General features: G+C 38.5%; 54 protein-coding genes (1 of these 54 running past the window's edge). 27 read left to right on the top strand and 27 right to left on the bottom strand.

All coding sequences use genetic code 11. The features are described 5' to 3' along the window. The 12 genes from DKM50_10990 to DKM50_10935 all read right to left on the bottom strand — a co-directional run. Positions 1 to 8,323, bottom strand: partial view of a hypothetical protein gene (locus tag DKM50_10990; protein ID PZM78652.1) — the 5' portion only. Its footprint begins 4,637 nt before the window's first position; 8,323 of the gene's 12,960 nt are visible here — the first part of the coding sequence; its start codon is at positions 8,321 to 8,323; its stop codon lies off the left edge, out of view. A 326-nt stretch (positions 8,324 to 8,649) separates the two neighbouring features. Continuing rightward, positions 8,650 to 8,850: a hypothetical protein gene (locus tag DKM50_10985; protein ID PZM78651.1), complete on the bottom strand. Its 201-nt coding sequence runs from the start codon at positions 8,848 to 8,850 to the stop codon at positions 8,650 to 8,652. Between the two features lies 1 nt (position 8,851). Further along, a complete protein-coding gene (locus DKM50_10980; protein ID PZM78650.1) occupies positions 8,852 to 9,052 on the bottom strand; it encodes a hypothetical protein in 201 nt (66 codons plus the stop codon). Positions 9,053 to 9,058: 6 nt separating this feature from the next. Next, on the bottom strand, positions 9,059 to 9,364 hold the full coding sequence (locus DKM50_10975) for a hypothetical protein (protein ID PZM78649.1): 306 nt from the start codon (positions 9,362 to 9,364) through the stop codon (positions 9,059 to 9,061). Positions 9,365 to 9,416: 52 nt separating this feature from the next. Next, on the bottom strand, positions 9,417 to 9,731 hold the full coding sequence (locus DKM50_10970; protein PZM78648.1) for a hypothetical protein: 315 nt from the start codon (positions 9,729 to 9,731) through the stop codon (positions 9,417 to 9,419). Between the two features lie 246 nt (positions 9,732 to 9,977). Then, positions 9,978 to 10,256, bottom strand: coding sequence for an ArsR family transcriptional regulator (locus DKM50_10965; GenBank protein PZM78647.1), 279 nt, complete (start codon positions 10,254 to 10,256; stop codon positions 9,978 to 9,980). Between the two features lie 186 nt (positions 10,257 to 10,442). Continuing rightward, positions 10,443 to 11,699, bottom strand: coding sequence for a serine--tRNA ligase (locus DKM50_10960; GenBank protein PZM78646.1), 1,257 nt, complete (start codon positions 11,697 to 11,699; stop codon positions 10,443 to 10,445). An 11-nt stretch (positions 11,700 to 11,710) separates the two neighbouring features. Further along, on the bottom strand, positions 11,711 to 12,547 hold the full coding sequence (locus DKM50_10955) for a prephenate dehydratase (protein ID PZM78645.1): 837 nt from the start codon (positions 12,545 to 12,547) through the stop codon (positions 11,711 to 11,713). 92 nt (positions 12,548 to 12,639) lie between these two features. Then, positions 12,640 to 12,918, bottom strand: coding sequence for an acylphosphatase (locus tag DKM50_10950; protein ID PZM78644.1), 279 nt, complete (start codon positions 12,916 to 12,918; stop codon positions 12,640 to 12,642). Between the two features lie 3 nt (positions 12,919 to 12,921). Further along, entirely contained in the window at positions 12,922 to 13,413 is a 492-nt protein-coding gene (locus DKM50_10945; GenBank protein PZM78670.1) for a cytidine deaminase, read from the bottom strand. 65 nt (positions 13,414 to 13,478) lie between these two features. After that, complete coding sequence (locus DKM50_10940; protein PZM78643.1) at positions 13,479 to 14,723, bottom strand: serine hydroxymethyltransferase; 1,245 nt, start codon at positions 14,721 to 14,723, stop codon at positions 13,479 to 13,481. Positions 14,724 to 14,812: 89 nt separating this feature from the next. Then, a complete protein-coding gene (locus DKM50_10935) occupies positions 14,813 to 16,051 on the bottom strand; it encodes a hypothetical protein (protein ID PZM78642.1) in 1,239 nt (412 codons plus the stop codon). A 339-nt stretch (positions 16,052 to 16,390) separates the two neighbouring features. Here DKM50_10935 and DKM50_10930 point away from each other — a divergent pair, with 339 nt between their 5' ends. The 7 genes from DKM50_10930 (at position 16,391) to DKM50_10900 (ending at position 24,891) form a co-directional block, all read left to right on the top strand. Further along, entirely contained in the window at positions 16,391 to 19,294 is a 2,904-nt protein-coding gene (locus DKM50_10930) for a hypothetical protein (protein PZM78641.1), read from the top strand. Positions 19,295 to 19,359: 65 nt separating this feature from the next. Then, positions 19,360 to 19,698, top strand: coding sequence for a hypothetical protein (locus DKM50_10925; GenBank protein PZM78640.1), 339 nt, complete (start codon positions 19,360 to 19,362; stop codon positions 19,696 to 19,698). A gap of 71 nt (positions 19,699 to 19,769) precedes the next feature. Further along, entirely contained in the window at positions 19,770 to 21,527 is a 1,758-nt protein-coding gene (locus DKM50_10920) for a type II secretion system protein GspE (GenBank protein PZM78639.1), read from the top strand. A gap of 14 nt (positions 21,528 to 21,541) precedes the next feature. Continuing rightward, entirely contained in the window at positions 21,542 to 22,705 is a 1,164-nt protein-coding gene (locus DKM50_10915; protein ID PZM78638.1) for a hypothetical protein, read from the top strand. A gap of 33 nt (positions 22,706 to 22,738) precedes the next feature. Then, positions 22,739 to 23,149: a hypothetical protein gene (locus DKM50_10910; GenBank protein PZM78637.1), complete on the top strand. Its 411-nt coding sequence runs from the start codon at positions 22,739 to 22,741 to the stop codon at positions 23,147 to 23,149. A gap of 15 nt (positions 23,150 to 23,164) precedes the next feature. Beyond that, positions 23,165 to 23,746, top strand: a complete 582-nt coding sequence (locus DKM50_10905) for a hypothetical protein (protein PZM78636.1) — start codon at positions 23,165 to 23,167, stop codon at positions 23,744 to 23,746. Next, positions 23,743 to 24,891: a hypothetical protein gene (locus tag DKM50_10900; GenBank protein PZM78635.1), complete on the top strand. Its 1,149-nt coding sequence runs from the start codon at positions 23,743 to 23,745 to the stop codon at positions 24,889 to 24,891. Before DKM50_10905 ends, DKM50_10900 begins: the two co-directional genes overlap by 4 nt. 187 nt (positions 24,892 to 25,078) lie before the next feature. On the opposite strand, the gene DKM50_10895 is transcribed toward DKM50_10900, so the two are convergent. The 4 genes from DKM50_10895 to DKM50_10880 form a co-directional block, all read right to left on the bottom strand. Continuing rightward, positions 25,079 to 26,317, bottom strand: a complete 1,239-nt coding sequence (locus tag DKM50_10895; GenBank protein ID PZM78634.1) for a hypothetical protein — start codon at positions 26,315 to 26,317, stop codon at positions 25,079 to 25,081. Between the two features lie 437 nt (positions 26,318 to 26,754). Beyond that, on the bottom strand, positions 26,755 to 28,131 hold the full coding sequence (locus DKM50_10890) for a DNA repair protein RadA (GenBank protein ID PZM78633.1): 1,377 nt from the start codon (positions 28,129 to 28,131) through the stop codon (positions 26,755 to 26,757). 6 nt (positions 28,132 to 28,137) lie between these two features. Then, positions 28,138 to 30,585, bottom strand: a complete 2,448-nt coding sequence (locus DKM50_10885) for an ATP-dependent Clp protease ATP-binding subunit ClpC (GenBank protein ID PZM78632.1) — start codon at positions 30,583 to 30,585, stop codon at positions 28,138 to 28,140. 379 nt (positions 30,586 to 30,964) lie between these two features. After that, positions 30,965 to 32,170 (bottom strand): glycosyl transferase family 1, encoded by a 1,206-nt coding sequence (locus DKM50_10880; protein ID PZM78631.1) that lies wholly within the window; start codon positions 32,168 to 32,170, stop codon positions 30,965 to 30,967. 171 nt (positions 32,171 to 32,341) lie between these two features. Here DKM50_10880 and DKM50_10875 point away from each other — a divergent pair, with 171 nt between their 5' ends. Beyond that, on the top strand, positions 32,342 to 33,424 hold the full coding sequence (locus DKM50_10875) for a hypothetical protein (GenBank protein ID PZM78630.1): 1,083 nt from the start codon (positions 32,342 to 32,344) through the stop codon (positions 33,422 to 33,424). Positions 33,425 to 33,428: 4 nt separating this feature from the next. Here the strand turns inward: DKM50_10875 and DKM50_10870 are convergent, their stop codons facing one another. Further along, the gene (locus DKM50_10870; GenBank protein ID PZM78629.1) at positions 33,429 to 33,977 is read right to left on the bottom strand and encodes a manganese efflux pump MntP; all 549 of its coding nucleotides are present in this window, start codon (positions 33,975 to 33,977) and stop codon (positions 33,429 to 33,431) included. Between the two features lie 243 nt (positions 33,978 to 34,220). On the opposite strand from DKM50_10870, the gene DKM50_10865 reads away from it, so the two are divergent. After that, positions 34,221 to 34,796, top strand: a complete 576-nt coding sequence (locus DKM50_10865) for a hypothetical protein (GenBank protein ID PZM78628.1) — start codon at positions 34,221 to 34,223, stop codon at positions 34,794 to 34,796. Positions 34,797 to 34,835: 39 nt separating this feature from the next. Continuing rightward, positions 34,836 to 35,789, top strand: coding sequence for a hypothetical protein (locus DKM50_10860; protein ID PZM78627.1), 954 nt, complete (start codon positions 34,836 to 34,838; stop codon positions 35,787 to 35,789). 122 nt (positions 35,790 to 35,911) lie between these two features. Here DKM50_10860 and DKM50_10855 read toward each other — a convergent pair whose 3' ends face one another. The 9 genes from DKM50_10855 to DKM50_10815 all read right to left on the bottom strand — a co-directional run bounded on the left by DKM50_10855 (position 35,912) and on the right by DKM50_10815 (position 41,706). Further along, positions 35,912 to 36,397, bottom strand: coding sequence for a hypothetical protein (locus DKM50_10855; GenBank protein ID PZM78626.1), 486 nt, complete (start codon positions 36,395 to 36,397; stop codon positions 35,912 to 35,914). A gap of 213 nt (positions 36,398 to 36,610) precedes the next feature. Next, a complete protein-coding gene (locus DKM50_10850) occupies positions 36,611 to 37,246 on the bottom strand; it encodes a hypothetical protein (GenBank protein PZM78669.1) in 636 nt (211 codons plus the stop codon). Positions 37,247 to 37,573: 327 nt separating this feature from the next. Next, a complete protein-coding gene (locus tag DKM50_10845) occupies positions 37,574 to 38,821 on the bottom strand; it encodes a replication-associated recombination protein A (protein PZM78625.1) in 1,248 nt (415 codons plus the stop codon). A gap of 66 nt (positions 38,822 to 38,887) precedes the next feature. Next, positions 38,888 to 39,175 (bottom strand): YggU family protein, encoded by a 288-nt coding sequence (locus tag DKM50_10840; GenBank protein PZM78624.1) that lies wholly within the window; start codon positions 39,173 to 39,175, stop codon positions 38,888 to 38,890. Continuing rightward, complete coding sequence (locus DKM50_10835; GenBank protein PZM78623.1) at positions 39,175 to 39,465, bottom strand: hypothetical protein; 291 nt, start codon at positions 39,463 to 39,465, stop codon at positions 39,175 to 39,177. Before DKM50_10835 ends, DKM50_10840 begins: the two co-directional genes overlap by 1 nt. Before the next feature lie 18 nt (positions 39,466 to 39,483). Continuing rightward, entirely contained in the window at positions 39,484 to 39,747 is a 264-nt protein-coding gene (locus DKM50_10830; protein ID PZM78622.1) for a YggT family protein, read from the bottom strand. Between the two features lie 13 nt (positions 39,748 to 39,760). Then, positions 39,761 to 40,576 (bottom strand): pyrroline-5-carboxylate reductase, encoded by an 816-nt coding sequence (proC, locus tag DKM50_10825; protein ID PZM78621.1) that lies wholly within the window; start codon positions 40,574 to 40,576, stop codon positions 39,761 to 39,763. Then, complete coding sequence (locus DKM50_10820) at positions 40,576 to 41,022, bottom strand: hypothetical protein (protein ID PZM78620.1); 447 nt, start codon at positions 41,020 to 41,022, stop codon at positions 40,576 to 40,578. The genes proC and DKM50_10820 overlap by 1 nt, the downstream gene beginning before the upstream one ends. A gap of 15 nt (positions 41,023 to 41,037) precedes the next feature. After that, positions 41,038 to 41,706, bottom strand: a complete 669-nt coding sequence (locus DKM50_10815; GenBank protein PZM78619.1) for a YggS family pyridoxal phosphate-dependent enzyme — start codon at positions 41,704 to 41,706, stop codon at positions 41,038 to 41,040. Positions 41,707 to 42,213: 507 nt separating this feature from the next. Here DKM50_10815 and DKM50_10810 point away from each other — a divergent pair. The 17 genes from DKM50_10810 (at position 42,214) to rnc (ending at position 55,527) form a co-directional block, all read left to right on the top strand. After that, positions 42,214 to 42,957: a hypothetical protein gene (locus DKM50_10810; protein ID PZM78618.1), complete on the top strand. Its 744-nt coding sequence runs from the start codon at positions 42,214 to 42,216 to the stop codon at positions 42,955 to 42,957. Between the two features lie 15 nt (positions 42,958 to 42,972). Then, positions 42,973 to 43,761 carry a flagellar basal-body rod protein FlgG gene (flgG, locus tag DKM50_10805; GenBank protein ID PZM78617.1) on the top strand — a complete coding sequence of 263 codons (789 nt, stop codon included), beginning with the start codon at positions 42,973 to 42,975 and terminating at the stop codon, positions 43,759 to 43,761. 4 nt (positions 43,762 to 43,765) lie between these two features. Next, positions 43,766 to 44,497 carry a flagella basal body P-ring formation protein FlgA gene (flgA, locus tag DKM50_10800; GenBank protein PZM78616.1) on the top strand — a complete coding sequence of 244 codons (732 nt, stop codon included), beginning with the start codon at positions 43,766 to 43,768 and terminating at the stop codon, positions 44,495 to 44,497. 26 nt (positions 44,498 to 44,523) lie between these two features. Beyond that, positions 44,524 to 45,123, top strand: coding sequence for a flagellar basal body L-ring protein FlgH (locus tag DKM50_10795; GenBank protein PZM78615.1), 600 nt, complete (start codon positions 44,524 to 44,526; stop codon positions 45,121 to 45,123). Between the two features lie 45 nt (positions 45,124 to 45,168). Then, complete coding sequence (flgI, locus tag DKM50_10790; GenBank protein ID PZM78668.1) at positions 45,169 to 46,263, top strand: flagellar biosynthesis protein FlgA; 1,095 nt, start codon at positions 45,169 to 45,171, stop codon at positions 46,261 to 46,263. Between the two features lie 55 nt (positions 46,264 to 46,318). Then, on the top strand, positions 46,319 to 46,660 hold the full coding sequence (locus DKM50_10785; GenBank protein PZM78614.1) for a hypothetical protein: 342 nt from the start codon (positions 46,319 to 46,321) through the stop codon (positions 46,658 to 46,660). 246 nt (positions 46,661 to 46,906) lie between these two features. Further along, complete coding sequence (locus DKM50_10780; GenBank protein ID PZM78613.1) at positions 46,907 to 47,215, top strand: hypothetical protein; 309 nt, start codon at positions 46,907 to 46,909, stop codon at positions 47,213 to 47,215. Then, positions 47,178 to 47,684, top strand: coding sequence for a hypothetical protein (locus DKM50_10775; protein ID PZM78612.1), 507 nt, complete (start codon positions 47,178 to 47,180; stop codon positions 47,682 to 47,684). The genes DKM50_10780 and DKM50_10775 overlap by 38 nt, the downstream gene beginning before the upstream one ends. 24 nt (positions 47,685 to 47,708) lie before the next feature. After that, positions 47,709 to 49,094 carry a flagellar hook-associated protein FlgK gene (locus tag DKM50_10770; protein PZM78611.1) on the top strand — a complete coding sequence of 462 codons (1,386 nt, stop codon included), beginning with the start codon at positions 47,709 to 47,711 and terminating at the stop codon, positions 49,092 to 49,094. A 16-nt stretch (positions 49,095 to 49,110) separates the two neighbouring features. Further along, positions 49,111 to 50,355 carry a flagellar hook-associated protein 3 gene (flgL, locus tag DKM50_10765; GenBank protein PZM78610.1) on the top strand — a complete coding sequence of 415 codons (1,245 nt, stop codon included), beginning with the start codon at positions 49,111 to 49,113 and terminating at the stop codon, positions 50,353 to 50,355. Positions 50,356 to 50,367: 12 nt separating this feature from the next. Beyond that, complete coding sequence (locus DKM50_10760; protein PZM78609.1) at positions 50,368 to 50,847, top strand: flagellar assembly protein FliW; 480 nt, start codon at positions 50,368 to 50,370, stop codon at positions 50,845 to 50,847. 24 nt (positions 50,848 to 50,871) lie between these two features. Beyond that, on the top strand, positions 50,872 to 51,087 hold the full coding sequence (csrA, locus tag DKM50_10755; GenBank protein ID PZM78608.1) for a carbon storage regulator: 216 nt from the start codon (positions 50,872 to 50,874) through the stop codon (positions 51,085 to 51,087). A 296-nt stretch (positions 51,088 to 51,383) separates the two neighbouring features. Beyond that, complete coding sequence (locus DKM50_10750) at positions 51,384 to 52,073, top strand: peptidase (GenBank protein ID PZM78607.1); 690 nt, start codon at positions 51,384 to 51,386, stop codon at positions 52,071 to 52,073. A gap of 34 nt (positions 52,074 to 52,107) precedes the next feature. Next, a complete protein-coding gene (locus DKM50_10745; protein PZM78606.1) occupies positions 52,108 to 52,974 on the top strand; it encodes a tRNA (adenosine(37)-N6)-dimethylallyltransferase MiaA in 867 nt (288 codons plus the stop codon). Positions 52,975 to 53,106: 132 nt separating this feature from the next. Beyond that, complete coding sequence (locus DKM50_10740; GenBank protein ID PZM78605.1) at positions 53,107 to 53,967, top strand: diaminopimelate epimerase; 861 nt, start codon at positions 53,107 to 53,109, stop codon at positions 53,965 to 53,967. Beyond that, entirely contained in the window at positions 53,958 to 54,827 is an 870-nt protein-coding gene (locus DKM50_10735; GenBank protein ID PZM78604.1) for a 4-hydroxy-3-methylbut-2-enyl diphosphate reductase, read from the top strand. Before DKM50_10740 ends, DKM50_10735 begins: the two co-directional genes overlap by 10 nt. A gap of 7 nt (positions 54,828 to 54,834) precedes the next feature. Further along, entirely contained in the window at positions 54,835 to 55,527 is a 693-nt protein-coding gene (rnc, locus tag DKM50_10730) for a ribonuclease III (GenBank protein ID PZM78667.1), read from the top strand. Between the two features lie 29 nt (positions 55,528 to 55,556). Here rnc and dxs read toward each other — a convergent pair whose 3' ends face one another. Next, positions 55,557 to 57,494 (bottom strand): 1-deoxy-D-xylulose-5-phosphate synthase, encoded by a 1,938-nt coding sequence (gene dxs / locus DKM50_10725; GenBank protein PZM78603.1) that lies wholly within the window; start codon positions 57,492 to 57,494, stop codon positions 55,557 to 55,559. Between the last annotated feature and the right edge of the window lie 177 nt (positions 57,495 to 57,671).

Genomic DNA, 57,671 nt, shown 5'->3' with positions numbered 1-57,671 from the left:
TAATTTCTTTATGCTTATTTACTTCTTTTTTTATCAAAGCAGCGTCCGCAGTCAAACTCTTTACTATTGCCATCCCATCTTCCACTAATCGAGGAGTAAATCTAACAGCTCCTTCGTAATCTTTATTATGCTCTTTCTTATAATTTTTCTTAAAGTTGTCTATATAAGCTATTTCTTTTTTCTTAATATCTTGTTCAAGCAAACATGCTGTCCTGGAAAAAATATCCTGGGCTCGTTCTGCATTCATAGAAGATTCTTTACTTAATTGTGTTAAAGCTTCCTTGACCTGCACCTGCAGATTGTAGATATCCTCATTTCCTAAACTGGGCAGGTTGTCGGTACTGTAGGCTATTGGATTTGCTTGTTCAGTCAAAGACAACCACACTTTACTTGCAACCTCAGGATCAGCATTAATCAACATTTTCGCAAGAATTTTTGAGTCAATAGACTTATTAGCAACCATAAAGTCAACTAATGTCTCGATATCTACAGGAGGGACAGGTTGCGATTCTATTTTCGAAACAAGTGAATCAGCCATCGATTTAAGTGTCGGCTCCGACATATCATTCTTTGGCAAAGCTATAAAAAAAGAATTCACGAGGGCTTTAACATTCTCCTGATATGCAGTCGGCTTTGATTGAAAATCAGTAAGGAGATTATCAAAAAAAGCAGATGATTTATTAAGCTGTAAAGAAATATCCATTCCTTTTTTGGGGTCAGAGTTAATTAGGTCTGCGAGCAAGGGCAGTGCTTCGTCCGGTGACACGGCAAATAATTGCTGGATAAAAGCGGCAGCTTGTTCGACAGTAATCCCTTGAGCAACAAGCATTTCCACTACAAAACCTCTATTCTGTTTGATCAGGGACATACTATCAGCGGTTAACTGTTTACCATTTTTAAGATCAGAAATATCTGCGGCACATGCCTGAAGTTGAAGTTGCTTTAGCGACAATAGCTCGATTTTCTTTTTATTTAATTCTTCTTTTTTCTTATTCTGCTCATCCTGCATTGGCGTTAATTCTTTTTGTAAGGTTGTTTTGTCTTTATTATTCGGGTCCTGTATTTTAGTATTTAATTCATTAATTTTAGCATCTAATTCCTGTATTTTATTATTAATATCAGTAATATTATTCTCTAAATCAGTGACCTTTTTAGCAAGCTCACTTTCAGTCTCTTTTGGCCGCGTAACCGCTTCTCCGGCAAGTGCTTGCTTCATTGTCTTATTTGTAATCGCAAGTTGCTTGGCGTATTTTTGGTTCTCGGTGTTTTTCATCGCGGAAATAACTGAATCCGCAATAGCTGGATTAGTTTCTTGGATAACCTTAATGGCGGCAGCGAAGTTAACCACATCGGTTTTCAAAGATGCCTTATCGAGGGCTTGAGCAACGATCTCAGAACTCACTAGCATCGTTCCATCTGCCATTGGGCGAATGTAGACTGCTAACAATGAAGGATTAACTTCCAAGGCATTAACGATACTATTCCATTCTGCTTTATATTTTTCTTTCAACTTAGTAGGATCTGCATCTTCCTTCCATCTATTATTTTCATCTAGAAGACTATTAACTTTCATATAAGTCCAGATTTCATTCGACTTCGCTTCATCTATTTTCCCAGAGGTTACAAATGTAGTTTTGTCGATAACATTGTTTTTTGTAATAAGATTTGCTAGCATATTTGACTTTTCTTCACCAGTTAGCGCCTGAAATTTACTATCATTTTGAACCTTCTTTTGGAGATCTTTAATAAGCTCAGCATGTTCAGCTTTAGACTTCTCATCTTTCGTCAGATTATCTATCATACTAACAGCCTGCTTATAATCTTGAATATTTTCAGTTATCGCTGTTTTATTCTTTTCTATGGCGGCACTTGCTTGCGATGCAACATTGCTATCTGAATGGCTCTGCCCCATAGCTGCTAACATCTGGGAAGCAAGACTACGCTGTCCAGGTGAATAAGGAGCTCCTTTGTCGGTTAATACATGTTCGAGTGCCTTAATCAGCAAAGCTTTTGACGCACTATCAAGCTTCTGTTTATTTACTTCAAGATCGCCATTAAGACATTTCTTGAAATAATCTATTTTTTCTTTATCAGTAGATAATCCGTCCTGTGTCGACTTAAGAATACTGGATACGAAACCCACGGCATCAGTTTCAGATTTGAATGACTGCTTCTGTTCACCATAGGTATTATCAAACATAGTATCATATAGACTTTTAATATCACCCGCCGGATGATCTTTTTCTCTTTCATCAATATAATGCGCATGATCTACGGCATCCAGAACCTTATCAGGAGAGAACTGTCCACTAAACATTTCCATACCGGTCAATCGTTGTACCGCCTGGACAACAAGCATTTGGTACATTCTCTCTGAGGCCGAAATGAGAGCCGTAAGAATCTGTTTTAGATTATCATTCCGGCTCTTTAGCAAACCCTGACCTTCTGCGTTGATTTTCATCCCATACCAGATAGCCTCCGAACGGCTCCTTGCCGAGGTAGCAGAAGATGGAACAGTAGCATTTCCAGAAGAACCTGTAGCTGCAGGAGCAATAACAGGACCAGCTTCCCCGGCTGGCTTATCAGTCTGTGCGGAATCCGGCTTAGCAGCAGTTGATCCGGTTTGACCATTTACTCCGCTAGGAACACTTGTACCGGCATCCGATTTACTGGCGGACTCTCCAGGAACTGTTTCACTAGAAGCCTTTCTATCTTTGTTCAATTCGTAGACATCTTTTAATAGCCCGAAATCCGTTACAGTCTCCCAGAGTGCCGTTTGCAACTTAAGTGCCACTTCTCTTTTGATCTGATCGATCTTTATTTTCGTTTCAGCACGGCTCTTGCGAATTTCGTCCATATACAGTTCAACCTCTAACGATTCAATAATGTCATACAATTTTGAATAAATATTTTTTCCAGCGGAACTGCTAGACTTAGCTTTAATTGGAATCGCATTCTCCAGAGGTTTATATTTAGGCTTTTCTCCTGCTTTTGCCTGTTGCTCTGCAAAATAAGCAGTAAATTTTTCTAAAAGCTTTAATTTTATAAGTTGCTCAGTTAATTTCAGTTCTTCTTCCGATTTCTTATCCGCTGCCTTTGCCTCTCGTTCTTCACTCTTTGTCGCCAGGAGACTACTTATAACTGTTTGAGATATTTTGATAAAGAAATTCATCATTGCCTGCGAATACTGCTGCCTTGCTGCTAAAATTTCATGTTGTCGAGTACATATGGCATCGAGTTTTTCATAAAGATAATAAGCTGCCTGCTGGCTTGCTTCATTGAGTATCTCATCAGCTGATTCAAGGGAAATCCCTCTCAAATCAAATCCAGTGAGATTCTTATTCTTCTGTTCAGAAATCTTCATCATTTTTTCTAATATTTTAAAAAGCATGGTCCTGGCTTGTGCTATCTGGCTTAACTTATACATGACTGTTTGAAGGTTTTCCCCACTTACGCCCCATCTTCCATGGCCTATATCGACAATCAGATCCGAATTGATTCCCGAAAGAATTGACGATTCCCTTGACGAGAAGGAGGACAATACTCTATCAATTTTCTTTGCCTCGGCCCTGCTATCAGCTTGCCGGACTTCTCCCTTTTTCTCGACGCTTTCTTTCTCGATACGAATTTCTTCTTCTTTTTCTTGCTCCCTTTTCGTAGCAGCACCATTTAATTGACCGAAATCCATCCCCGTATGAGACGCAGCCTGAGCAACGTTCCCCAGAGAAAAAACGAGGTCCCCAACCATTGTTCCGAGAAAAAAGCCCGTAGTTCCCGAGGTTGCTAACCCTGCCAGCCCAAAGCTCATTGAGGTCGAAAGCTTCTTTTTAGCAATCTCAACTTGTCTGCCGGCACTTACCTTCGCATTTTTCACCGTAACCTCATCTTGTAACTGCTGAACAATAAGGTTCATCACCTTCGTAGTAGTAGAGCCGTGTGCCCTCACCATCATTGAGGTACTTGGAGTATATAGCACCGGCCCCCCAAGTGTCTGGTTTTTCAAATTTTGCATATTCATAATAAACATCCGCAGCATTGCAACTATCATGCGCCTGACTTGCAGTTGCGCAATTTTATCAGCTACTTTCGCCAGGTAATCATAATTCACGGCAAACTTCCCATCGCCAGCCGGAATAATCCCCGTAGAATAAACACTATCGAGCAGTTTGTCTTCTTCTTGATCAATTGAATTGGATGCCTTCTCAGCTTCAATTCGTGCTTTTTCTTCTTCATTCGCGTTTGAAAACTTAACGGTACTATGCATTCCACCGGATAAAGCATCGCTGTAAGCTCTCATAGTATTCATCGCATTAGCCATGAACCCAAAAATAGACCCATAGACAGGATTTGAAATAGCGATTAATGATGTTGTTATCCCCGTAGCAAAAACACGTTGTGCATCAGACATCTCTTTCTGCCTGAGATGTACCATGGTTTTTTTCTCAGCAATTTCCTTTAGTTCTGAAGTTAATAAAGAAAAAAGTGCATTTACTTGACTTATTTTAGACTCCAGCAGACTGCTCATCATTGAATATCCGGTTGTTGAGCCACCATAGACACCTGTCATTGTCGATACGTAGTTATTCTGCAAATTGTTTATAACCAGCATTAACTCCATTATTAAACGCATCCGTTGCTGGATATTATCAAGCTGTTTATTTAATTTTCCCAGTTTCATAGAGTCCACAACATAGCCATTTCCATCTTTCATTACAAATGACTGTGAATCAATTTGATTCAAAATTGCATACTGCTTTTTCTCTAAAGATTTAATCCTGTTTAACCCGGAAGCTTCCTCTTCTTCTTCTTTTTCCATCGGCTGTTCCATCTGCGTGGCTATTTTCGAAATTTGTGCCATAATTCTTTTTTCATCAAATACAGTTGAAACATCGTAAGTCTCGTTGATAGAATAAGCAGCCTCCGCCGCACTGTGTGTATAAGACGCTGAAGCTAAAGAAAAAACTGTAGCCGCTTGCCGAGCTTTTTCGTCATCGGAAGTATAGCTATTAGCAGCGATATAAGAAGAAATGAACGCCTTAAATTTTCCTTCCTGAGCTGCATCAATTTTTTCAGCTGCCTTCCTTATTTTATTAGCAGAATTATGCAAGTTAACAATTTGTTTAAGGTACATTTCCATCTGCATTATTTTGCCAAGCTTTAAATTGCCTTTCTCAAAGGCAGCCCTAGAGACCCCACTGATATCAACGGCATCTAGCTCTACACCTGACATAGTATTTGAATACATATTTTGGATGTTTATAATGGCTTCCTGCACCATTATCAAAAGCCGTTGAATATCTTGAAGTTCCCTAATTTTATCCTTTAGTTCATAAATCCTTGCATAATCCAAGTCCAAATAACCATTAGGAGTTTCTTTATAAAAATCAGTTTTGCAAAACTCGTTGACTATCTCGTCCTGCTTTGCGTCAAAAGACTTCACTTTATTTGAGATTAAATCCATTAACTGCTTTGAATCGCCGCCACTCCGATTGATTTCTTTGAGATTTTCTTTCACATCAGAAATACTATCGCTTAAAATATCGTTCTTATAATCTTTTAACTGCTGGGCGTTCAATGTTGAGAATTGACGGAAAGTTATGTCTTTTGCTTTCAGACATGCAGAAACATCATCAACTCCGGTAATCATGCCTCTCATCTGGGCTTCGAAGCTGGTATCCCCTTCACCGATCTTAGCCATAACTTCTTGCATCTGGGCTTGGTTAAATGAATTAGCTTCACGAAATGTGCTATCAAGAGCTTTTTTTACAAGTTCAAAAAAATCAGTAGCTTTTTCCATATCCGGAGCTGCCAGATTCTTTCCAGGTTTGTCCTCTTTTTTTGTTCTAATTCCAGAAAAAGTCTCATCCCGCAAACGCGAAATATTATCCTGCGCTTCTTGGAGCATTGCGATTATCTCTAGCAGCATTTTAAGGTTCGCTAAATATTTAAGGAACTTATCACGTTTCTCATCATCAAACCGTTTAATTTTTATGAGCCCCATTGGCGTCTGTATAACGTCCTCATAAACAAATGCTTTAATATCAAACCGGCTAAGCTTATCACTTATTGCATTTATTACACAATTATGGGCATCAAACAAATCATGGCAGCCAGAAAAATCCAGATTATTATCATAGACCCAATCCTCTCTTGTTCTCAGTTCAGTTATTGATTTATGGTGCCCGACATTAACAGACTGAAAACTTCTCCCCCCAGTTGCATATTTACTGAATATGCCTCTGAATGCCTTCACAACCTCTGGAGTTATAACCGCATCAGCGGCAGCTCTTGCCTTGCCAGCCAACGCAGCGACACCGGGACCGCCTTTAGCCAGTATATTTGCTACTTTTCTCCCCGCTTCACTATTAAGGAAATCTCCGCCATTTTTAGATATCGACGTTAATTCATCGATATCTTTTTGATTAAAAACATCCTTCAGCTCCGGATTATTTTGGACTGCTTCAAGCAAATCCTTCGCAATATCACTGCTATTTATTTTACCGGCAACTTCTTTCGCTAAGGCTTTACCCTCTTTCGAATTGAAAGTAGAATAAAAACTTTTCATTGAGTCGAGTGCTTTTTTAAGCTCACTGGTAGGTATATTTCCTAAATTTTTATTCTTTGCGATATCTTCTAGAGTTTTTTGGTCAATCTGCACCTGCATCCCTGTTTCTTTGGTAAAGTTATCCATGATACTCTTAAAATCTTCAGACACATTCGAATCAATCCCTATCCCATCAACTCGATCCAAATACGAAGATAAGCTATCCATAGACTTATTCAGATTAGCAGATACATCCACGTCACTTCCGCTACCAGGGGTTACAGTACCATCAGTTCCTGTCCCGGGTACAGTTGTGTTAGTAGCTGTCGAAATAATTGTATTGGCTTTATTAAGGACAATTGTTTGATCATTAAAATATCCGACGCAATGTTCTTCAGAAAGGTACTCTTCACAGGTCATATCAACCAGCTTCGAATTCGCTTCGCTCATCTCAAGCACATAAGCTTTGCCTTCACTCGTTTGGAAAACAGCATTAGCATGTGTACCGTTCCTCACGATAGCAACATTAACATCCTTAAGCCCTGCCGCCTGCATAAGGGAAGCCTTAAGCATCGCATATTCTTCGCAATCCCCCTGTGGGGTTTTGCCAGCAAGAAGGCTCTGTGCCAGGTTTTTAGGAGATTCCCAGGAATCGATACCTTCATCTTTATAGGTAATATTATTATTTACAAAATTATTGATCTTTTGTGCGATTTCCACATCGCTAAGTCCCAATTTATTTATTCTTTCAGCAATTTCCGAATCGCTTAAACCCTCGGGCAGATTAAAAACTTTTCCCAGCAGTTGAATGATTTCATGTGAACTCGCCGAATCCTTTAGATACTGTGCCCCCTTTTCAAGCTTAGCAACGTTCTGTCTATATAACTGATTAAAAAAATTACTTTGATACATATCAGCCCTATCAATCGAATAACACGGGTCAAGAACAGTGAATTCGCCACTATTCATAATAAAATCTATTTTATCGATATAATCTGATGGCATGTCTTGGACTACTGGTTTGCTATTAAAATCAACAAGGAGTTTTCGGCCCTGCTCATCTATAAATTGGGCAAAAAACTTTTTAACTCCATGTCGATCCTCGCCTCCTATGCAACGAACGCTATCTATAATAGTTTCGTTTTTACCCAGGGAAACCAATGCCCGCTTAGAAAGCGAAGCAAAAAGGACATTGAGTTCATCAGGGGTTCCAGTCCTTGAATCAATAATTTTCCCTACCTTGGTCAAATATGGATTCGTTGAATCCGTAATTATTTTGAAATTATCTGCTAAATATTTTGCCACTCGACTTATTATTTGCTTGCTATCCATGTTTTCAGTAATAATCTTCTGATTTATGAACTCCTCAAGCAATTGTTGAACTTTGGGATCAGCAGGGTCGATATACTGTTGGGGATCTTCCACTTCGTATACAGTTATAACCGAATCCGAAAAAATCAAGGGAAGTGCCTGTCCTATAGATACTGCATCACGATAATCAAGAACCGTCATCCCCGGCTCATTTGTCCCTTGATTTAAAATATAGCTCCCTGACTCTGACTCGATGACCGTTCCCTTTTCTTTCCTATCTTTCGAAAAATCAGAACCGCTGCTACTGATTACAGCGCCATCGATATGCCTCTCTGAACCGCCAAGATCGTCTTCGGCTTGGATTTCAGCTTGAGCGTACATTGCCGATTGAGCTTGTGCAGCAAGATTAATGTCATCCTGAGGATTATCAGCTTTATTTTTTTCTTGAGACGGCTGTATCGAAGTCATAAAATTATTCTGGCCCTTTTATATAAAATATTATGCTTATATTAAATCTATTATACCAATAATTTTATCGTAATATTACTATCTTCCGCTTGTACCGAAATTCTCCATTATATCTTTTTGCAAAACTGTAGATTTTACAGAAACCAATTACAGGAAAAAAAATGCATTATTAATCTTTTTAGCTGCCAAAAGTTCGTAAAAAAACATAAAACCCGGATAATTATTTTCGAATTTCCACTAGGCAAAAGTCTTGCTCATTGAAAACTCAAAAGAATTATCCGGATTAAAAGATGCTTTTTCACATAAGACTGATAATATACATATTTTTAAACCAGTGTATTATATTTTCCATTACCAAGATAATTATTTATTGATTCGCCAATTACGTTATTATTTTTCGGCTGAAAATTAATGTCGGTTGTTAATTGATTATTCATGTCGCGTGCAGGAAATATTTCACTAGCTTTATTCTCAACAAGCTGCACCATGTCATTTATAGCCCGTAAACAACTGTTATCAGTTTGCATTTCAATTACTCCCGGGATATGTCTCATCCAAGATTACTGCTGATCTATCAACTTTTGTTTCTATATCATCTATCACATAATCTTCCAGTGCTCTTAATGTCTCACCCGTGACTTCTCTTTCCAAATTCTGGCTCACCAAATCTGAATCAATACCAAAATGACTTAACCCTGATAGTACATTATTTACATTAATAAGGCTCATGTAACATCACCCTTCTTCCAGTACCTGCTTAATCCTATACAATTTCAACAATACTTTCCGATATTCTTTATAAAGGGAAGTTAAACTACCATCATCTTCATCTCGCAAATTAAGTATTTTTACATCACACTGATTCTTCTTCCACCAAGACCTGTCTGCCATATACGTTTTCTGGACTTCAGCAGAATTAACAGTTCTAAAACATTTACCGAACTCACAAAGAAAATCATCTTTATCGCCGGCGTTGACCGTCGTTTTTATCTTATTATCCTTTGGAACAGTTTTTGCAATTTCTAAACCGAAAATCTCCATCCTTAACACCTTCTATAATTAATATTCCATATAATTGCAACTATTAAACACATTATTTTCCAAATCGTTGAATAACCAGCTTTGCAGATTCACTCATCTCTTGATCATTAACAATCATATCCGTTACTTTTTTTATCAAATCCGCAGCTTGATTACTTCTTTCAGGCAATAAGCCTTCGATTTTAAGTGCCTGCATGACAGTGTAATAAACTTGCACATTAAAATCTTTCCCTGCATACAAATATATACCTTCGAAAGACTCTACAAACTGCATTAATTCATCAGTTCTCTCTTCTTTTGAGAATCCCCCGGGAGGATAGACTTCAGCAGATCGCCCTTCATCTAAATTATGCGGTTCTAGAAACATACAAATCCCTCCTCAATTAGCTCAACTTATACTTCTCTTATTTCTTAATCGTATAAAATAAAAAGCAACTTGTATGGAAATATTTCGTTTTGAGAAGAACATGAGTAAGACAAGAAAATTGGGAAGTTAACAACCGTAATTATAATGGATTCAAGACACTGAAAGAAAGGCCTTATTATATAGAAGTTAAAAGAAATATTTTACAGAGCCTGGCCTGTATAAGATATTTAGGAACTTATAATATAGCTATACACTTAGTAATTGCAAAAACTCTTCATATTTAGTCCTAAATGAGCTTTTATCGATGCTATAGATCATTTGTTTGCCATTTCTTCGAGAACAGGCAATTCCTGCTTTCTTTAAAAGGTTCAGATGATGAGAGGCTGTAGATTGCTCCATATAAAAACTATTTTCTACCTCAGTAACGCACATTTCTTTTTCTAACAGGCTTTTTATAATACTCAATCTTTCTTCTGAAGCTAGCGCTCGGAGAAAATGTATATACGGTTTCAATTCTTTTTCCATTAATAACTCCTCTGGTTGATCATCTAAATCTATTCATTTTTCTATGTTATGGCAAACTTTTTTCATCATGCATCCGTAAAGAAAAATATTTTATTCCTTACTCTCTATTAATATAAAGATCTCGGGGAAAGAACTTGTTCTTGATGAATACTCTATTATAACAATCTTTCCGCATAAAAATCCAGTTTATATATTACCTAATAATTTTTTTCCGCCCATATAAGGTCTCAGCACTTCCGGAATAATTACAGTTCCATCTTTTTGTTGATAATTCTCCAGAATAGCCGCAAAGGTTCTTCCAACGGCAAGCCCGGAACCGTTCAAAGTGTGAAGCAACTCTGCCTTTTCAGTTTTATTACTTCGATAACGAATAAGTGCTCTTCTTGCCTGGAAGTCTAAGAAATTACTGCAAGACGAGATTTCCTTGTATATATTCTGTGAAGGGAACCAAACCTCAAGATCATAGGTTTTTGCAGAAGAAAACCCCAGATCTCCTGTGCATAAAGATATTACTCTATAAGGAAGTCCTAAAAGCTCCAGAATAAGAGCAGCATCGGAGGTAAGTTTTTCGTGTTCATCACTTGAATTCTCAGGAAGGACAAACTTAACAAGCTCAACTTTATTAAATTGATGCTGGCGAATAATCCCTTTTGTATCTCTGCCGTAAGAACCGGCTTCCCGACGAAAACACGGCGTATACGCGGCGTAATACAGCGGCAATGATTCCTCCGGGATGATTTCATCACGATGAAGGTTTGTTACCGGGACTTCTGCCGTAGGGATAAGCCAGAGATCGTCATCCTTACATCTAAAAAGGTCATCAGCAAATTTCGGTAGTTGTCCAGTTCCCTGCATACTTGAAGAGTTCACCAAAAAAGGAGGCAAGACTTCTTTATAACTACGCGCCGTGTGGGTATCAAGCATAAAGTTGATGAGCGCTCTTTCAAGTTTTGCTCCGTCACCTAGATATACCGTAAAACGAGACTGTGCGAGTTTTATACCCCGTTCAAAATCAAGAATGCCAAGCTTTTGCCCAAGTTCATCATGCGGGCTGGGCTGAAAATCAAATTCCCGGATTTCTCCCCACTGCTTTATAACAACGTTACTAGCCGCATCCGTTCCCACCGGGACAGAATTGTCGGGAATATTCGGAAAAAGCAACGCAATAGACTCAACTTTTTGCTCCAGCACCTTTACCAAATCTTCTTCTTCTTTGATCTCATCAGAAAGCTTTTTTAATATCAAAAGTTGTTCTTCAGAAGGCTTACCTTTCGGAGAAAACTGTTTGCGTTCAAATTTCTTTGCTGCAATGATAGTATCAAGGTCCCGCCACTGCCTATCTACTGCAAGAAATTCTTCAAGGAGTTCAGTACCCATGTTTCTTTTCTTTAAAGCTTCTTCTACAAGCTCTGGATTCATTCGTATCAATTTCGGATTAAGCACCGGTTTTCTCCTTATTTTTTTATGGGATATGATCCAAGTATTTTTAGTGAGACCACAATCTTTTGAACCTCAGACAACGCTTCTCCAACAATTACGTCTGATTTGTGACCTTCCATATCCAAAAAGAAAATATATTGACCAAGCGATTCCTTGGAAGGCCGAGATTCAATTTTCGTGAGGTTAATAGACCTCTTCGAAAAAACGCCAAGGATCTCATAAAGTCCACCAGGTCTATCGGCATGCGTTACAAAAGCAATAGACGTTTTGTCATTTCCTGACTGAGCCTGTTCCCGGTGTCCGATAATTACAAATCTCGTTACCGTGTCAGGATAATCATTAATATTTTCGGCAAGAATTTCAAGGTTATATATTGCAGCTGCATTCCGTGTGCCGATAGCAGCGACGATATTATTTTTTTCATTATAATCAGATACAAAAGCAGCAGCTTCGGCAGTGCTGTTCGTCCCATGTATCCGGGTCTTTGGCAAATTCATTCTGATATAGTTCATACACTGGCCTATTGGCTGATAGAAAGAATAGAGGTCCGTTATTTCAGCCAGTGCTGTACCTGGTTTCACAATGAGATTATTAACAATATTAACATCGAATTCTTCGGTTATTTTGATATTTTTTGACCGGACAAGCACATCAAGGGTAGCATTAACTGCACCTTCAATCGAATTCTCGATCGGAACTATTCCCTCTTCGATTTCTCCATTATCTACGCTGGTTATAACATCATAAATAGTAGGCATAGGAACAAGTTCGTAATGGTTTTGCTCGTTATATTTTTTTGCGGCATCCTCAGAAAACGTGCCATATGGCCCTAGAAATGCTAATCTTTTCATTAACAAATCCCTTCATATCAACAATAAATAGTCCACCCGGACATAAAGATATTCCAGCCTTGCAAATATCTAAACAGAATAAATAATTTCAATTAATATGTAGAAAAACGATCATATTCTTCTACAGGACAATCTTCGATCTCTACTGAATCAATACTGGCAGCTACCGGGCCTTCCCGGAGCAAAGAAATATAGTTACTTACAGGTGCTTTCTCGCCTTGTGCAACAACGAGTACGCTTCCGTCAAGCATATTCCGGGCATAACCTTTAATCTTGAACTTATGTGCATTCTTATAAGCAAAATAACGATATCCTACGCCCTGAACTACACCGGTTACGTGAATCTTTTTTTGTACAACTACACTGCTCATGCGTCACTTTTTCTCAGGCTGATAGAGATCTAATTCGATATCAGTTTCAGTAAACATCTTAACAGCTAAATCATCAGGGTAATAGCCGGTAAAAACCACTCGTTTTATTCCGGAATTAATGATCATCTTTGTACAAATGATACAGGGTAAAAAATTACAATAAATAGTCGCACCCTTAATCGCAATTCCATGGACTGCAGCCTGAACTATAGCATTTTGTTCTGCATGCAGACCGCGGCACAATTCATGCCTTTGCCCCGAAGGGACATTTAATTCTTTTCGAAGACACCCGACTTTTTCACAATGATCAATGCCCGCAGGAGCACCATTATACCCAGATGCGAGGATTCTATTATCCTTAACTATAAGCGCGCCTACTTTCCGCTTCAAACAGCTGGCACGTTGCATAACAACAGCCATAATTCGCAAAAAGTATTCATCCCAATCCGGCCGCTTTGAAATATCCTGTGTTAATATCCTTATTGATTCCGGCATCGAGTCTTTTTTCTCTATGAGCATTATTAACTCCCTTGCCCCCGAGAAGGCAATTATCAATCTTCTTATAAATCCTTATATAACGGATATTTTTCACACAATGCATTGATCTGATGTCTAACCCGGAGCATTGTCTCTTCATCCTCAAGATTCCTAAGGACATCATTTATCATTTGAGCAATAATAATCATTTCCGCTTCTTTCATACCTCGAGCCGTTACAGCAGGTGTCCCTAAGCGGATACCACTTGTTATAAAAGGACTCTCAGTCTCAAACGGTATAGTATTTTTGTTAACAGTAATACCTACTTCATCAAGGGCCTTCTCTGCAACTTTACCGGTTAACTCTATACACCTAAGGTCGACGAGCATCAAATGATTATCAGTTCCACCGGATACGATCCTAAAACCAAAGATTGCTAATTGCTCCGCTAATTTTGCAGCATTCTTGATAATTTGGTTCTGGTATTCTTTAAACCCAGGACTCAAAGCTTCTTTAAGTGCAATAGCCTTACCTGCAATGACATGCATAAGCGGCCCGCCCTGAGTACCGGGAAATACCGATTTATCAATTTGTTTGGCATATTCCTGCTTACAAAGGATTAGCCCTCCACGGGGACCTCTCAAGGTCTTGTGCGTAGTTGTCGTTACTACATCGCAATAAGGAACAGGACTAGGATGCAATCCGGCAGCGACAAGTCCGGCAATATGGGCCATATCAACAAATAATAGAGCCCCGACCTTATCCGCGATCATCCTTAATCGGGCGAAATCAATAATTCTTGGATATGCGCTGGCACCTGCAACAATCATTTTAGGTTTATTATCGAGGGCTAACTGTTCCAATTCATCATAGTCAATCCGCTCATCTCTTTTGCTTACCCCATAAGCAACAAAATTATAATATGCCCCGGATATATTTACCGGGCTGCCATGAGTAAGATGTCCACCATGGGACAGGTTCATGCCCAGGACAGTATCTCCCGGCTTCAGGAGTGCGAAATAAACAGCAGTATTTGCTTGGGCTCCAGAATGCGGCTGTACATTAGCATGATCCGCACCAAAAAGCTCTTTTGCTCTCTCTATTGCTAAGGATTCTACAATATCAACGTATTCGCAACCGCCATAATATCGTTTTCCGGGAAGGCCTTCGGCATACTTATTCGTGAGTACCGACCCACAAGCTTGCATTACTGCAAGAGAAGTAAAGTTCTCCGAAGCTATCAGCTCTATATTATTTCTTTGCCGGCCAAGCTCTTTATCAATAGCCAAGGCTATTTCCGGGTCAGTTTCTTGTATATACTTTAACATAATAATCCTCCTTTTATGACTTGTTTAGGGTATCGATCCCATGTTTTAATTCATACATTTTTTATGTTTTTAGCAAAAAAAACTTACTACTATGTGTTATAAATAGTTGGAAGTTTAATTATAAAAGTGGTTCCTTTTCCCACTTCACTTTTTACATCGATGAACCCTTTGTGCCTTTCTATAATCCCATAAGAAATCGAAAGGCCAAGCCCTGCACCTTCTGAAATATCTTTAGTAGTAAAAAATGCCTCAAATATTTTATCAATATGCTCCGGGGCAATTCCCTTACCGTTATCTGAAACTTGTATCTCGATATACTTATTATTTTCAACTGAACGGCATCGTATTGCTAACTGTCCGCCCTTATCCATGGCATAAAGTGCATTAATAATGAGATTAAGAAATACTTGAATTAATTGATTTGAAGACCCTTTGATATTAGGCAAAGCTTCTTGAACCTCCGTAACCAATAAAATGTTGTCATCTTTTAATTTTGGCTCAGCAAGAGACAATACTTTATTAATTACCTCTGTCATATCAATCTCGACAAAATTATCTTTTGTTTTTCTAGAAAAATCAACAAAATTATTAACCAGGCTATTAAGATGGTCAAGCGCCAGCTTGATACCATCCAGAGCGGCATTGAGCCGATAATTGTTAAGTGAAGTTACTTGCCTTGCAATTACTGCAAGAAATCCATTGATAGCTGTCAATGGATTTTTAATTTCATGGGCCAGTCCTGCAACTAACTCACCCATAATAGCTAACTTTTCTTTTTGTGCCAGTTGCTCCTGGGCATCAAGCAATTTTTGATTTAAAGTTGTGAGCATCGACTCCGTTTCGGCACCATGCTCATCTATACTTTCTTTTTCGAAATCAAATATTTTTTTTACTAAAATTGCATTAATTTCTTTTAAATAGCGATTTTCTTCATTTTTATCTATTGTGATTGTATTGCCTTTCAGATAATTATCCACAGAATCATTTAACTGGTTAGCGAATATAGTTTCTTCAATATATCCGGAGCACCCCATGGCAAGAACTGTCCTCTTTTCAGTCTCAGTACCCTTTGGAGTAACTGCAACAATGGGCACATCTTTATAATCGGTTAAAGCTATCGAAAAACAACTCACGGCCTTAAAATCTAAAGGGAAAGAATCTATTTTAACTAAAATCAAATCTGGTTTAGAAAAAACAGCTTTATGTTGAAATAGATAATTATATGACTGTTTTTCCGTACGGTACTGCGCAGGATCAAGTGCGTCAGTCACTAGAACCTTATCGGAATTATTTCTCTGAATATATAAGATCTTTTTTTTATTTTTCATTACTTATCAAGAGATTAATGCTTATTAAGTCGTTTACATATTATCATGCGTGACTATTGAGCGTAAAGATTTTTAATTTACTATAAGGCTGACAATTAACCACAATACTGCGTTATTTATTAAAAATCAACAAAAATCAAACATCTTGTGTTTATAATAACATTTACAAACACACTATAAAAACAATACGCTATTTTTTGCAAGGTTTATTTGTCTAATAGCAGAGCCCCATGCTAAAATGATGATAAGCTATTGGGTTTTAATTGCTAGTTGTCAATAAAAAGCAAGAAACCGGCAAATCACAGTCACATCATGACTGCTACCTAACAGGATGACAATATGATTACCCCAAAGAAAATATTAGCGTTTATTATCTTACTCTTCACTGTCACCGCACTCTTCTCATTTCTTCTAATTCCGTTCCCGTTTTATCTGCGCCTGAGTATTACAATAGTTTGTTTATTAATTGTAATCATGCTTATTACCTTATTATTCTTTCGGGATTACCTTTTAGCCAGAAGAAGTCAGGATAAAAGGATTCGGGTAAAGCTAGAGAATACAACACAGGGGTTGCTCGAAAAAATATCATCGACCCTTGAATTAAGGTCGTTACTCTTCTCAATCATCACAGTAATTACCAATAACCTCAAGCTCAGCGGTGCATCAATCTTCTTGTTAGACAAAGACTATAATTATTATATTCTCAAAGAAAGCTTCAAATCAAAAAACAATACTGACCAGAAAGTTATCCCGATTTCCCATTCGCTTATCGTTTACCTTACCACCCACAAAGCTGTCATCGTAAACAGCGAGCTACGACATGTCATCAAAAGCAGTTCGAGCAAAAACAACTCCATAGTAGATATTTTGGATTACTACCTGGCAGCTTTTTGCGTCCCGGTTTTTTTTGAAAATGAATTGATCGCTATAATTTTCCTTGGACATCGAGCAACTAAAGAAAGATTACAGCATCTCGAAAACGAATTCCTGAAATCACTCGTTACTATCCTGGGAAAACCGATCCACAATGCAATAACTCATTATGAGACATTAAAAAAAGTAGATGAGCTAAACTCTCTTTATGAAGTCGGCAAAGTTATCAGCTCGTCCTTTGAGCTTAATAAAACAATCAATCTCATAGCAACGAACGCTTCTATATTATTAAAGTCTCCCAAACTATTAATACGACTGAGAAATGACCTTCAAAAACCATTTGAAGCAAAGAAAATCGTTGGACTAAAAGACGATCAAATCGAATACTTATTGAGAAACCAAGAGATCACCAGCCTCCTTACGTCAAAGCTTGTAAAAGAAAAAATATCGATCCTCATTGAAGACGCTGCAAATTCGCCGTTCTTTACCGAAGAATATGCAGAAAACTTAGGCATCAGCTCCGTTATGGTCATACCTCTTTTTGACAACGACTTAAACGTTATGGGCGAACTCAGATTAATGAGGAACCATAATCAGCAAAAATTCAATCAAAGTGAACTGATCATCGCTTCAAATCTGGCAAACAATGTCACTATCGCACTTCAAAATGCCCGAATCTACTCGGAACTTTCGAGTGTATACAATATCGGACAAATTATTAACTCTATCTTCGACTTCAACAAACTTCAAGAAAAAATTATCTCGATCCTGGAAAAAGAATTTAGTTTTAAACGCATCTTGTTATTTGTTTACGACAAAAAAAGCAACAAATTAATTGCGTCACAAGGAAAAGGCTGGGAAAGAAAAATATATCAGGAGCTGGAAATTCATTTATATAAAAGCATTATTGGACGGTCAATTATCGAGAACAGGGTAATTCATGTTGAAAACGCGCCGAAAGATCCCCGGGTTTCCCCGCAAATAGCTTCGTTCTTAAACTTAAAAAGCTTTATTTGCATCCCGCTCATTACACCGGGAAAAACTGTAGGCGGGATTATCGCCGATTATGAGCATGACCCGATCCAGCACTATCAAATAAATATGTCACTGCTCCTTAATATCGCGAATCTCTCGTCAATGGCGCTCGCAAACTGCCTCCTCTACTATGAATCAGGGAAATTAAACGAATCATTAAAAAAAGAACAGTCAAAAACCAATAAAGAGCTGCAAATTGCCCGGCATATTCAACAAGGGCTTCTCTCCACAAAAATTCCTGATATACAAAAAATGATTATATCAACGAAAAATATCCCTTGCCGTTCAGTCGGAGGAGACTTCTTTAATTTTATCCCTGATAATAATAATAAGCTTGGGTTTGTCATCGGCGACGTTTCCGGGAAAGGGGTTCCCGCAGCACTTATTATGACTCTAGCCAGCGGAATATTCTCGGAAGTCGGGTATTATAGCAATTCGCCTCAGCAAACCCTCATTAAAGCAAACAACTCACTTAGGGAATATCTGAAAGAAATCCCGGTTTTCTACGTCACGGCTTTTTATGGTATATTTGATTTCAACAACAACTTATTTACCTACTCAAAAGCCGGACATAACCCGCCCATATACCTTGACAGAAAAAAACACGCCGTATCATTTCTGGATACTGAAGGTTCGTACCTCGGGACCTTTGAAGACGGGGGGTTCATGGAAAAAAGCATCCCGCTCCAGCCAGGGGACAAGCTCATATTTTATACTGACGGGATAACCGAAGCTCGTAACGCCCATCGAGAGATTTTTGGTAGGGATAACCTTAGTAAGCTGGCCCTTAAGTATTCTAACCTGAGCCCTGACGACCTTATTAAAAAAGTCCTTGAAGAAATCAATAAATACACCCAAAATGCGGAGCAAAACGATGACCTGATACTTGTAGTATGCGAGATCAACAATACTCCCGGAGAACAAGAAGCACTCCAAACGGAAAGCTATTCCTGTGAAATTCAAAGTTCGACACAATATACTAAACAGATAGTTAATAGTATACTTACTAGTGCAGCCCCCTGTATAAAAAACAAACAGCAGAAGTTCCATTTAAGGCTCGCTATCACTGAAGCACTTCTCAACGCAATTGAACATGGCAATAAAAATGATATAACTAAAATAGTACAAATAAACTATCTCATTAACAAAAAGAAGATTACCGTTGAGATAGCCGATCAGGGGACCGGCTTTAAACCGGAAAATGTAGTAATTCCGGAAAACAGCACGGAAAGTAAAGGGCGCGGACGAGGACTTCTGGCTATTAAAGCCTGTATGGATGAAATTGCTTTTAATACGACAGGAAACATGATTACGCTGACAAAATATTTTATTTAAAAAGCTTTCATTATTGGTTTTTGCACTATAATAACTAATATCGAAAGTACCGAGGTGAGTAACAGATGGAAAAAATTAATATGAAAGATACCGGCAAAGTTACGATTATATCGATTATTGGTGATATAGAATTTGATGATGCCCTGGAAATAAACGAAACTATCCGTTCGATTATTGAAAAAGGCCAAATCAACCTTGTCTTCAACTTAAAAGATTGCAGCTACATCGATAGTTCTGGCCTGGGAGCATTGGTCGAAGCATTAAAAGAATGCCAAAGAAAAAACGGCGATTTGCGTTTGGCCCACTTAAATAATGATTTCAAAGATGTCCTTACGATGACAAGGACTATCAAGTATTTCCAAATTTATAACGACGAAAAAAGTGCGTTTGAAAGTTTTATTTAATATAACAAGGCTATTTTAGTGCGGGGCATATACCATTCGATATTTTTTAATTTTTTGAGTAGAATAATAATATGGATAAACTAAAAAAGCCACTTGGCCAAACCCTTATTGAAGAAAACCTTATTTCCGAGGAAGATTTTCATCTCGTTCTCGAAGAGCAAAAAAAGTCTTCGGAACGACTCTGCCGGATACTTATTAGCCTGGGGCTCATCGATGAGTTGAAGCTCGCTACCTTCTTATCAAAATATTTAGACATTCCGCTTATCAATATCAATAACCAGAAAATCGACGCAAAAGTTACCCAGCTCATCCCTGCCGATGTCGCCAGAAAATATATTCTTATCCCTCTATTTAATGTTATGGATACGCTAACTGTTGCCATGGTTGATCCGCTCGATTACCAGGCGATAGAAAAGCTGGAATTCGTATCGAAAAAACGAATAGAACCTGTCGTAGCTACTATCTCCGATATTAACTCCATGCTCGATAAATTCTACGGGACCCATAGTTCCATCAAAAAAATAATCAGTACACTCCAGGAAGAAAACATCGGTCCGATCATAATTGAGTCGATTGCTCAAAAAGCGTTTCAAGCTTCTGATTCTTCAGGTCCGATCAATAAGCTGCTCCACTTAATCATCTCATATGCTATCCGGGAAAAGGCCAGTGACATCCACCTAGAGCCGACAGAAATCGATTTTCAGATACGGTTCAGAATCGATGGCGTGCTTATGAAAGTGCTATCACTTCCCAAACATGTAGGCGCAGCAGTTACATCCAGTATCAAAATCCTTGCCAAAATGGATATTGCGGAAAAAAGAGTACCTCTCGATGGAGGGTTCCAGGTAAAAGTCGAAAACACGATTGTAGATTTGCGCGTTTCCAGCTTCCCTATCAGCGAAGGAGAAAAAATCGCCGTTCGTATATTAAACAAATCAAATATGATCCTCAATTTGGATGAACTGGGAATTAATATGGATACCATGAAAAAAATCCTCCCCCTTATTAACAAATCCCATGGAATATTGCTGGTAACCGGCCCAACCGGCAGCGGAAAGACTTCTTCACTCTATTCTATCCTTAACCGGATTAAAACCATCGAAAAAAATATTGTAACCATAGAAGATCCCATAGAATATCGCTTAGATATGATTAATCAAACGCAAGTTAACCCTAAAGCAGGATTAACATTCTCCAAAGGGTTAAGAGCGATACTCAGACAAGATCCTGATATCATTCTGGTCGGTGAGATCAGAGATTTCGAAACTGCGGAAATCGCGTTCCAGGCTGCCTTAACCGGACATCTGGTGCTCACAACCCTCCATACGAATGACGCGGCATCTTCTATTACCAGGTTGATTGACATGGGGGTGGAACCATTCCTTGTTGCCTCCAGTATTGTCGGCGTAATTGCCCAGAGACTTGTAAGAAAAATATGCCCCCTATGCAAAAAAGAATATTTCCCATCCAGCGAAGAGCTACAATGGTCAGGAATTTCTTTCGAGGACCGCACAGAGCAAAAAGGGATTTTTTCTATTACTCTGGGAGAAAAAAGCGCGACACCGATTAAGAACAAAAATCTAAGGTTTTTCAACGGGGTCGGATGTAAAGAATGTAAAAATTCCGGGTATTCAGGAAGAATGGGAATTTTTGAGTTGATGATCCCGACAGAAAGGATCAAACAAGCAATTCTAAAACAGGGAATATCTTCCTCAGAAATAAAAGCCATCGCAGCCGAAGAGGGAATGCAATCCTTACAAGAAGACGGGATCAATAAAGTTATCGAACATAAAACAACTATAGCTGAGGTTCTGCGAGTCGCGCGCTGATAAATAGGCTCGGGATGAAGCGTAGCCAACGCAGCTGGCACTTACGACTAAACCATTTTAACATAATAAGGACAACCCATATGGATTTTGAACAATATCTCACCAGACAGCGCACTGCCATCCAGAAAAACAAATACTCAAAAATAAAAATCAACGAATTATTCGTCTTTGCCAGACAATTTCATACTCTCTTAAAAGCTGGCATCCCCTTATTTAGAAGTATCGAAATTATTATATCCCAAACCCAAAATAAGCACTTAAAATACGTATGTTTGATTATCAAATCGGAATTATTAGAAGGCTCCTCACTCTCCGACGCAATGAAATTATTTCCTCACATTTTCCCGAACTTCTTTATTTCTTTAATTTCTGTAGGAGAAACGAGGGGTAACATTGATGAATCCTTTAATCGAATGGCAACGTACCTCGATAAAAAACGTGAACTGCAAAACAAGATCGTCAACGCACTTATTTATCCTGTTATTTTAATAGCGACCGGATTGGTTGTCATCACACTTTTGATATCTTTTGTACTTCCTAAATTCGTAAGCATTTTTATACAAAACGAAACACCGTTACCGTTCATTACCCAAATTACCCTGGGCATAAGCGCTTTCATAACGTCACATTACATTATTATACTTGCCTGCATCATGGCATCCGTTGCGGGCATTGGAATTAACTATAATACCCCGAAGGGACGGCTTCAATTTGACCAGATCATTATTAAGCTCCCAGTTATCGGCCCAATTGTATACAATATTGCCATCATAAGATTCGCAAGGACCCTCGGCATTCTCTATGGCAGTGGGATTGCCCTCATAACCTCGATAGAAATGGCCAGGGATATTATGGGAAACCTTTATCTCGGCGGATTCATCAACCAGGCAATTAAAAGTGTAAAGGAAGGCAAAGGAGTTGCAGGAACGTTAAATGACAGCGGACAGTTTCCTCCGATACTTGTCGAAATGATAGGGACAGGAGAAGAAACAGGAACTCTCGACACTTTGGCAGTCGAGGCGGCAGACTTTCTGGATAATGAAACTGAGTATATTATCAGACGGCAGATTGCTTATATTGAACCGATAGCACTTATCTTCATCGGTGGACTCATCGTAATAATCGCGGCATCGCTGCTACTGCCTATTTTCAGACTAGCCTCATCAATCCATCATTAGAAGTATGTTCAAAAAATATAAAAAAGAACCCAAGTGGAAACAATAATATTTATGAAAAATAATCGGACCAGTGGATTTTCTATGTTAGAGGTAATTATTACGATTGCGTTACTTTCTATAATCATTACCCCTTTATATTCTTTCTTCATCGCAATCGGAAACTACGAGCAAAGTCTCAATGACCAGAACAACGCCTATCTAATCGCAGCTAGCCTGCTTGAAAAAGTGTCAGACTCCCCGTTTGACAAAATCGGTATTATGCCAGAAAAAGATACAAGAATAAATCAAGTATTCACCTCGACTACACTAATCCATTACATTGATAAAAAAACGATGCAGTTTTCTTCAGAAATTTCCCCCTTTAAACAAGCAACAGTTAAAGTTGCCTGGAGATCATCAGTTGCAACAGAAAATGTTGTATTATCAAAAATAATAACCCGATGAGCAGTAAAGGATAATATGAGTAGAAAGAAAAACGGTTTCACGATAATTGAATTGATGATAGCGCTTTTTATTATTTCTATCGCTAGCGCGGTCCTCTTTGCCTCGTTAAAGTTCTTTTTAAACCGATGGGAAGAATCGTACACGGTAGTTTCCAGAGAAGACCAACTCAATAATACAACCGCACTGATGTATGATGATATAAACAATGCTTCGTCAATTATTACCTGTAATCACCAGACCCTGTTCATACAACTCGAAAGAAGCGCATTCATTACTACTCCGGATATATTAATTGAAAGCAGAAATGAATTGGTTTCTACCGCAAGTTACTATCTTTACACCTCACTGCATGCATCCCGGAACCACGGAAAGGTAACAAAATTAATGAGATATGAAGGCGTTTTCAATCTCGACAGAGATTATGGCAAGGGCACAGTCCTGCTCTATAATATTGCCCCATACCCGCAATCTTCACTCACATATTCGCCCACGACTAATATAGTCAATTATTCAATCTTTATCAACGAAAAATCGATCTCCCTTAATAGTACCGGTGCCGTACAACCAAGGAATATAAGAAAGCTAGAGCAACAATGAGCCGTTCAATGCTAGTACCGAAAAATGATAACAAAGGGTTTATCCTGCCGCTGACCCTGCTGATTGTTGGCATCATCAGTATCATCGGGATGTCCTTATGGTACTTGAATTATTATTCCTCAAAAGCTGCTTCTCTCAATAATGATGAACTCATCGCTTCATTTGCCATCGATAGCGCAATTGCCCGCCTTAAATATACAATAAATAATAATAACCCACAAGAATTAGACATCTCGGAGACCTTTCCATCAGCGAACTTCGGAAGGCCAGTTATGTATACGGCACATATAAAACCCGTAGAACGTGGACTTCCTTGTGAACGTACTATTAGCCTTAATATCTTCTTCATAGAAAAAGCTGGGCCCCAGCTTATCAAACGTGTCCTTGTAAAAGGCCAGGTTGTTACTTCATTATCACCACATCAGTTTCAGTATGCCCTCCACGCCGGAACAATTAACTCACTCGATTATAATATTTCTTCACTCAATATCCGAGGCAATATGTTCTGTAAAAACCCTTTAATATTTAAAAACAATCCCCCAGAAGTAATAATTGGCGAAGTGCTCTCAATGAAAGAAATTACGGCAACCAACGCTCCGTCATCAAGCAAACAATCTTATGCGAGCATAAAAGTGGACGAGCCCTCTTGGAAATTATTTGATCCTCTCTATACAACAACCTTAACCGGCGATCAAGAGTTAAAAGATATCGATTTTAACAACCTAGGGCCACTAGTAAAAATTAACGGAGACCTTACCCTAAAAGGCAAACAGATTTCTGTTTATGGACACGGAACTATCATTGTTACCGGAAGGGTCCATATCAATGGAGATCTCATCACTTCACAAACAAATCATACGAATTCGATAGCACTCATGTCTCTTCAGGATATAATAATCGGAGAAAATTCGCACATCATTCATGCCATGCTTTACAGCGCAAATGATATCACATGGTCGCATCCGCACGCTTATCAGCTCGTTGGATGCGCGGTGGCTTCAAATAATATTACGATCGCAGAAGGCAGTAAGCTCACAATACGTTACGATAACCGGTTCTATACTCCTGTGAATTGCTATAATGAGAATAACAGCGACTTATTCATGCCGGTGCCGTTTGTTCCTATGGTCTATTCGATACGTTAAGACGGAATTTTCCTGATAAAAACTCAAACTGAGGCTTCTCTAAATAACCCTCTATTCGAAAGCTGAATGTGGCAGGTTGAAAAATCGGAGATGCAAGTGACCACGTATTACGCCAGGTGAGTTACTAATAGCTAAAACCCCGCAGAAGCTTGCGGGGTTCAAGGTAATTACTTAATTATTTACTCGATTAAGGAACTAATTTGATATTATCGAGAGCTATGTTCGCAATACCATCTTTCTTCGTCGCATTCACAATAACCTGAAAATGGAGAAGTCCTGAATGACCGTCTTTTTGATCGAGGTTAAAAACATTATCTCCAACAGTTTTGTTAAGATCCTGAAATTTGTAAAAAGGTATGTTCACTAACTTCCAGCCCGTCCAGGTAACAGGAACTTTGGCAACCCATTTGTCATCATAGATCGGATTAAAATTCTTGTCCTGGTCCATCTGTGGACTACCTTTATCATCATCATACATCTCTACCTGAACAAGACCGCTGTCTTTACCAGTACCAAATATCATCATTTGCACTTTTTTATACACAGAGGCATCAATAGCCAGATATTTCCCAAACCCACCAATATACCATTCATTTGTTTTCCCGGTTATTTTAAGTATGCCTTTTCCCGTGTTTGAGGTCATTGGATCATCGCTATCGTCAGAATCAACTTTCAAATTCAGCGCTCCAAAAGTCCACCAAGATTCCTTCTTTTCAAAATTATTAAGCAAAGAACCATCTTCGAAATCATCTACTACCAATTGCTTGGATTTATTCTCTTCATCAATGAATTTGATATTATCAAGTCCCAAATTAATTCCCCCGCCCTTGATAGTCGGCAAGAATATAACCTGAATCCTCAATAGCTTATCCGGATTCAACCCATTAGTTCCAACTTTGGGATTTTTATCCTTGAACTCAACAAGAGGTATCGTAATTAACCGCCAGCCTTCCCAGGTAATTTCCTGCTCATATTCGAACTGATCATCATTTAAGGCCACATATTTATCATCTTGTTCTAGCTTGCCGCTCTTATCATCATCATCATAGATTTGAACAGTAAACTTTCCAGCATTTTTTCCATTTCCGTATACTAAAACTTGAATAGCCGAATAATCAGATATATCTTTTTTTAAATCCCGGCCTATACCGCCAATATACCAATCATTATTACTTGTTTTTCCTTGAATATGTAAATACGATTTCCCTGCCGCTGTAGAAAACTTGTTAGTGGTAGTCTTACTGACTGGCTTAATGGTAGGATTGCCTCCGTCAAAAGCAAACCAGCCTGGAACTTTTGCATTATCAAAGGCAAAATCCATATCATTAAAATCATCTATCACGTAAAATGTCTCCGCAAGAATAAGAGATGGGACAAAAACAACTATACTCATCAGCATCAGCATCTTTTTTATCAAACTCATCATTTTGATTGATCCTTTCCTAACTTAATATTTTATTAAAAAACACTATACTCTTCAGCTAAACTATCGTTACATTAGTACTATATAAAAATAATATATAAAATGCAAGGTTAAATTACCAAATTAAAAATAATAAAACAGGAAAAAAGACCAAATAATTTTATAAAATTGCCCATTTTATTAGAAAAATATTACCTCTAAAAAGAATAATGTTAATTCCCTGTGGATAAGCACCCAAAAAATGTGGAAAACTACAAATATACTGTGAGTATCTAGCCAACACCAACAACAGCAAGAAAAAAAATGATATTGACAAACATCCGACATTGCAAAATACACAAGTTATCAACAAAATATCTGTTTTATCCACAGGAAGTGCAAGATTATCGCGATGATTTAAGAAAAAAGTATCCGGGAACATAAGCAGCTCACGCTGCCCATCAATTGGAGAGGGCTATAGACTGCTCTAAATTTGAAATAACTTCAGAAAGCGTTGCGCATTCAATAATTCGCAGAGAAGAGGCATTGGGGATTTTATTTTTTTGCTTAGGCACAATAGCGGAAGTTATTCCTAACTTATCGACTTCCTGTAGCCGCGCGTCCAGATAAGCAATATTTCTGAGTTCTCCTGCAAGACCAAGCTCTCCGGCTAATATCAGGTCTTTGGGCAATGAGACATTCTTAAAGCTGGAATAGATTGCGCAAGCCACAGCGAGATCACATGCCGGATCGTCAATTTTAACGCCTCCGACTACCTTCACAATAACATCCTGATTCTGTAGCTTAAGCCCGATGCGCTTCTCAAGAACGGCAACGATAATGGACAGTTTTATTGAATCGATGCCCATAGTGGTCCGGCGAGGTATTCCGAACGGACAGTAGGATACCAGAGCTTGTATTTCGTGTAATATTGGCCTTGTCCCTTCCATCGCGGCGACAGTAATACTTCCAGGGAAAAATTCGTTATCTTCATTGGTAAGGAAATAATGGGAAGGATTCGAGACCGGCTTTAGTCCTGAACTATCCATTTCAAAAATACCAATCTCATTTGTTGACCCGAATCGGTTCTTGATAGCCCGGATAATGCGGAACCCTCTGGTAGCCTGGCCTTCGAAATATAGCACAGTATCAACCATATGTTCAATTATTTTAGGCCCGGCTATAACCCCTTCCTTATTAACATGACCGATAATAATAACCGGGATATTTCTGGTTTTAGCAAAGCTCACTATCTTAGCCGTATTCTCACGAAGCTGGCTTACACTTCCCGGCGGGGAATTAATATCTTCACAGGATAATGTCTGGATAGAATCAATAACAATGAGGTTGTAGACACTCTCTTTAACACTCGCAATAATATTGTCGGTATCAGTCTCACACAATATATCTAGGCCCCCGCTCCTGTTAACAGACAGCCGATCGCCTCGCATCTTTATCTGCTCATACGATTCCTCACCGGACACATAGAGCACGGAAAGGTTATTCATGGTTAAATTCGCACAAAGTTGCAGGCAGATCGTGGATTTTCCTATACCAGGGTCCCCACCTAAAAGGATAACACTTCCTTTGACAATGCCACCGCCAACTACTCTGTCGAACTCATCAATATTTGTAGAAGTTCTTTGCAGCGGGGAGATTTCGATGCTCTCCAAAGACTGGATCCTGTTACGCTCAACATTCATGGAAGCAAGTTTTGGATTACTTTGAACTATCTCTTCGATAATACTGTTCCACGTTCCACATTCAGAACAACGTCCAACCCAACGAGGAAAAACAGATCCACATTCCTGGCATATAAATTGAACATTTTTTTTCATTAAAAACTATTTCTTCACTTTAACTTTTTTTTCTTTTTTTACATTGAAGGTTATCTTGCCATCAAGGCCAGTTGCTTCAACTATTTCATTCTCTTTAATCTGGTTAGAGAGAAGCATATCCGCCATAGGATCTTCAATTAATTCCTGAATCGTTCGTCTCAAAGGCCGAGCTCCATGATGAGGATCGTAACCTTTATCCGAAAGAACATCTTTCGCTTTTTCATCAAGCTCCAGGATCAACTTCTTAGCCTGGATCCTTTTTCTGAGGTCACCCAGCATAACATCAACAATCTGTTTAATATCTTCCTTCGAAAGTGACCTGAAAATGACAGTATCATCAATCCTGTTAAGAAATTCCGGTCTGAATTCTCGTCTTAATTCATCTTGAATTCGCTCTTTCATCTTCTGATAATCGGCATCGTCTTTGTTACCGCTTTGTTTAAATCCAAAGCTGGTAGATTTTTCAATAAATTTAGCACCGACATTTGAGGTCATAATGATTACAGTATTTTTAAAATTTACGGCCCTCCCGGTGGAATCAGTAAGCCGTCCATCTTCTAATACCTGAAGCAAAAGATTAACAACTTCAGGGCTAGCTTTCTCAACCTCATCAAAAAGAACAATAGAATAAGGCTTTCTTCGTATAGGCTCGGTTAACTGCCCGCCTTCATCATACCCTACATATCCCGGAGGAGAACCGATTAATCGCGAAGTTGTATGCTTCTCAGTGTATTCTGACATATCAATACGAACGATAGCATCTTCACTCCCAAACATAAACCCAGCAAGGACTTTGGCAAGTTCACTCTTCCCTACACCCGATGGTCCAAGGAACAGAAACGAACCAGTCGGCCTCTTTGGATCTTTGAGTCCGGCTTTTGCTCTTCTTACTGCTTTCGCAAGTGCGGTTATCGCCTTATCCTGGCCAATAATACGTTCTTTGATTTTAACTTCCATTCCAAGAAGTCGGGACGTTTCTTCTTCCGTCAATTGCACAACCGGAACACCAGTCCATACTGAGACGATCTCGGCAACATTTTCGGCAGTAACAATTCTTTCCGCAATATTTGATTTCGTCTGCGTCGGCATTCGCTTAATACTTTCACGAATAAGATTCTCTTCATCACGTAATACCGAAGCCATTTCAAAATTCTGCTTTCTTATTGCCGTCTGTTTTTTAGCATTAATTGACTCCAGCTTCGAATGAAGCTCCTTAAGCTCTTGAGGAAGGTCAGAAGAAAGCAACATGACCTTTGAAGCTGCTTCGTCAATCAAATCAACCGCTTTATCAGGCAATTGGCGATCTGTAATATATCGCATTGATAAATTAACTGCTGCCTCTAAGGCTTCATCAGATATTTCAACCTTATGGTAATCTTCATATCTTTTCCTGATACCTCTTAGTATCTCTAAAGTTTGATCTGCAGTTGGCGCCTCTACCATAACAGACTGGAATCTTCTTTCCAGCGCTGCATCACCTTCTATCGACTTCCTGTATTCGTTCAATGTAGTTGCACCTATACATTGCAACTCACCACGAGACAGAGCCGGCTTCAATATATTGGCAGCATCCAGACTTCCTTCCGTACTTCCGGTACCAATAATTGTATGGAGTTCATCAATAAAAAGTATGATGTTCCCAGCTTTAGAGATTTCAGCCATTATCTTTTTGATGCGCTCTTCGAATTCACCTCGATATTTTGTGCCGGCAACCAGCAATCCCAAATCCAGGGCAATAACTCGTTTTCCCTTGAGCGTCGGAGGAATTTTTCCCTCAATAATCTTCTGGGCCAATCCTTCAACAATAGCTGTTTTACCAACACCTGCTTCGCCGGTCAAAACAGGGTTATTTTTTGTCCTTCTGCTGAGTATCTGGATTATTCTTTCAATCTCACGCTCTCTTCCGATAACCGGATCGAGCTTCGCCTTTTCTGCAAACCAGGTAAGATCGCGGCCAAAAGCATCCAGGGTTGGTGTATCGGTTTTCTTTTTAGGAACCTCTGGGTTTTCAACTTTTTCACCAAGCAGCCTAAAGATAACTTCCCTGGTAGTTGAAGCAGAAATCCCTAATTCATGCATAACTTTTGCGGCAATACCGGTCTGCTCACGTAATAGTGCAAGAAAAACATGCTCGACACTCACATAACTATGCCCAAGTTGTCGAGCTTCATCCCAGGAATATCCAAGAACTTGCTTGACCTGAGGCGTAAATGGGATATTTTCGGGCTGATCAGTCTCTTTCCCATACTCAATTTTTTCTTCTATTTTAGAGCGGATTGTTTCCGGAGAAATACCCAATTCTGACAAAAATTGAATAACCACATTATCACCCTGCTCAAGAATACCGAGTAATATATGCTCAGTTCCAACACTATTGTGACGGAATTGCTTGGCTTCTTCCTGCGCAAGCATAATTGCGTGAATCGCTTTTTGTGTAAATCTTGAAAACATCAAATAACCCTTCTTTTTTTATGTTAGTATACTAAATATTATGAATTAAAGAGATTAATTCATACCTACTATACACTATTTACAGTTGAGATTCAACTGCTTTAAGCGCATCAAACATCTTTATTTTTTCCTTTAGCTATCTGCTTAATTTCAATATTGCAGTTGCTTCTATCTAGTTCATAATACTATAAATACCTTATCTTCTAATTGAACCATCGCACACACAAAGCAGGCACTTCCATCATTAAATTGTTATATAAATATCCTTAAATTAATCCTGAGTTCCCTATACTCATAATTGTATTTATATTATCCATATCTATCTATATTATACAGTAAACCCATTAAAGGCAAACTTAATCACCTAATTAACAGATTATCTTCATCGACTTTGCAGCATCTCGCTAAGCAGTTCCAAATAATCCGACAATAGGCGCGTCATTAAGAAATACTTTTTCACCGTCTCTTTCCCATTTGCAGCCATACTTGCTCCAACGTCCGGATTCTGGAGTATCTGGATTATCTTATTGGCAAAACCATCTATATCATTGGGGTACAAAAGAAACCCATTAACTCCGTCTGTGATTTGGACTGGGATACCTCCGATATTAGACGCGACAATCGGAGTTCCCTTCCACAATGCCTCCGTTACCGTAAGCCCAAAACCTTCTTTTAAAGATTTTTGTATAAGAACAGAAGAGATTCGTTGTAATACGTTAACAAGAATATTGTTCTCTATCGTTAAAAGGATAATATCCGGATCGTGCTGCGCTTTGGTCCTTACCCTTTCATATATTTCAATGCCTTCAGGATCATCCGAAGCCATGCTACCACATAATATCAAGCGGCAATCAATAGTCTCTTTTACCCGTTTATAGACATCGATAACCCCTTCCGGGTCCTTCCATTTATCAAATCTTGAAATCTGTGTAATAATTGGCTTATCCGTTGGTAGTGCATATTTTTTTATTGTATTTCCAATCTCTTCTTCACTCAGTTCTTTATTTTTAGAAGAAAGCGGATCGATAGCAGGATAAAGGATATGCTGGTCTATCGGGAGATCTTTTTGTTTATAAATCTCATTAGAAACAATAACTCGATCATATTGGATAATGTACCGCTTAAAAAAATCCCATAACTCCTGGTTAGGATGGGAGAGGTCAATATGACACCGCCACAACCACGGCTGATGTTTTTTAAAAAAGTCAATCAAGGCTAAAGGTTGCGGATCATGAACAATAACTAAATCATGCCCAAGGTGCGTAAACGAGGAAAAAAACTCATTTGTCCGGGTGTAAAGTTTTTTCTCTATTTCGTTAAGGCTAATACTTTCTCCCTGCAATCCATTATGAAAGGATTTGGTAATCTGAAAAAAATCCGGATTACCATGCAATACGCGCCATCCAGTGTCAATCCCGAGTTCATTCATCAGTGGGATCAGAGAGACCAGCATTTCCGCTACCCCGCCTCCCATATGAGTAGAGTTGATATGTACAATATGTTTCCCATTAAGCTTACGAGCTTTTTTGTACAGCAAGGCGATGACTTCATCTCCAACAATTTCTCTATATTGCTCAAGATATCCCATAATTACCCCCTTTTTACATTTCCTGTTGGTTCCTTCCTCCGATAACGTCCCATATCCCCATATTGCCTGCATTATACATAAGAAGTTATATTTTAAAAGTTTTTATTTGCAACGCATGAAGGACATCAGATATAATGAATTTCATTTACAAATTCAAAAGCGAGCCCTTCTATGACAGATAACAAACCTTATTTTTCGATAAAAAACCTATTTGACGGACCACAGTTACGAACAACCTTTGAAGCGCTATTACTGGAAAGGTATCCGCGATTACAGGAGTTAAAAAACTCTGAATTAGTGAGAAACAACTACACACGGTATGAACATACAAAAAAAACACTTCTAAGCTATCATCAACTTGTCCAAAACGATTATAAGAACTTCAACCATCTCGACGAATTAGCAGTGGAAAAAGGTGCACATCCCATTACAATAGACCAATTCACTACCTTACGAGAACTAACATTGGAATATACGCAGACACTACGTGACGAACATTATTTGTTTTTGATACTGCTTACCCATGATTATGGCACAATCTATGGTAACTCCCGGCACTTCATAAAAAGTGGCGAAATTTGCAGAAATGATTTTATAAATGACGGTTATTCTGACTACGAGACAAGGCTTGCCCAAATCATTAACAGCAATCACTCATATCTTGGAGATCTATTCTTAGGCGAGGCCTCTGTTAACTATGGCCTCGATCTTATTACCGAAATCGAGCATGACAACTATCCGGCCAAACGCTTCTGGGATTTACTAATCATCTTAACTACAATTGATATCCATAGTACAAAAGATGGCTTCCTGGGCAAAGAAAAAATTAATGCGCTCTTTTCAGTAAATGACAGGACCAAGCTAGGACAACTCAAAAACATATGGCAGCGGGAACGGTTCCGGCATTTAATTGGACAGCCTGATTTTTACCAAAGGCATCAGAACACGCTCCCTCCCGCAGTCGAAAAAATATATTTCCAGTATTTCTGGTATATAGCACAGGAGTTATCCGCACCAGAACTTGTAGAAATATTTTCAATTGCTGGCAACCTGCTTGAACTGAGTAATAAGGGGTTCCTCGAAACATTCAAATATATAACCTTTTCAGGAGATGGAATGAAAGAAATAACGCGTATCAAAGAAATGCTCACAGCCAGGACCGAGATAATTCTCATTAATAAACTAACCGGCAAAGTAGGAAATACTAATTTTTCAATTAGCAATGATGGCTATTTAGAGTTTTATTTAGGCTAAAATCTCAGCTAAAAAGCATTGTGACTCCGATAATAATGAGCACAACTCCACCGGCTATCTCTGCACCTTTTTCAAAGAAATGGCCAATTTTATTCCCAATATAAACTCCCGAAAGAGAAATAAAAAAAGTTATCGCGCCAATTACAATAGAAGCAAACATAATCGAACTATTTAAAAAAGCAAACGAAACGCCGACAGCTAGAGCGTCGATACTCGTGGCAATTGCAAGGATTAACAATGTTCCGGTTTTTAATGGATTCCCTTCGGTTTTTTCCAAGTCTGGCTTTGTAGCTTCGTATATCATTTTAAGCCCGATAACTGTAAGGCTAACAAAGGCAATCCAATGATCGATACTCACAATATAATCCCTCATTGAATACCCCATAAGCCATCCTGCCAATGGCATCAAAGCCTGAAAACCACCAAAAAAGAAAGCGATCTTCAACGCCTGGGTCAGCTTCAGCGGACGAATAACCAGTCCACTGTTGATTGAAACAGCAAACGCATCCATAGCAAGCCCGACAGCAATTATAAAAATTGTAAGAATATTCACGCGCGATCTCCTTAATTATACGTGCCGCCAATTCTGCCCATCTAGCAGTCAAAATTAAACATTAACCAATTCTATCATCAGAATTTCTTGACAACAATAGTATAGACGCACAGGCAGACAGAGAGCCTCACTCACTTGAAGTTTCAGTCAAAAACAAAAAAACCTATTGAAAAATACCCGGAATTTGAGTATAACCAATCAAAGACACAGTATAATACCCTTACAAAAAAGTGAGATTTGCAAATGAAATCGCGATTATTATTAATTATCTTAGGGTACCTCTTGATCGGGGCTACAGTATCCATTGCACAAGGAGGAGAGAAAATGGCAAACAACAAAAAGGTTCTAGTGGTCTATTATTCTAAAACCGGGAATACGGAGCGTGTAGCAAAAGATATTGCCTCCAGGCTTCACGCAGATATTGAAAAAATAACGGATAAGAAAAACAGGAGTGGATTTTTAAATTATTTCTTTGCCGCGAAGGACGCAAGTAAAAAAAGCCTGACAGAATTAGGTGAACTGCAAAAAAACCCGGTCAATTACGATCTCACCATTATCGGCACACCTATCTGGGCATGGAATATGGCCCCAGCAGTACGCGCCTATCTCACAAAAACCGGCAAACAACTCAAAAAAGTCGCATTCTTTACTACATCCGGAAACACAGACCCTAAAAAAGTTGTTGGCTACATGGAAGAAGTCTCCGGGAAAAAAGCAATTGCCCTGACCGGGTTTAATGCCAAAGAGTTAAAAGACAAAAAAATATATGACGAAAAAATCTCAGCATTCGTTACCGAAATTGTTAGGCAAAACAAATAGATCGGGGCTCTCTCCAAGCTATTAACAGAAAGGGTAGCTATGAAATATAGGGAATTTGGGTCCACAGGGTTGCAAGTTTCTGAAATCGCTTTTGGAGGTGCAAGTATCAGTGGTGAAGGTGGTGGATACGGATTCGGTGATATCTGTGAACAAGAAGCCATCGATTTACTAAAATGCTCATATGAGCAGGGAATTAATATTTATGACACGGCTCCGGTATACGGATATCGACTTTCGGAACAACGCATTGGAAAAGCCTTTAAGGGATTAACTGATAATATTATTATCGTGACCAAAGGTGGCGTAACCTGGAAGGATAATAAACGGATTTACCTGGACAATGAACCTGCCGTAATTGAAAAAATGCTGCATCAGTCATTACAGGATTTGGATCGGGAGTACATTGACCTTTATCTGGTCCATTATCCGGACCCGAAAGTAGATATTCGGCGGGTAATGGAAATTTTGTCAAAGAACAAACGTGAAGGTAAAATCAAATTTATTGGCCTATGCAATACCAATCTGGAAAACTATAAAAAGGCTTGTGAAGTAGAGAGCATAGAGGTTCTTCAGTCAGAATTTAATCTTTTCGCATCTTACCCTAAAGAAAACCTATTTGAACTGGTCAAACGTGACAATCTTGGGTTTATGAGTTGGGGAAGTTTGGATAAGGGAATACTTACGGGGCGAGTTAATAGAGAGAGGAAAAAATATGATAGCAGCGATTTTCGTTCGTGGGCACCTTGGTGGAAAGGCGAATCGTTTGAATTCAAACTCAACGTCCTGGATACAATAAAAAAGCATTTTGCCGCAACGGGCCATTCCTTACTAGATTTTGCGCTTGGCTATTTGTTGAATTATAAGGAAGTCAGTACGGCCATTTGTGGTTTTCGAAACAAAGATCAATTATCCACAATTATCCAGGCACTGGATCACGTACCAAATCAAAACCTAATACAAGAGTATACGGATATTCCAAAGCTATACAGCTAAGGGACATGCTTCATTGCACACACCTGTATCTTATCGCGAATATAGCAGTAACCCCGCTTAGCGCAGGGTTAACACTATAAATATTTGAAATACAAACTAGATCAATATCAGCACCACTGGTTTTAATCTTCATCAAGTGCATCAACAACAGTCTTCAGAATAAATAGCAGAAGCAAAAAACGTTCTTCCTTAATAAGGTTCTCATCAACGGAAGAGAGCAATTCATCTGCAATCAAATTCATTATTTCACTTTGATTATGCTCATTAAGAAGTAATTCAAGTTTATCCCAAAGCGTCTCTTCTGCTTCAACTTCAAGTGCCTCTAGCAGTTCGATATTCTTTTGTTCAATTTCATCCAAGCTGATTTCCTCAACTTGTTTAGCGGTAGTATTTTCCTTTGACATTATGAACCACACAACAACCGCAAAACTTAACAAAACTTCTTTCTCTTCCTGATCTAATAGTTCTTCACCAACATCAGTCAGGTATACCAAAATATCTGGCTGTGCTGCACTCATATCACTGACCAGAATTTCCTGTTCTTCCATAGACAACTGCTCTAATTCGCTCCATCTGGCTTGAATGTTTTCTACAGATATGGGATTCATATCTTTCTCCTTTTGAAATTATTAGCCTACCTGCAAACAAGCAGCCCGGAATACTAACCACCCTATTATAAATCACTATTTCAATTTTTTATAGTTATTGAAACGATCTTTTACGATAAACCCTCAAAACAAATATAATTCTTATTTATTTCACCAGTTGCTTCTTTTAAATTTTTCTACCCTATTATGAGTTTAGCTACTGCTCATATTAGCTCATTGAACAACTCCGCGGTTAGCTGTAGAAACTATATTAGCGCTGACCGCACCAGCTTTTGCTGCGGAGGATTTAACGACCTCTAACTTGACTTTGGTAATACCTTTACTGATGGTCAATCCGATTTTCTTAGCAGCTTCTATCGATAAATCAATAATTCTTCCTTTTACAAACGGGCCCCTGTCATTAATTTTTACTATTACAGTCTTTCCATAGTCTGATCCCTTTTGTAAGTTAGTCACCTTTACTTCTGTACCGAAGGGTAATTTTTTATGCGCGGCCGAAGCTGCATAGTTATTATGAAGTTCCCCGCTCGCGGTCCTTCTTCTATGAAACATTCCGGCATAAAGGGATGCATGCCCGACTTGCGAACCGAATTTGTTTTGATCCCAGTATAATTCTTCCTCTATTGCTTCCTTTAAGTCTTTTTCAATTCCTTTTGGCAAAACCTTTTGCGGCAAATCAAAATCAAAGGCAGCTGAAACATTGGCGGTCGCGTGGATATTCACATTTTCCGAAACCTCGCCCGCGGGAAGTCCGTAAGGCCCCGTTGGCAGTGAAATGCTATTTTTTACTGAGCTTGAACCGGTTGGATGCTGTATATTTTCAATTTTAGGAGTATCCGCGATTTTCATCGACTCAGCAACAACTCGCTTATCTCCTTGTTGTTGGTTTTTCTCTTCCAAAGCACAAAGGCCATTGTTGAGAAGAAGCATTAAAAAGCTGGAGGATATTATTATTGTGTTGAGTTTTTTCATTTTTAATTTTTCTTAGTTAAAAAAATTTAATAAAATAAATTACTCGAAAATAATAGCTTATAACAAATATTACGTCCTATAGTAACATAAGTTTGGCAAAAAACAAATTATTGCACCAAGAGCACATCACAACATCAAGATTTAAACATATAATCAAATATGCTAAATTCTAAAAACAAGAACAGAAACTCGCAGATATTCAGGTTATTTTGTTGGAAAATAGAACTTTTTGTTTATTGGTAAATAGCTTTGCTCGATCTTTTCTCCAGGGTGAGAAGGAGGATAGATATAATCTTTTCCATAGCCAAGGCTTTTGGCTCCAGGATAGTGGGCATCTCGCAAATGAGCAGGAACGCTAAGGTCCGGATTATTTGAGACCTCAGATATAGCTGCATCAATCGCACAATAAACAGCATTACTTTTTGGAGCTTTGGCTATATAGGTAGCTGCAAGTGCCAGCGGGATCCTGGCTTCAGGCAACCCGATCTGCTGGGCAGCAGTGAATGCCGAGGTCGCAATAACTAATGCCTGAGGATCTGCATCTCCGACATCTTCAGCAGCGCATACCATGATCCTGCGGGCAATGTAGACAGGATCTTCTCCGGCATAGATCATTTTAGCCATCCAGTAGAGAGTAGCATCAACATCAGAACCACGCATACTTTTCTGAAAAGCGGATATTACATCAAAATGTTCATTTTCATCGTAAACAACGGGCTTCTTATCAATAGATTCCATTGCTATTTCCATTGTTACCAGCCGCTTATCAGCAATAGTCGGCGTTGTTAATGTAGCCAGTTCTAACGCGTTCAGCGCTCTTCGAACATCTCCATTACTATAGTGAGCAAAATAAGAAAGCACCCCGTCAGCCACTTCCGGATTATATCGAGTAAGGACCACATCAACAGCCAATGCCCTCGTTAACACGATGCCGATGTCTTCAATAGATAGAGGCTGCAACTCAAAAATCTGCGATCTCGATACTAATGCCGGGATAACAGAGAAAAAAGGATTGTAGGTGGTAGCTCCGATAAGCCTGATAATCCCTTTCTCCACGTCCGGCAATAAGGCATCTTGCTGCGCCTTGTTAAACCGATGAATTTCATCGACAAAAAGAAGGGTTTTCTTATTATAAAGCTTCTGTGTTTCTTTAGCGGTTTCAATAACCTCTCGAATATCTTTCACACTTGAGGTCACGGCATTGAGCGTCCTGAAAGCCGACTTCGTGGAATGGGCAATAACATTGGCAAGTGAGGTCTTCCCAATGCCTGGTTTTCCAAATAGAATAACTGACTGGACCCTATCCGCTTCAATAAGCCTTCGCAGCAGCTTCCCCGGACTTAAAATATGCCCTTGCCCTACGAACTCGGATAGGCTCTTCGGTCTCATCCGCCACGCAAGCGGCGCTTCTTTCTCTAACAGTTGTTCCATTGAATGTGTAAACAGGTCCATGTTCATTATCCACGATGCAATTTTAGATTATGTCAAAAAACATAATACAGGGTTTGATATCAGGAATCAAGGAGAAACAATACAAGACTCCGCATACTTTTTATCTATTCCGGTTATTTTCACCGTTTTATTTTGAGATAATTCACCATGAATAATCTCGATCGATGATTTCGAAATCTTTAATATCTCCGAGAGAAAGGCGATAACCTCTTTATTGGCTTTCCCTCCTTCCGGAGCAGCATTGATCTTAATTTTAAGACGGTCATTATAAAAACCGGCAACTTCCCGTTTATGGGTTTTAGGCATAACACGCAGATTGAGGATTATATAAGAAGGATGCTCTTCAAGATACATTAAAAACCAAAAAACACGCGAAAAATGAGTGGCTCAATGAAAAAATACAAAATAAGCGCAACCACGATCGGAGAAAAATCTATTCCGGTAGTAGGAAAAATGCCCTGAAACGGACTCACGATAGGGTCGGTAATTGCATTAATAAATTTAACGAAAGGATTAGGTTCCTTATAATAGTTAGCTCGACTGCTATAGGATATCCAGGAAACAATGAATCGCAAAATTAGAACGAAATAGAGGATTCTAAGACCAGCTTTAACTATCATACCTATTGAAAATAAAACTGACATACAGGAACTCCCGAATACCTACCCAAGCAACCTCGCAAGCAACCCCAATATTAGATTTTGAACAAGCCCAAGAACTATGAACGCTATAATCGGAGAAAAATCTATTCCCATACTTGAAGAAGGCAGCAGTTTCCTGAAAGGTTCCAGAATCGGATCTGTTAGAGTGTACAAAAGTTGTACGATTGGATGACTAGGATTATGAGGGATCCAAGACAGGATAACCCTTGCAATTAGCAGATAATACAATGCTTGAAACACATAACTAACAATATTATATAACATATACTATCCTTTACTATCCTTTGTTCAACTCATCAGCTCTATTTTTCGCTGCTGTGACGGTCTTCTCTATCGTATCTTTCAAGATGCCGTCCTGCAAAATTTTTAATCCGGCAACCGTCGTTCCTCCTGGAGAGGATACCATGTTTATTAATTCTTTGGTAGTTTTTTTAGAGTTCTCAATCATTTTAGCCGCGCCAATCATTGTCTGGGTAATCAACAGAAGGCTTTCGTCATAACTCAGGTGATGATTAACTCCTGCCTGAGCAAAGCTTTCGACAATTTCATAAAAAAAGGCAGGGCCACTGCCACTAAGGGCAGTTATGCTATTTATCTTATCTTCACACGTTATCAATGTTTTTCCAACTGCCTTAAAAATTCCGTCAACAAAGGCAACATCATCTTCCGTTGAGATCTGATCAGGCGCAATTGCAGTCATGCCATATCCCAGGAGACATGGGGTATTCGGCATTGTCCGAATAACTTTGACATTCTTATTTATGGTATGCTTAATGTTATCTATAGTAATTCCGGCTGCAATACTAATAAATAACATATTTTCAAGAACATCGGACTTAATTGTGCGTAGGACAACGTCCATTTGTTGCGGCTTAATTGCCAAGATGATAACAGAAGCTCTCTTGCAGAGTTCTTGGTTATCCTGTACAGCCGTTACATTATAGGTATCACAGATAAAATTCTGTCTTTCTTGGGATGGGTCATAAAAAAGTATATTGCCAGGGGAAACAAATCGAGAAGCGATAATCCCGTTGATTATTGCTTCCGCCATTTTTCCCGCACCAATAAAACCAATTATTTTGTTATTGATCATTATCCGACGTTAGTTGCCTTAAGCAAAGGAGGTGTATTCACTTCCAGGCTTTCCTCATTAGAGTTATGCTCATCACCTTCAACGATAGCTATATTTTCAGGGGTAAAAAGAAAAATGTTTTCACCAATCTTTAACATATGCCCATTGATTGCATATGCGGTTCCACAAACAAAATCTACCAGGCGTTTACCGTTCTGGCTATCAACGTATTTCAGGCTTACGATTACCGGTTTATTTTCTCTCAAAAATGTTGATATTGTAAGGCAATCTTCGTATATTCTTGGTTCAACCACCCTCACTTCAGCTTGATTTGGTTGTTTTACTGAGTTTAGTTTTATCAAATTCGTCTTGGCTGGAAATCCAGTTTGAACCTTCTTCGTTTCCTGCTCTTCCGGACCAGACTCAAACCCTAAAAATATTTTTGCCTTATCCATAAATTCACTCATTCTTCGTACTCCTTCTTACTTAAAAATTGCGCTCCCTACGCGAATCATCGTAGCACCCTCTTGCAATGCAACTATGTAATCATCACTCATCCCCATTGAATACTCTGAAATCTTGATAGTGGGAATGTTTAACGAGTTGATTCTTTCCCCGAACTCAAAAAGTCTTTTAAAAATCGTATGTAATTCTGGATCAGACGCACTTAACGGCGCCATTGTCATTAATCCTATTATATCAATATTTTTTATATTTTTTAAAGCACTAATATTATCTAAAAATTCGTCTTCTTGAAAACCATATTTACTTTTCTCACCGGAAACATTTATCTGCAGAAGAACTTTCACGCGCTTGCCCGTTTTTCCTGCATGTTCATCTATTGCGCATGCCAAATGAATACTATCAACCGAGTGAATATACTCAACGATCGGCAATACTTTTTTTATTTTATTTGTCTGAAGGTGTCCGATCAAATGCCAAACTAAATTTGTATATTTTCCCAATTCTTTTGCTTTTTTCTCTAATAATTGTGTTTTATTTTCAGCAAGATCAGTAACTCCACAGCGAAGAAGCTCCTCTATTGTTGGAATATCTACGGTTTTGGTAACTGCTATCAGCCGAACCTTCGCACTTTTGGAGTAGCGTTCTATATTCTTTTTTATCTCTTCTATATTAGATGCAATATCCATAATTAGTCTATAAACCTATGTGCTGAGTGCGCATTCGGGCTTAAGTATTTATTTCTTGTCATTCCTGCTATCGCAGGAATCCGGTATTTCTATTTAACTCACCGATCATCATCTTATTTTTAATTTATTAGATTGTTATGATTAATATAACATTAACTCCCATAATTTCAAATACTTTGTATATATATTTTTTCCGTTAACATCTGACAAAATCTTATCCACAGATCAAAGGATTGATAATTTGGGTTTATTTCAGAACTAAAAATTTATAATTTGCAGCAAAAATAGCCATATAGAGCGCGGACTTAACTAAGTCTTCCAGTTTTTTATCTCCACTGCATAGATTGTGCAATATTATCCCTAAAGTTTTATTTTTACTAACCGATAATAAGTGCAATTGGGGATCAGTGTATGTAGCTGGACCGCTTGTCGGACGCTCTAATAGCTGAGATCGACTATCTCAGTTTTCCCCAAAACGCATATACAAGAAATAAATAGGTGACCATCATGCTCAATGGTATTTATGCAGCGTCTTCCGGCATGCAAAATGACCTTGTTAGATTAGAAATATTATCTAACAATACTGCCAATATGGACACGCCAGGCTTCAAAAAGGCTATCGCAGTCACAAAAAGCTTCACAAACGGACAGAATCAGTCAATACAAAACTCTCCGAATCAAGAAAAAGCCGGAGCTTACGTTAATGAAATCAAAACAGATTTTACCGATGGAGCTCAAGTATTTACCGGTAGCGATCTGAATATGAGCATTAACAATGACGGATTCTTCACCATCCAGACACCCAATGGTTTAGCCTATACGAGAAACGGAAGCTTCTCAGTTAACTCCGAAGGTTATCTTGTAACCCAAAACGGCTATTACGTTATGGGAGAGAATGGCACCATTAACGTAGGGACCGCAGAAAAACTAGTAGTGAATGAAAAAGGTTACGTATTCGGTGATGGAAAACAAATAGATTCTTTGGTGGTAACCGATTTTCCTAAGCCATATCAAATGACCCGTGCAGGCGCATCCATGTTTTATCCACAAGATTCAAATCAAGCTTTTCAGGTCAGCTATCCCAGAGTCAGCCAGGGATACCTGGAGTCATCGAATATCACACATGCAAGCGTCATGGTTGAGATGGTTAATATGATTAATGTCCAACGAAGCTTTGAAGCCAATCAAAAAGTCGTAACAATAATTGATCAAGCCATGGGAAAAACAGTGAATGAGATAGCTAAGGTATAAAGAAAGGGATATGTTATGAATAGGTCACTTTGGATTGCAGCAACAGGTATGATGGCACAACAGATGAATGTTGACGTCATTGCCAATAATTTATCAAACGTTAATACAACCGGATTTAAAAAAAGCCGTGTTAATTTTCAAGACCTGCTTTACCAGACAACCACATTTGGAGGCGCATACTCTACCCAGGAAACACAAATTCCATCGGGATTACAAGTTGGGTTGGGTACCAAGCCCATGTCAACGCAAAAGATATTTTCACAAGGTGACTTCCGAAAAACTGACAACCCTTATGATATTGTCATAAAGGGAGACGGTTTTTTTCAGGTAATAACTCCAGATGGCGATACCCAGTATAGCCGGGACGGTTCATTTTCTGCCAATAGTGAAGGTATCCTGGTAACGAACGAAGGCATGCCACTCGAACCATCGATTTCAATTCCCAGCAATACCACAAAAATAGTCGTCGGCTCAGATGGCACGGTGTCAGTATTAGCACCTGGAGACGTTACCCCGCAGCAAGTGGGACAGATAACAATCGCCCGGTTTTCAAACCCGTCAGGGCTAGAAAGCACCGGAAGAAATCTGTATAAAGCATCCGGCTCATCAGGAACTCCTATGGTAGGGACTCCCGGAAAAGAAGGACTGGGAACGATAGATCAAGGCTATCTTGAGAACTCGAACGTCGATATCGCGGAAGAAATGATTAGAATGATCATGGCACAAAGAGCCTACGAAATTAACTCTAAAGCAATTCAAACTGCTGATAATATGATGGGGATGGCAAATAATATAAAGAGGTAAGTAAATGATTAATTGGTTGCTCAAAAAAATATCCTTATCAGCCATAATTCTTTCAATAGGAATTATCTCTATAGCTACCGCCGATCAAACTATTAAAAGCGATAGAATCGTAGAATTAGCCAAAAGCTATCTGTTGAACCAATTCTCTCAGAATTACTCTTCGGAAAACATCGATGTGACCAACACCCGTCTTCTGCCGGACATATCTTTCCCGGAAGGAAAAATCGATTACTTTATCAACGAAAAAGAAATAGCAAATATCGGGCAGTATCATACAATTCCAATAATCATTCTCTTAGACGGCAAACCAATCCGCACATTATTCGTTAATTGCAAAGTAAAACTCTATGGGAATGTAGTTACGTCAGTAGCACCCATAAAAATGCATCAAAATATTAATCGGGAAGCTATAACACTATCCCGGCAAGAAATAAACTCTAACAGCAAAAACTCTGATTATTACCAAAATATCGAGGATTTGGTAGGGCTAAGGACCATCCAATATATTCCTTCCGGTAAAATCATCAATGCTGCCATTATCGAAAAAATCCCCCTCGTTGAAAAGAATAAACAGGTAAAAGTGGTAGGGAAAATAGGTGATATTGAAGCGAGCATATACGGAACAGCATTAGAGAAAGGTGTTAAAGACGATATCATCAACGTGCAGAACCCTTCTACCCAAAAAATTTTCTCAGCAAGAATAATCGGCAAAAATTCCGTGGAGTTAGTCTTTTAGCTAGGATTAAAAAAGGTATAAATCAAATGAAAATAGTCAAACAATTACTCTTAATAGCTTTTCTACTCTGCCAAACAAATTTAGTTTTCGGTGAATCCCTCTGGGATGATAAAGCTGCCTCTTTTTTTGCTGATAACAAAGCTCATTCAATAGGTGACAGCATTACTATAGTCATCGAAGAATCATCGACAGCATACCAGAAAGCAGGAACTGTCCTCGATAATAAATCGAATTCATCAATCGGGCCACTTGCCTCTAATTTACCTGGAATTTCAAAATTCACTCAATTTCTTTCGACTGCGACCAAACTCAATGAAGCCGACAAATTTGACGGGAAAGGCACAACACAAAGAGCCGGACAGCTTTCGGCAAAGGTTACAGTAAAAATCACAAAAATACTTGATAACGGCGAATACGAAATAGAAGGCAACAAAGAAGTTTTTATCAACTCAGAAAATCAGAAAATAAGAATTAAAGGGACCGTACGACCAAAAGACATAGATGAGAATAATACCGTATTGTCCACATACGTATCAAATGCACAAATATCTTATAGCGGTACCGGTCCAGTCGGAGACAGCCAGGAACCGGGAATATTATCAAAAGTACTAGCATTCCTGTTTTGAAGAAAGAAATAAATGTTTAAGCAAAAAATAAGTCTATTGATATTGATGTTTGTTTTGTTCATGTCAGCTACCGTTGGGTCTGACGCAGAAATGATCACAACAAGAATCAAAGACATTGCCAGAATAAACGGGCTACGCAATAACCAGATGATTGGCTATGGCTTGATCGTAGGCCTTGACGGAAGCGGGGACAGCGGAGCTATTGCCGCTGCGAAATCAATAAGCAATTTTCTGGATTCATTCGGGATAAAAGTTGATCCGAAAAACATGAAAGGGAAAAATGTTGCCGCCGTATCAGTAACAGCAATCCTTCCACCTTTTGCAAAAAAAGGCGATTCCTTGGACATCGTGGTATCTTCCATCGGAGACGCCAAAAGCCTTCAGGGCGGCATGCTCCTGCTCACTCCGCTAAAAGCGCCGAACGGGAAAATATATGCAGTCGCACAGGGGGCCATTTCCCTTGGCGGATTCAATGAAAGCTCCGCAGGTACTGAAGTGAGAAAAAATCACCCGACAATCGGCCAAATACCTGGAGGAGCAATCCTTGAGAAAGATATTACCTCAACGTTTTTATCAGACAACAACACCTTCGAGCTGGTACTGAGGCAATCTGACTTCACAACAGCGACTGGTATTGCAGAGCAAATAAACCTCTATTTCAACGATAATCTTGCCGCGGTAAAAGATCCTTCGACGATAGAGGTATTTGTTCCCGAAGATTTCAGGGATTACGTAATGCTTTACGTAGCCAGAATAGAGCAATTACCTGTCGTGCCTGACGTGCAAGCAAAAATTGTCATTAATGAAAGAACAGGCACCATCCTCATGGGCGGTCCAATAAAGATCCTTCCGGTAGCTGTAGCTCAAGGCAATTTAAGTGTATCAATCCAGCAGAATAAAGAGGTTATACAACCCGCAGTCCTTTCAAGAGGAGAGACAAAAGTTGTCACCAATCCGACAATTAAAGTCACAGAAGAAAAGCTAGCACGCGGAAAACTGGTAGAGATCCGGCCCGGAAACTCAATTTCAGATGTGATTAAAGTTCTCAATCTTATCGGTGCAAGCCCGCGAGATATGATCTCAATACTACAGGCGATGAAAAATGCAGGTGCACTGCAGGCTGAACTGGTAATTATGTAGGCCATAATGGAAGCACGTTGGTGCATTCCTAAAGTAAATATAAAGAAAAAAAACTATGGATTTAACCAATACAAACTCACTCATGATATCAAATTCTTACGATGAGCAAAGATACAAAAAGTCCGTTTCCAATTCGTCTGATACGAAATCGAATGATCTTGCAAAAACCGAAAAAGCAACAAAAGAATTCGAAGCGTATTTTATTAATTATATGTTTAAGGAAATGAAAAAAACCATACCGCAAGGTGGCTTATTCAGCAAAAATGATGGCGAAAAGATATTCGAAGAAATGCGTGACCAAAAATACGCAGAAATGATGGCAAACCGCGGAGGAATAGGGTTATCAAGGATAATGACCGAACATTTAAGAGCGAATATGTCACAAACAAAATTTTGAGCCCTCACTTCAGGAGATAGCAAATGCCATTCATAAATAGAGTTAAGCATTATATAAATTATTGGTTATATTTAAAACACGAATCAAAAAAATAAATAAACTTTAAAAAAACAGCCAGAAAGCTCACGCAAATGAATGCATATAATATATATTAAAATAAAATTAAAATATTTAAATAATGATAAATTTTTTGAATATTTTATCGATAAGTAGAATAGTAAAAAGCAAAACAGAAAGGACAAAAAAATGTTCATAGACGAAGTAGGCGCTTCAGAACAAGTCAAAAATATCGATAAAATCCGCAAATCAAAAGACATACAGATTAATGGCATAAAAAGTTCTAAATCGGACAAACTGGATATATCGAAATCTTCTGAATTCCAGATGACCATAAAAGAAGCTCTTGCACAGACTCCTGATATTCGTGAGGATAAAGTAAGAGAAGTCAGCCAGAAAATAGAAAATAATACTTACCGGACATCCAGCTCCGCAATTGCAAAAAAAATAATGGAATCGGATGAATATAATGGCATTAGATCTGAACTCTTTAGTTAGTATTTTAGACAAACACCTTTACGTTTACAGGCAGTTATTAACTGTATCAAGGCAAGAACAGGTTGCCATCGTTAATAACAAGCCCACGGAGATAGATGACTGCGTTCACAAAAAAGACCAACTCCTCGGCATTTTAGAAAAATTAGAGAAGGCAAAGCAAAAAACACTCGCAACCTTTGCTGTAGAAATGCAGATAAACAAAAAAATCGTTAGTGTTTCTGAAATAATAGATCACCTTCACGGTAAATATAAAGAAAAAATCAAACAATATATAAAAGATCTTACTAATATAATTTTAGAATTAAAAGTTGTTAACCAAAACAATGGCAAACTCCTGAACTATTCCCTCCATTTTATTCATCATATGATATCTAATTTCACCTCAGTTAACGAAGTGAAATGTACCTATACAGCCTCCGGAATTTACCAAAAACCCAATAGGGTCAGCAATGTCGAATATTGTTTTTAACAGTTTGGATAAGGAGTTTTTAATATGAGTTTATTTTCAGCACTAAGCTTGGGAACTCGAAGTATGCAAGCTCAGCAACGAGCAATGGAGGTTACCGGACATAACCTGGCAAACGTCAATACCGAGAGTTATTCCCGGCAAAGAGTTGCTTTTGTTTCCGGAAATCCACAAACGATACTCACTCCTTCCGGTTCATTTCAACTCGGAACAGGGGTTGATGTATCTTCAGTTGATAGAATTCACGATGATTTTCTTGAAGCACAAATACAATCTGAAGCACAAGATCTGGGCTACTACCAGACGCAATACAGCAATTACAAAATTTTAGAGACTTCTTTTAACGAGCCTTCGGATAGCGGGATTGCTAATGCTCTCGATGAGTTCTGGCAGTCATGGAAAAAAGTAGCCGCTCCCAATCCGGGAGATAAAGGCGCCCGAGAAGAGGTTAAAGTTAAAGCGGTTCAACTGACCGACACTTTAAAGCAAACCTACAACAAGCTTGTTGACCTTCAGAAAAACATTGACAGCGCGATTGGAACAAAAGTCATAGAAATCAATTCGAATCTAAACAAGATAGCCTCTTTAAATAACCAAATAGCCAATGTACCCATAGACGCCGATGCAAATGATTTATTAGATAAAAGAGATCAGATATTAATAGACCTCAGTAAACAAATCAATTTTACCGCGACGTTACAGGCAAACAGGACCATCGATATTTCTACAGCAGGAATTCCTCTTGTCGTTGATAATAAAGCGTTATTGTTATCAACTGGAGTGACCAGCAAATCATTATTTCTTGAGATAAGGGATAGTTCGAATATAAATATAAATAGTTCCATTAACAATGGAGAAATTGCCGGCCTGTTGAATTTGCGAGACACGGTTATCGAGGAATATAAAAAAGATCTCAATACATTATCATCAAAAATCATAAGTGAAGTAAACGAGGTACATCATCAAGGCTATGATTTAAATGGGGCCAAAGGAATAGACTTCTTTTTAGGAGATAGCGCTTCGAATATAACGCTACACCCGAGTATCAAGGGTAATGTAACCTATATCGCGGCTTCCTCGACAAAAGAGAATACAAATGGAAATGGAGAGATTGCCGACAAAATATCAGGACTTCAAAATAAATCTCTTTTAGACAATAATACATATACCGTAAGTGAATTTTTCCAGAACATAATTTCGAAGCAAGCCAATGATTCCAGTTACTCAAAAAAACTTGTTGAAGGACAGGAAACCCTCTTGAATGGTCTCAAAGGCAGAAAAGCAAGCACGTCAGGAGTATCGATCGATGAGGAAATGACCAACTTGGTTCAATATGAGCAATCATATAATGCTGCGGCCAAATATGTTAGCACCATTAATCAAGTAATAGATTCTTTGATGCAAATGATATAATAAAACGGAGACACCTATGAGAGTAAGTAACAGCTATATTTTCTTTTCATTAAAAAACCAATTAAGCAGTAATCTGGAGAATTTATACAATTCTCAGGTTAAAGTCAATAGTGGGAAAAAATACGTATTGCCCTCCGATGACCCCACAAGCGCAGTTACAGCGTTAAGAATTAAACACAGTCTCAACCTGAATTCATATTATAAAGAACGGCAAAATTACACAAAACCGTATCTGCAAATTGCCGACACTCAGCTTACTACAATAATCAACACGATTAGAACTGTCAAAGTAGACCTTAACATGGCATCAAATAGTACTAACGACAACAGCCAGTTAGCAATAGTTGCAACAAAAATTGACAAAGCTATTGACTCAATTGTTACTACTGCAAATGCCAAATATAATAATACATTTCTATTTGGCGGGTACGGGACAAACACTACCCCCTTTGTACGAACAGGAGATCAAGTCAAATATAATGGATCAGGCCACACTGTACAGCAAGAAATAAATAAAGATATTTTTGCAGATGTTATGATCCCTGGTTCTAAGATTTTTGAAACACATACCGTTGATAGCACAATCGGGCTAGCATCCCCTGATGCCAAGCTCAGCACAATGTTAAACAGCGTAGGAAGCCCCTATTCTTTTTCAATTAAAACAGGGAGCGGAACTCCTGCAACCTTTTCAGTAAACTATACGACTGATAGTTTACAAGATATCGTTACCAGGATCAATAATAGCGGAGTAGATGTCAAAGCCAATATTAAAGAAGCTAACGGAATGGCCTACCTTACATTACAATCCAAGATTGTGGGAGAGTCCGGGGCATTGACAATAACGGATGATAGTAGCGGTAATGGATTGCTCAAAGCTATCTCCCTCGCCGATGAAAATGCAGCTATTACCGGCACGCAATCTTCCTATAGCAACGGGCTTCTGGATACCCTGATTGCAGCCAAAAATAAACTACAAATCGGAGATACCACCGGACTTTCTGATTTGATTGCCAAAATAGACAGTGCTAATGATAATATCCTTAATATAACAGCAAATGTAGGGTATGAAATCCAACGGATTGAAACAGCACAGAGTTTTTCTAGCGATGAAGAATTCAGACTTAAAGAGCTTCTTTCAGACACAGAGGGCATTGATTCTATTGGCGCGATTACAGAGCTCAGCACCCTCCAAAACGCATATGAGGCAGCGTTGGCAACAAGTGCAAGGATAATGAAGCTCTCATTACTTAATTATATTTAACAGAGGTTGGGTATGGATATAATAACAACAAGATTTGGAACTCTAACAATTAACGAGCAGGACATAATCCATATAGAAAAAGGGTTAATGGGCTTTGAAAAAGAAAGTAACTACATTCTCAGGCCCTCAGGAAAAAACCAGCTATTCGGTTGGCTCCAATCTACGGAGAATCCTGCACTTGCATTTGTCGTCACGAATCCTTTTGATTTCTACGTTAATTACGAATTTGACCTAGAAAATGAAGACTTAGAAGAGCTGCATATTTCCTCAGTTGAAGACGTGTATGTCCTTACAATACTCACTATCCCTGCTAATCCGCAAAACATATCGGCCAATTTAATAGCACCAATAATAATTAATAATAAAAATAAAAAGGGAAAACAAATTATTCTAAAAAGCAATAAGTATCAAACCAAACATTTTATACTGAAAGATTTTCAAAATTTAGCTGAAAATACAAAAAAAAGTCTAATAAATCAAACAGCTCAATAAGCGAGCTTTCTAAGGAGAATTTTCTTGTTAGTATTATCTAGAAAATTAGACCAAAGCATTATTGTTAACGACAATATCGAAATAAAGGTTATCGAGATAAAAGATAACATTGTAAAACTGGGAATTACTGCTCCCAAAAATATTCCTGTGTTTAGAAAAGAAGTCTTGGAAGAAATCCGAGAAGAAAATCTAAAAGCTTCCGAATTTAAGGTAGACGACCTAAATAAGCTTTTTAAATAAACCTAAAGTTATCAGCAAAAAAACAAAAAAAGATATTAAGTCTATTTCTGCTGAAGGCCAGACCAATTCCATCCGCACATTTAACAGATAAAGTCAGGCAACTACTTAAATGCAAAGGAATATGAAAGCCATTGTAGTTATGTTATAATACCGTTGCAAGATGGTGTAACAAAAAAAATTGGAGTTATTTTTGCTTACTCATTCTAGCTATTTTTATATTATTATATAGCATATAATACCTTTAATCATTAAAAAATGCCACCAATCGTGGCACACACGAAAAGGAGTGCTTATCCATGCTGCCATTTTTCTTTGATAGCTCAATGCTCTTGCTGATACCAGCAGCCATATTCGCAATGTGGGCACAATACAGAGTAAAATCAACATTCGGAAAATATTCTTCCAAACCAGCAAATTCTCAATATGCCGGATGGGAAGTCGCTCGAAAATTATTAGACGCTTCAAATCTAAAAAACGTTGAAATCGAAAAAGTTCCTGGAGAACTAACTGATCATTATGATCCTCGTGCTAAAGTTCTCCGACTTTCAGAAAGCACTTATTGGAACCGTTCAATATCCAGTTATGGTGTTGTTGCCCATGAGGTTGGCCACGCACTACAGGATGCTAGAGAATATTTCCCTCTAACCTTAAGAAATAATTTTGTCCCTATTGCAGGATTCGGTTCCTCTGCAGCATTCCCGCTTTTTTTTGTTGGGTTGCTTGTCAGTAGTGGCCTGTTAATGGATATCGGGATTCTTTTTTTTGCCGCTGCCGTATTATTTCATGTCATCACCTTGCCGGTAGAATTGAATGCATCTTCACAAGCACTGCTCCTGCTTAAACAGCAGAATATATTGTCTGACCAGGAGATCCCCTTAGCTAAAAAGGTGTTAAACGCAGCAGCACTTACCTATGTTGCCGCGATGGCAGTTTCGCTATTGCACCTGGTTAGATTACTTATCTTAAGAAATAGAAATGAAGATTAGAGGTGAAAAGCGTTTCTATACCTAGCTTCATATTATGAATAGTGCAATCAAAATTATTATTGGAGCGACGGCTGTCGGCAAAACCAACTGGGCTATTGAGTATGCTCGTGCAAACAATGCCGAGATAATCTCAGCAGACTCGATGCAGGTATACCGATATATGGATATTGGAACTGCAAAGCCATCCATAACAGAACGAGAAGAAATAAGACATCATTTAATTGATATCGTTAATCCTGAAGATATTTATTCCGCACATGATTTTGTTGAAAAAGCAAACATATTAATAGCTGATATACGGCAAAGAAATAAAGAACCGCTTCTTGTTGGAGGAACTGGACTCTACATAAATGCTTTTATTCGCAATTTTAATTTTCCGGGGGCCCCTAAAGATCCGAACTTGAGAAACAAGCTAAAGCAGAGAGCTGCCATAGAAGGAATTGAATCCCTTTATAATGAATTAAAAGAAATAGATGAAGAATCCACAAAAAAAATCTCGGCTAATGATTTATACAGAATAATCCGAGCGCTCGAAGTCTATTATTTAACTGGAGAAAAAATATCGGACTTTCATTACAAGACAAAAAGCTATCGCCCTGACATTGATATCCACCATCTTCAAAAAGATCGTTCAGCCATCTATAAAGGCATCGAAGACCGTATAGATTCTATGATTGCAAAGGGTTTATTTGAGGAAGTCCAGATGTTAATTGATAAAGGCTACAGTCAAGACTTGCCTTCAATGCAGGCCTTAGGGTATAAAGAGGTTATTGACTATTTTTTAAAGAAAACAGATAAAGAAGCCTGTATAAGCTTAATAAAAAAAAGGACCAGAAATTTTGCAAAACGTCAGCTTACCTGGTTTAGAAGCTTTCCAGTTAAAAAAGAAATCTTTATCTGAGATAAGGCACGTAAAAATTATTTGTTTATAATTATTAACTGATTTATGCTATTCTGCATAGTATTAGTTAATAATCAGTAAATTTATAAAATGCCACGACTTGGGACACGGGCTAATAAAGGAGGAATGACTATGAAGTTTACAAAAATGCACGGTTTAGGAAACGATTTTGTATTAATAGACAATCTGGAAAACAAGATTCCTGAAGAGGATTATGCGCAGATGGCAATATCATTGTGCGACCGGCACTACGGAATAGGCGGAGACGGGCTGGTTTTTATATTGCCCTCTCATAATGCTGATTATAAAATGAGAATTTTTAACAGTAACGGCTCAGAAGCTGAAATGTGTGGAAACGGAATTCGCTGTTTTGCCCGTTATATATACGAAAAGTTCTACAACAAAAAAGATGTTATTTCAGTCGAGACTCTTGCAGGAATAGTTGTCCCGACAATAATTGCTTCTAACGGAAAGTTTATTGGTGTTGAAGTTGATATGGGAGAACCGCGATTATCACGCAATGAAATTCCAATGATCGGAGAAGACAGTGAAACCGTTATCGATGAAAAGGTAACTATAGACGGCAAGACATATGAAGGCACAGCCGTATCCATGGGAAACCCGCATTTTGTTATTTTTGTTGATAATATAGATGATATTAATCTAGCTGAAGTAGGTCCGCTTTTTGAAAATTATTATTTATTTCCAGAGAAAACCAACACCGAGTTCATACAAATAGTCAATAGAAATGAACTTATCATGCGTGTCTGGGAGCGAGGTGCAGGCGAAACCTTGGCTTGTGGGACCGGAGCCTGCGCAAGCCTGGTTGCTGGCGTATTAACCGGCAAAACCGAGAGAAAAGCCATTGTACGGCTTATGGGAGGAAATCTCTCTATCGAGTGGCAAAAAGAAGATAATCACATTATCATGACCGGACCTGCTCAGACAGTATTCGAGGGAGAACTGCATGAGGAGGCTTTAGTTTGGAAATAAAAATAGCCAAACACGCCGGATTTTGTATCGGAGTAAGGAAAGCCGTAGAAAAAGCTCTTGCTGCCACAAACAGTTACGAAATCAAAAAACCGATATATAGCCTAGGACACTTGGTACATAACTCCTTCGTGGTAGAAGAACTTAAGAAAAAAGGCATTATTATTGTTAACAGCATTGATGAAATCAATACAACCGGAACACTCATAATAAGTGCCCATGGAGTATCTCCTCACATTTTTAACCAAGTTAAAGAAAAGAAATTAGATGTAATAGATACAACCTGTACACAAGTTGCAAAAGTACAGAATCTAGCAAAACAGCTAAGTAATGACGGATATCTGATAATAATAATTGGTGACAAAAACCATCCTGAAGTCAAAGGCGTTCGAGAATGGGCAGGTACAAATTCTTATGTCATTTCGAATAGAGAAGAAATTTTGCCCGAAATCTTGACAAAAAAAATTGGAATTATCTCACAAACTACTATTTCATTAGAACTGTTTGATACGATATCAAAAAGTATCAGAGAAAAAGCCACTGCCGAAGTAAAAATCTTTAACACGATTTGCTCGGCCACAAGCACCCGGCAGAAAGCGGCAATAACGCTTGCGCATGAGGTTGATGCCATGCTCATAATAGGGGATAACAAAAGCGCAAATACCAATCGCCTCTATGAGTTAAGCAAAGGGATCCAGGAAAACTCATATCTTGTAGCAGAACCTTCCATAATAAATAAGGAATGGCTTCTCAATAAAAAAAATGTGGGGATTACGGCCGGAGCTTCAACTCCGATAGAAATTATCGATTCTGTCATTAAAAAATTAAGGGATATGGAACAACCTAATGATCAATATACATAATAAAGAAATGCACAAGTTGGAGAACCTTATTGCATATGAGTTTGAGAATAAAAAACTTTTGTTGACAGCATTAACACACAGTTCCTATTCTAACGAAAAAAAAGCTAAGCAGCTGGAAAATAACGAACGATTAGAATTCCTTGGCGATGCCATACTAAAACTTTCAATATCAGATTATCTCTACCGCAATTATCCTGAATATGCTGAAGGAATAATGACCAAAATTAGGGCACTGTTAATAAGCGATCATACCCTGGCAAAAATTGCTAAATCAGTTGATCTTGGAAGAATGCTTCTGTTATCGAAAAACGAAAAAAAAACCGGGGGAGAAACCAGACCATCAATTCTTGCAAATGCACTCGAAGCTATTATTGGTGCAATCTATCTCGATGGCGGACTGGAAAAAGCAAAAAAAATCATATACGCGCTATTTCAAGTACAACTAGAAACGATAGGCCCAGCGTTTTCCACTCATGACTACAAGTCCAAACTTCAGGAATATATGCAGCAAAACAATCTCGGACTCCCGGAATACACGACTATAAAAGAGCTCGGACCAGACCATAATAAAACATTTATTATTGAGGGGCGGGTACTACTGAATAATAATGAAATTAAAGCAATTGGCCGAGGAAAAACCAAAAAAATTTCCGAACAAAATGTGGCAAGAAGAGTTCTTAAAAAACTAGGAGTGCTTTAACCTGACCGCATCTGAGAAACAAAAACCGCTTAAATAGCACTGGCCTTAATATATCCTGCCTCTGAAGGTTCAAAAATTTTTGCCAGAATTTTTTGAAACATCCCGTCCGTATCAAGTTGATATTTTTGCATCAGTTCTTTTTTACTGCCATGCTCAATAAATTTATCCGGGATACCGAGACACAAGGTTCGGGTTATAATTCCCTCTTTACTTAGCAGTTCTAAGACCGCAGACCCGAATCCACCCTGAATCGCGCCCTCTTCCATTGTGACAACAAGATCAGATTCCCGACTTAATGCAGAAATCAATTTTTCATCTAAGGGTTTAATGAATCGCGCATTTATTACCGTTGTATTCACTTTTGAGAAAAACAATCGTTGCGCCACCTCGATAGCCGAGGGAACCATCGTACCAATAGCAATTATGCAAATATTATTCTTATAGCCGTCATTTTGAGCGAATAAGATCTCTGCCTTACCGAGAATAAGTTCATCAGCTTTTTCCTTGAGCACCGATATTGCGCCTTCCCCTCGAGGGTAACGAATACTAATTGGCCCATTATAGCTTAAAGCGAAATACATCATATCTACGAGTTCATTCTGATCCTTCGGCGCCATTACCGTTAAGTTTGGAATGTGCCTTAAATATCCAAAGTCAAATACCCCGTGATGTGTCGGACCATCTTCACCTACAAGGCCTCCCCGGTCCAGCATAAAGACAACTGGCAAATTCTGGATACATACATCATGAATAATTTGATCATACGCTCTCTGCATAAAAGAAGAGTATACAGCAACAAATGGCTTCATTCCTTCTACAGTTAAGCCGGCTGCAAAAGTAACTGCATGCTCTTCAGCAATTCCGACATCGAAAAATCGATGAGGAAATTTTTTTTGAAATTCGCTAAGTCCGGTACCGCTCGGCATGGCCGCAGTAATTGCACAAATTCTATTATCCAGATTAGCAAGATCACAAATTGTTTTCCCAAAGGTCTCGGTGTAAGAAGGATTTTTATGCGAGGTTTCAATTTTTCCAGATTCTATATGAAACGGCGAAATACCATGAAATTTTTCGGGATCATCTTCAGCTGGCAAATATCCTTTGCCTTTCTTTGTTATAACATGGATAAGAATTGGCTTAGTCGACCGCCGGGCATAAGAAATTGCGCCCATAAGAAGAGGGATATTATGCCCGTCTATAGGACCAAGATAGCGGAATCCTAATTCCTCAAAAATAACACCTACTTTATAATCAGTTACGAGATTTTTTGTTCGATCAACTAGTTTTTCAATTTTCTTTGAAAGAGGACTTCCTATCTTTGGTATCCTGTTGATCAAACTCTCCACATTATTCTTTATACTCAGATACGTTGAAGAGGTCCTCACCCTCGTAATCGCATTTGATAAAGACCCGACAGGTTTAGATATCGATAATCCATTATCATTTAAAATAACAACAAAATTACCTTTTACACTGCAGGGGACATTATTTATGGCTTCAAACGCTAATCCGCCACTGGTAGATCCATCACCGATAATTGAAAAAACCGAAAAATCTTCTCCCTTAATATCCCTGGCGACCGCAATACCAAGAGCTGCCGAAATAGAGGTAGATGCATGACCGGTTCCAAAGGCATCATGTTGGCTTTCATTTCTCCTGGGAAACCCGGAGAGCCCGCCGAGCTGCCGGATAGTAGAAATACTATCCTTCCGTCCGGTAAGTATTTTGTGAACATAGGCTTGATGTCCAACATCCCAAATCAATTTATCTTCCGGACTAGTAAGCACGGTATGTAATGCAACGGTAAGTTCAACAACTCCTAAACTTGGAGCAAGATGCCCTCCGCTTTTAGACACCGTAGATATTAAAAGTTCCCGTATCTCCTGGCAAATCTGTTCAAGTTCATTAATTGAGAGCTTTTTAAGATCATCAGGCAATTCAATAGTATCGATTAATTTAGTTGGCATTGGTTTCCATTAGTAGATTTTTTAAATGTTTAATTATTATAGTATAAAAGTATTAATATTAAAATAGAATATAAACGTACGAATCAAATCATCTAAAATCTAACCGAAGCCGATAGTAATCTATCAAATCAAAATCTGACCAAGATATGAGCAAAAGCGAATATAGGTTAGGCGAAC

The organism is Candidatus Margulisiibacteriota bacterium, from assembly GCA_003242895.1.
GTDB lineage: Bacteria > Margulisbacteria > Riflemargulisbacteria > GWF2-39-127 > GWF2-39-127 > GWF2-39-127.
The sequence above is the reverse complement of the archived record's forward strand: the minus strand, read 5'-3'. Positions and strand labels throughout refer to the sequence as shown.

Bases quoted from the DNA above. Each gene is read 5' to 3' on its own strand.
- DKM50_10850 (PZM78669.1), bottom strand. From the start codon at position 37,246: ATGAAAATCGCGGATACTCCTAAAATTGAAAATATACAGCATCCAACC.
- DKM50_10875 (PZM78630.1), top strand. From the start codon at position 32,342: ATGACAGATAACAAACCTTATTTTTCGATAAAAAACCTATTTGACGGA.
- DKM50_10740 (PZM78605.1), top strand. From the start codon at position 53,107: ATGAAGTTTACAAAAATGCACGGTTTAGGAAACGATTTTGTATTAATA.
- flgG (PZM78617.1), top strand. From the start codon at position 42,973: ATGAATAGGTCACTTTGGATTGCAGCAACAGGTATGATGGCACAACAG.
- DKM50_10950 (PZM78644.1), bottom strand. From the start codon at position 12,918: ATGAGCAGTGTAGTTGTACAAAAAAAGATTCACGTAACCGGTGTAGTT.
- DKM50_10760 (PZM78609.1), top strand. From the start codon at position 50,368: ATGGATATAATAACAACAAGATTTGGAACTCTAACAATTAACGAGCAG.
- DKM50_10865 (PZM78628.1), top strand. From the start codon at position 34,221: ATGAAATCGCGATTATTATTAATTATCTTAGGGTACCTCTTGATCGGG.
- DKM50_10900 (PZM78635.1), top strand. From the start codon at position 23,743: ATGAGCCGTTCAATGCTAGTACCGAAAAATGATAACAAAGGGTTTATC.
- flgI (PZM78668.1), top strand. From the start codon at position 45,169: ATGTTTGTTTTGTTCATGTCAGCTACCGTTGGGTCTGACGCAGAAATG.
- DKM50_10905 (PZM78636.1), top strand. From the start codon at position 23,165: ATGAGTAGAAAGAAAAACGGTTTCACGATAATTGAATTGATGATAGCG.
- DKM50_10880 (PZM78631.1), bottom strand. From the start codon at position 32,170: ATGGGATATCTTGAGCAATATAGAGAAATTGTTGGAGATGAAGTCATC.
- DKM50_10750 (PZM78607.1), top strand. From the start codon at position 51,384: ATGCTGCCATTTTTCTTTGATAGCTCAATGCTCTTGCTGATACCAGCA.
- DKM50_10820 (PZM78620.1), bottom strand. From the start codon at position 41,022: ATGAGTGAATTTATGGATAAGGCAAAAATATTTTTAGGGTTTGAGTCT.
- DKM50_10815 (PZM78619.1), bottom strand. From the start codon at position 41,706: ATGGATATTGCATCTAATATAGAAGAGATAAAAAAGAATATAGAACGC.
- DKM50_10925 (PZM78640.1), top strand. From the start codon at position 19,360: ATGGAAAAAATTAATATGAAAGATACCGGCAAAGTTACGATTATATCG.
- DKM50_10915 (PZM78638.1), top strand. From the start codon at position 21,542: ATGAAGCGTAGCCAACGCAGCTGGCACTTACGACTAAACCATTTTAAC.
- flgA (PZM78616.1), top strand. From the start codon at position 43,766: ATGATTAATTGGTTGCTCAAAAAAATATCCTTATCAGCCATAATTCTT.
- DKM50_10965 (PZM78647.1), bottom strand. From the start codon at position 10,256: ATGGAAAAAGAATTGAAACCGTATATACATTTTCTCCGAGCGCTAGCT.
- DKM50_10840 (PZM78624.1), bottom strand. From the start codon at position 39,175: ATGTATCTTGAAGAGCATCCTTCTTATATAATCCTCAATCTGCGTGTT.
- DKM50_10975 (PZM78649.1), bottom strand. From the start codon at position 9,364: ATGGAGATTTTCGGTTTAGAAATTGCAAAAACTGTTCCAAAGGATAAT.
- flgL (PZM78610.1), top strand. From the start codon at position 49,111: ATGAGAGTAAGTAACAGCTATATTTTCTTTTCATTAAAAAACCAATTA.
- dxs (PZM78603.1), bottom strand. From the start codon at position 57,494: ATGCCAACTAAATTAATCGATACTATTGAATTGCCTGATGATCTTAAA.
- DKM50_10935 (PZM78642.1), bottom strand. From the start codon at position 16,051: ATGAAAAATAAAAAAAAGATCTTATATATTCAGAGAAATAATTCCGAT.
- DKM50_10940 (PZM78643.1), bottom strand. From the start codon at position 14,723: ATGTTAAAGTATATACAAGAAACTGACCCGGAAATAGCCTTGGCTATT.
- DKM50_10860 (PZM78627.1), top strand. From the start codon at position 34,836: ATGAAATATAGGGAATTTGGGTCCACAGGGTTGCAAGTTTCTGAAATC.
- DKM50_10830 (PZM78622.1), bottom strand. From the start codon at position 39,747: ATGTTATATAATATTGTTAGTTATGTGTTTCAAGCATTGTATTATCTG.
- DKM50_10835 (PZM78623.1), bottom strand. From the start codon at position 39,465: ATGTCAGTTTTATTTTCAATAGGTATGATAGTTAAAGCTGGTCTTAGA.
- DKM50_10855 (PZM78626.1), bottom strand. From the start codon at position 36,397: ATGAATCCCATATCTGTAGAAAACATTCAAGCCAGATGGAGCGAATTA.
- DKM50_10785 (PZM78614.1), top strand. From the start codon at position 46,319: ATGGATTTAACCAATACAAACTCACTCATGATATCAAATTCTTACGAT.
- DKM50_10845 (PZM78625.1), bottom strand. From the start codon at position 38,821: ATGGACCTGTTTACACATTCAATGGAACAACTGTTAGAGAAAGAAGCG.
- DKM50_10980 (PZM78650.1), bottom strand. From the start codon at position 9,052: ATGAGCCTTATTAATGTAAATAATGTACTATCAGGGTTAAGTCATTTT.
- DKM50_10795 (PZM78615.1), top strand. From the start codon at position 44,524: ATGAAAATAGTCAAACAATTACTCTTAATAGCTTTTCTACTCTGCCAA.
- DKM50_10810 (PZM78618.1), top strand. From the start codon at position 42,214: ATGCTCAATGGTATTTATGCAGCGTCTTCCGGCATGCAAAATGACCTT.
- DKM50_10955 (PZM78645.1), bottom strand. From the start codon at position 12,547: ATGAAAAGATTAGCATTTCTAGGGCCATATGGCACGTTTTCTGAGGAT.
- DKM50_10745 (PZM78606.1), top strand. From the start codon at position 52,108: ATGAATAGTGCAATCAAAATTATTATTGGAGCGACGGCTGTCGGCAAA.
- DKM50_10890 (PZM78633.1), bottom strand. From the start codon at position 28,131: ATGAAAAAAAATGTTCAATTTATATGCCAGGAATGTGGATCTGTTTTT.
- DKM50_10780 (PZM78613.1), top strand. From the start codon at position 46,907: ATGTTCATAGACGAAGTAGGCGCTTCAGAACAAGTCAAAAATATCGAT.
- DKM50_10985 (PZM78651.1), bottom strand. From the start codon at position 8,850: ATGCAAACTGATAACAGTTGTTTACGGGCTATAAATGACATGGTGCAG.
- DKM50_10970 (PZM78648.1), bottom strand. From the start codon at position 9,731: ATGTTTCTAGAACCGCATAATTTAGATGAAGGGCGATCTGCTGAAGTC.
- DKM50_10770 (PZM78611.1), top strand. From the start codon at position 47,709: ATGAGTTTATTTTCAGCACTAAGCTTGGGAACTCGAAGTATGCAAGCT.
- proC (PZM78621.1), bottom strand. From the start codon at position 40,576: ATGATCAATAACAAAATAATTGGTTTTATTGGTGCGGGAAAAATGGCG.
- DKM50_10945 (PZM78670.1), bottom strand. From the start codon at position 13,413: ATGCCGGAATCAATAAGGATATTAACACAGGATATTTCAAAGCGGCCG.
- DKM50_10775 (PZM78612.1), top strand. From the start codon at position 47,178: ATGAATATAATGGCATTAGATCTGAACTCTTTAGTTAGTATTTTAGAC.
- DKM50_10895 (PZM78634.1), bottom strand. From the start codon at position 26,317: ATGATGAGTTTGATAAAAAAGATGCTGATGCTGATGAGTATAGTTGTT.
- DKM50_10920 (PZM78639.1), top strand. From the start codon at position 19,770: ATGGATAAACTAAAAAAGCCACTTGGCCAAACCCTTATTGAAGAAAAC.
- rnc (PZM78667.1), top strand. From the start codon at position 54,835: ATGCACAAGTTGGAGAACCTTATTGCATATGAGTTTGAGAATAAAAAA.
- DKM50_10930 (PZM78641.1), top strand. From the start codon at position 16,391: ATGATTACCCCAAAGAAAATATTAGCGTTTATTATCTTACTCTTCACT.